The sequence below is a fragment of the Microbacterium sp. NPDC077184 genome (assembly GCF_040687055.1).
GTDB lineage: Bacteria > Actinomycetota > Actinomycetes > Actinomycetales > Microbacteriaceae > Microbacterium.
The window spans coordinates 401,959-458,293 of sequence record NZ_JBFBMM010000001.1 but is presented as its reverse complement, the minus strand read 5'-3'; the positions used below and the strand labels follow the sequence as shown (position 1 = coordinate 458,293).

Sequence of the window (56,335 nt, the reverse complement as noted above, 5' to 3'; positions counted from 1 at the left end):
GCCCTCACCGCGGTGACCGTCGCCGGGCTCGCCGTGATCGACATGGTGAAGGCGCTCGACAAGGGCACGTCCCTCGAGGCGGTCCGCATCACCCGGAAGACCGGCGGGAAGAGCGGCGACTGGGTCCGATCCGAGGAATCGTGAGCGCCGGGCCGCGTCTCGGCGCCATCCTGCTCGCCGGCGGCCGGGCCACGCGCCTCGACGGAGCGGACAAGCCTCTGCTGGACGTCGGCGGGCGCTCGCTCCTCACTCGGGCGGTGGATGCCGCGGCCACCGTCGGCGCGGCAGCCCTCACGATCGTCGGCCCCGAGTCGGTTCTCTCGGGCGTGGAGATCCCGACCCGCTGGGTGCGCGAGGATCCGCCCTTCGGCGGACCCGCCGCCGCGATCGTCGCCGCCCTCGCCGCGACGCCCGCGGAGGATGCGCCCGAGTGGACGCTCGTCCTCGCCGGCGACCTCCCGCACGCGGAGGAGGCCGCGCGCCTGCTCGTGGCCGACCTGGACCTCTTCCCCGCCGACACCGACGGCGTGTGCCTCGCCGACGCGTCGGGACGACCGCAGTGGCTCACCGGGGCCTACCGCACCCGAGCGCTGCGGGAGGCGGCATCCGCTCTCCCCGAGCAAGGGCGCGACGCCGCCGTCCGCGCTCTCCTGGACGATCTCGCCGTCGCCGTCCTCCGCGCCCCGGCGCACGTGACCGACGACGTGGACACGTGGGAGGATCTTCACCGGGCGCGGCGCCGGTTCGCCTCCGCGCCGTCCCCGTCCACCCCCGAGGAGTCGCCGAGATGACCGAACGCACCCTTCCCCCCGAGGCGCTGGACGCGTGGGCGACCGTCCTCCGCGATCATTTCGGGCTCGCCCCCGACGACATTCCGATCGCCCTGGTGCTCGACCTCGCGCGCGCCGTCGCCCACGACGTGGCCCGCCCCGCCGCTCCCCTCAGCGCCTTCGTGGCCGGCCTCGTCGCCGGGCGCGCCGGCGGATCCGCCGACGACATCGCCGCCGCCGTCGCGGCGATCACCGGGCTCGCCCGCGCGCACGCGCAGGACACCGCGGGAGGGACGCCGTGACCCGCGTCCGGTTCTTCGCCGCAGCGCAGGAGGCTGCCGGCACCGACGCCGCGGACTACGACGTCGCGACCCTCGGCGCTCTGCGCACCGAGCTCACCGCCGCGCACCCCGCTCTCGCCGGCATCCTGCCGCGCTGCGCGGTGCTCCTCGACGGCGCGCGCGTGGGCGATGACACCCCGCTCACCGGCGCGCAGACCGTCGACGTGCTCCCGCCCTTCGCGGGCGGGTGATCCGGACGGGAGGCCGTCAGCCCCCGAGCCCGAGCCAGGTGGCGGTGCCGTCGATCTCGACCTGCTTCTTCCAGACCGGGAGGTCGGTCTTGATCGCCTCGATGAGCGTGCGGCAGACCTCGAACGCGGTCGCGCGGTGCGGGCTCGCCACGGCGATGACCACGGCGATGTCCCCGACCCCGAGCCTCCCCACCCGGTGGCTCACGGCGACCCGGGCCTCGGTCTCCCCCGCGGCCGCGGCCGCGATGCGTCCGAGCGCGGCGGCGGCATCGGGGTGCGCGGAGTACTCCAGCGCGGCGACCTCCCGCGCGGCATCCGGGTCGTGATCGCGCACCCGACCGACGAAGGTCGTCTCGGCGCCCATCGCCGGATCCGCCACAGCCTCCAGGTGTGCGGACAGATCGAGGGGCGCGTCGCTGATGTCGGCGCGGACGACGGCGGCCATCAGTGGTCCCCGCCGGCGACCTGCTCGATGACGTGGGCCGCGATCGAGACGATGACCGGCATGCCGTCGCGCACACCGCCGGGCGAGCCCGGGAGGTTCACGACGAGGGCGCCGTGCGGGTCGACGACACCCGCCACGGCGCGGGAGATCATCCCGGTGGGCATCTGTGCGGTGCCGATCCGTCGGAGCTCCTCCGCGATCCCGGGGATCGGGCGCGTGAGGACGCGGGACGTCCCCTCGGGGGTCTCATCCCGCGGGCCGAGACCGGTGCCTCCCGTCGTGACGATGAGGCGCACGCCCGCGAGGACCTGCGCGGTGATCGCCCGCTCGACACTGTCGGCGCCGTCCGGGATGATCAGCGCCTCGTCGCAGGAGAAGCCGGCGTCCCGGAGCGCCGCGACGGCGACGGGTCCGCTGCGGTCCTCGCGCGTTCCTGCCGCGGATCGGTCGGACACCGTCAGGACGGCTGCGCGGATCATCCCCTCAGCCTAGGGCTGCGCCGTCCCCGGTTCGAGCCGGATCACGACCGACTTCGACGTCGGGGTGCCCGAGACGTCGGCGACCGAGTCCAGCGGCACCAGGACGTTCGTCTCCGGGTAGTAGGCCGCGGCGTTCCGGCGCGGGGTGTCGTACGCGACGAGGCGGAACGACGGCGCACGCCGCTCCTGGAGCCCGTCGGGCCCGTGCCACTCCGAGACGAGATCGACCAGGTCGCCGTCCGCGAAGCCCTGCTCGCGGATGTCGTCGATGTGGGCGAGGACGACGCGACGGCCCCCGTGGATGCCGCGGTAACGATCGTCCTTGCCGTAGATCGTGGTGTTGTACTGATCGTGCGAACGAAGGGTCTGCAGCAGCAGACGCCCCTCCGGGATCCTCGGGTACTCCAGCGGATTGACGGTGAACCGCGCCCGGCCGTCGACGGTGTCGAAGCGGCGCTCGTCGCGCGGTGGATTGGGCAGGAAGAACGTGCGCCCCTTCGCGATGCGCTGCTCATAGTCTTCGAAGCCCGGCACCACGCGGGAGATGTGCTGACGGATGCCGGAATAGTCGCCCTCGAGCGAGGTCCAATCCGCGCGCGGGCCGGTGTCGCCGTCGAAGAGGAGCGCGCACAGCCGCGCCACGATCGCCACCTCGCTGAGGAGTCCCTCCTCCGGCGGTGCCAGGCGCCCGCGCGAGGAATGGACGGCGCCCATCGAGTCCTCCACCGTCACGCGCTGCTCGCCGCCGCCGCGGCGATCCCGGTCGGTGCGTCCGAGGGTGGGGAGGATGATCGCCCGCCGACCGGTGACGACGTGGGAGCGGTTGAGCTTGGTCGACACCTGCACGCTCAGGTCGACCCGCGCCATGGCCGCTTCCACGACCGCGGTGTCGGGGGTCGCCGACACGAAGTTGCCGCCCATCCCGAAGAACACCCGCACCGCTCCGTCGCGCATGGCGCGGATCGCCTGCACGGTGTCGAATCCGTGCTCCCGCGGCGGCTCGAAGGAGAACTCCGCCGCCAGAGCGTCGAGGAACGCCGTGGACGGCTTCTCGTAGATCCCCACGGTGCGGTCGCCCTGGACGTTGGAGTGCCCGCGCACGGGGCAGACCCCCGCCCCCGGACGGCCGATGTCGCCACGGAGCAGCAGCACGTTCACGACCTCGCGGAGCGTGGGCACGGAGTGCTTGTGCTGGGTGAGTCCCATCGCCCAGCAGACGATCGTGGCCGACGATTCGGCCACGACGTCGCCGAGCGAGCGGATGCGGTCCTCGGTGAGCCCGGTGGCTGTGACGAGGTCGTCCCAGGCGAGGGCCGACAGCGCGTCGCGGTACGCGGCGAACCCGCTCGTGGAGGTCTCGATGAACGCGGCGTCGAGGATCGCGGCATCCGTCTCGGCGCGCTCGAGGAGGTGCTTGCCGATGCCCTGGAAGAGCGCCTGGTCGCCGCCGAGGCGGATCTGGACGAAATCGTCGGCGAGCGCGGTGCCGCCGAAGGCGATGCCACGCGGCGTCTGCGGGTTCTCGAAGCGGAGAAGCCCGGCCTCGGGCAACGGGTTGACCGCGATGATCCGGGCTCCGCGCTGCTTCGCCTTCTCCAGCGCCGAGAGCATGCGCGGGTGGTTCGTTCCCGGGTTCTGCCCCGCCACGATGAGCAGGTCGGCGGCGTGGATGTCCTCGATCGACACCGTGCCCTTGCCGATGCCGATCGTGTCGGACAGCGCCGCGCCGCTGGATTCATGGCACATGTTGGAGCAGTCCGGGAGGTTGTTCGTCCCGAGTCCGCGCACGAGCAGCTGGTAGAGGAACGCCGCCTCGTTGGACGTGCGGCCCGAGGTGTAGAACACCGCCTCGTCCGGATCGTCGAGGGCGGACAGCGCCCCGGCGATCTCACGGAGCGCGTCGTCCCAGGTGATCGGACGATAGTGCGAGGCCCCCTCGTCGAGGATCACCGGGTGGGTGAGGCGTCCCTGCTGCCCGAGCCACCAGTCGTCGTGGGCGGCGAGGTCGGCGATGCTGTGCCGGGCGAAGAAGTCCGGACCGACGCGGCGGAGCGTGGCCTCCTCGGCGACCGCCTTGGCGCCGTTCTCGCAGAACTCGGCGACGTGCCGCTTGTCCTCCTCCGGCCACGCGCACCCGGGGCAGTCGAACCCGTCCTTCTGGTTGACGCGCAGGAGCGTCTGCGCCGTCCGCACCGCGCCCATCTGCTGCTGCGCGATCTGCAGCGCGTGGACGACGGCGGGGACCCCCACCGCCACGGTCTTCGGGGCGCGGACGGACAGGTCGGACTCGTCGATGTCCTCGCGCGGTGCCTTCGTCGCCATCGCCCCAGGCTAGCCGCCCGGATCGCGGCGGCGCGCGCCGGGCGCGTCTCAGGAGGTGTCACAGATCCGAAACACGGGAGAAGGCCGGGGGCAACGCGGTACCGGTAACGTCACCCGTGTTCGCGCCGGCCCCCGACGGCGCGCAATTGGAGGACGCGATGAGCGCAGCAGCCGTCGAACGTCTCCCCGAGCGAGGACTCGGGTTGGCGCTGGACATCCTCGAGCAGGTCGCCCGGAGCGATGGCGGCCTGAGCGCGGCGGAGATCGCGCGGCACGTGCGCGCCGCCCGCGCGACGGTGTACCGCGTGGTGAACGCCCTGGCGCGCGACGGATACCTGATGCGTCCGGACGACGTGTCGGGGTTCGTCCTCGGCCCGCGCGCCCTGGATCTCGCCGACGCGATGGACGAGAGCCGCCTTCGCGCGCTCCCCCGTCCCCGGGCGGAGGACGCCTGACCCGAGCGGCGAGGGCTCAGCGGCGGCCGATGCCGAACACCCCGCGGATGACGCCGTCGAGGATCTTCCCCGTCGCGGGCGACCCGAGGATCTCCTCGAGCGGCGATGACGACCGGGTCGTGCGGCGCGTCGTCCGGGAGGTCCCGGCGGTCTTCTTCAGCAGACGCTCGTACTCACGCTGCGCCTTCTTCTCGGCATCCTCCGCCTTCTTCCGCTCGGCCGCCTCCGCCTTCTCCATCGCGGCGCGGTGCCGGGCGAGCTCCGCATCCGTTTTCGCCTGCTCGCGCGCCGCCTCGTCGGCCGCGGCGCGGGCATCGGCGGCCTGCATCTTCGCGGTCAGGATCTCCCGCGCCGACTCCCGGTCCACCGCCGTTCCGTAGGCGGCGAGGAGCGGGGACGCGGCGACGGCGGCGACGATCTGCGCCTCCGGCGTCGGTGACATCAGACCCCGCGGGGCCTGCAGCCTCGTCCACGCGACCGGCGACGGCGCGCCCTTCTCGTTCATGACGGTGACGATCGCCTCGCCGGTGCCGAGCTCCTGCAGCACCCGCTCGAGGTCGTAGCCGGACGTGGGATACGTACCCACGGTGGCGCGGAGCGCCTTGGCGTCGTCCGGGGTGAAGGCGCGCAGCGCGTGCTGCACACGCGAGCCGAGCTGCGCCAGGACGTCGGCGGGCACGTCCTTCGGCGTCTGGGTGACGAAGAACACCCCGACGCCCTTGGACCGGATCAGGCGCACGGTCTGGACGATGGCGGCGAGGAAGTCCTTCGACGCGTCGCGGAAGAGCAGGTGCGCCTCGTCGAAGAAGAACACCAGCTTCGGCTTCTCGACGTCGCCGACCTCGGGCAGCACCTCGAACAGCTCGGCGAGCAGATACATCAAGAACGTCGAGAACAGCGCCGGCTTGTCGATGACGCCGGGCACCTCGAGCAGGCTGATGATCCCGCGACCGTCCCCGGCGGTGCGCAGGAACTCCCGCACGTCCAGCTCGGGCTCGCCGAAGAAGACGTCCGCGCCCTGGTCGGCGAAGGTGATCAGCTGGCGGAGGATGACGCCCGCCGTCGCGGCCGAGAGCCCGCCGAGGCCCTTCAGCTCGGCCTTGCCCTCGTCGCCGGTGAGGAAGGTGAGCACCGCCCGGAGGTCGGAGAGGTCGACGAGTGCGAGCCCCTCCCGGTCTGCGTAGTGGAAGACCAGCCCGAGGCTGGATTCCTGCGTGGCGTTGAGTCCCAGGACCTTGCTCAGCAGGAGCGGGCCGAACCCGGACACGGTCGCCCGGACGGGGATGCCGTGCCCGATGCCGCCGAGGGCGAAGTACTCCGTGGCGGATGCCGCCGGCTGCCAGTCCTGGCCGATGCCGCGCGTGCGGGCGAGGAGCTTCTCGCTCGCCTCTCCCGGGGTCGCGACCCCGGAGAGGTCGCCCTTGATGTCGGCGGCGAAGACGGGGACGCCGTGGGCGGCGAGCTGCTCGGCCAGGCCCTGCAGCGTCCGGGTCTTGCCGGTGCCGGTCGCCCCCGCGACCAGGCCGTGCCGGTTCATCATGGCCAGCGGGATGCGCACCTGCGCCTCGGGCACGGGATCGCCGTTCACGAGGGCGCCGACGGCGATCGCCGGCCCTTCGAAGGCGTATCCGCGGACGATCGCGGCGACCTCGTCGCCCGTGAGAGGGCCCGCCCCGTCGCCGGTGACGGGACCGGTCGCGTCGGGCGCAGCAGGGGCGTCGGGCGTCACCGTCGTCGGCGGGGCGTCCTGTCCCGCGGACACCACGCCCGCTCGCGCCCGGGCGGCCTCGACTTCCGCGGCCGCCAGGGCGGCTTTCGCCGCGGCCGCCTTCGCCGCCGCCTCCGCGGCCTCCGCCTCGGCCCGGAGCCGGGCGAGTTCGGCCTCGGCGAGGGCGGCGTCGGACGGGTCGGGCGCGGTCATGGCGCTCAGCCTAGCGAGCGCGCTCCGCCGTACCACCCGACCCGGCCGCGGCATCGCCATCCGCCTCATCCTCCGGGATCTCGCGGGCCAGCGGCCGGGCCATCGCACCCGCGAGGATCAGCACCACACCGACGCCGACGAGGATGCCGGCGAGGGTGTCCGACAGCCAGTGCGCGTGGACGGCCGTGCGGCTGAAGGCCATGAGCAGCACCCAGGCGGCGCCGACGAGGATGACCCACAGACGGGGGAAGAGCACGAGTGCGACGGCGGCGATCGTCGCGGCGTTGGCGACGTGTCCCGAGGGGAAGGATCCGAAATCGGCGACCACGAGGATCTGCTCGGGACGCTCGCGTCCGAAGGTCTGCTTGAGCAGCTGCACGGCACCCGCGGAGAGGATCGAGGCCGCGAGGAAGAACACCGCACCCCACCGCCGCCCGAAGAACCACAGCGCCGCGGTGCCGCCGATGGGTACGACGAAGACGCCGAACCAGCCGCCCCCGAGGAAGTCCATCACCCGCGACACCCCGACCAAGACCGGAGAGGCGAGGGCGACGAGGAGGTCGTTCCACCACAGGTCGATGGCGAAGGGCGCGTTCCCGCGCGCGAAGGTCCACGCACCGAGCCCGACCGCCGCCGCGATCATCACCACCCCGAGGATGATCCAGCTCACGCGTGCTCGTGCGGCGACGCGCTCCGCCTCGACGTTGGCGTCGGTGTCCTTCGGCCCGTTGCTCATCGAGCCATTCTGCCGCGGATCAGGGGGTGAGCTGCTCGACACGGCGGGGCTGGACGATCGCCCACAGCGCCACGACGCCGATCACCGCGCAGCCGACCATGACCGTGGCCATCGTCGTCGCCGTGATGCCGGCACCGATCGCGAGCGCACCGACGAGCGGGGAGACCACGCCAGCCACGCCGAAGTTCGCCGCCCCGATGATCGACTGAGCGGTGCCGGCGGCCTTGCCGTGCCGGTCGAGGGCGAGCACCTGCGCGCAGGGGAAGGTGAAGCCGCACGAGGTCATGAACAGGAACAGCGGCACGATCGTGCCCCACATCCCGAGACCGAGCTGGTCGGCGACGATGATCAGCACCGCCGAGACGACCAGCGCGCCGGTCGAGAAGGCCAGCACCCACTGCGGACCGTACCGAGCCGCCAGTCGCGAGGCGATCTGCACGCCGACGACGAGTCCGATCGAGTTGACGGCGAAGAGGAGCCCGTACTGCTGGGGGTCCATCCCGTACTCGCCCTGGAACAGGAACGGCGAGGACGACAGGTAGGAGAAGAGGCCGCTGAAGGTCATGGCCCCGATGATCAGGACGCCGAGGAAGACGCGGTCGGTGAACACGGACCGGTAGCGCTGCCAGATCGTCGTCGTGCCCTGCGCGTGCCGCCGAGCCGGCGGCAGGGTCTCGGGGATCAGGAAGAGGGCGGAGACGAGCATGACCGCCCCGTACACGGCGAGGACGACGAAGATCCCCCGCCACGGCATGACCAGCAGCAGAGCCGAGCCGATCAGCGGCGCGACGACCGGCGCGGCGCCGGAGACGAGCGCCAGACGCGACAGCATGACCACCAGTCGTCGACCACCGAAGAGGTCGCGGACGATCGCTGCGGCCACGACGCCGCCGGCGGCTGCGCCGGCGCCCTGGAAGACACGCGTGATGGACAGCAGCTCGAGGGTCGGCGCGATGGCCGCGGCGACGCTGGCGACGACGTGGAGGGCCGTCACCGCCAGGAGCGGGACGCGACGTCCGACCTTGTCGCTCAGCGGACCGACGATGAGCTGGCCGAGGGCGAAGCCGAGCATGGTGCCCGTGAGCGTGAGCTGGATCGCGGCCGCGGTGGTCTGGAAGTCGGCCTCCAGCACCGGGAAGGCGGGGAGGTACAGGTCGATCGTGAACGGGCCGAGGGCCGTGAGGGCCCCCAGCAGGATGATGTACAGCACCCGACGCCGCGGGGGGATCGAATCGCCCGGATGCAGCATGATCGGCGCCGTGGCCGGGTTCGACCCGAGCGTGCGGATCGCGCCGGTGGAGCGGTCCACCCCGGTCCGGTGGGTGGCGGTCGGGTGCGAGCCGGTCTGCGGAGCGGTGGGGACGGAAGAGGTGTGGGGCACAGCAATCGTTTCGGCGACGAGGCGGAGGCGTCGACGCCGGCGTACCGGCTCAGGCGCTCAGGGGGATGGGAACCGGATGCGGGGCTTCGCGTGACGCCACGAGCGGCGCATCGAATCGATTCGAGAAGCCATGATACCGGAAACCTCCTTGCTCGCGAATCGCGCGCGGAGCCGCGGACTGTCGGCCGGCTCCCAGGAGCGAAGCGCATTCGTTCGAATAGGATGCTCGGAGCGTTTCCTGTCCGCCAGCCCGCCCGGGCGCCGAGCCGAGATCAGCACATGACCCCGACATCTTCGTCCGAGCCGCGTAAGAGCGGCAACCCGGCCAAGCAGGCCGAGATCAACCTGACCGTCAAGCAGCAGCGCGAGCAGAAGCGCCAGGAGAAGCTGGCGCAGTACCAGAAGGACCTCGCCAAGCGCCGCCGCGGCAAGGTGGTGTGGTGGACCGTCGGCTCCGTCGCCGCGGTCGCGGTCATCGCCGGCATCGTGGCCTCGATCGTCTTCTCCCCCGCCCCCGCGCCGACCCTCGCCCGCGGCGACGGCGACGGCAGCGCCATCTCGGGAGTCGAGACGTTCTCCAACACCGCCAACCACGTCGAGGGCACCGTCGACTACCCGCAGAGCCCGCCCGCCGGCGGCGACCACAACGCGTACTGGCTGAACTGCGGCGTGTACTCCGAGCCGGTGCCGAACGAGAACGCGGTGCACTCCCTCGAGCACGGCGCGGTGTGGGTCACCTACGACCCCGCGGCCCTGTCGTCGGAGGACGTGGATGCCCTCCGCGCGCAGCTCCCCTCGACGTACACGATCCTCTCCCCCTACGAGGGACTGGACTCCCCGGTCGTCCTGAGCGCCTGGGACGCCCAGCTCGCGGTGGACGGCGTCGATGACGAGCGCATCGGCGAGTTCCTCGCGTCGTACTGGCGCAGCACGACCGCGCCCGAGCCGAACGCCCTCTGCTCCGGCGCGATCGACGCCCCGGGAAAGCAGTCCTGACCCGCCCGTGACCTCCGACAGCTCCGCCGCCGACGCCCCGACCGCCGACCCCGCGACGCGACGACCCTGGTGGGTCATCGCCCTCGCGATCCTCGGTGTCGCCGGACTCGCCTTCGCGATCGGGCGCTTCTCGATGTTCGGAAGCGCCGGGCCCCTCCCCCCGGGGGAGACCTCTGCGGAGGTCGGCTTCTCGCGCGACATGCAGGTGCACCACGCGCAGGCGGTCGAAATGGCGATGGAGATCTACCGCAAGACCGACGATCCCGAGCTCCGTGTCCTCTCCTACGACATCGCCACCGGCCAGTCCGCGCAGCGCGGCGAGATGTTCGACTGGCTGGTCCAGTGGGGTGTGCCCCAGGGTGGGGGCGACATGATGGCGTGGATGTCGGCGTCGGATGCCGGACACGACCACGGCGTCCCGGCGAATGCCGCGCCCCTCGGACAGGACGAGGCACTGGCCCTCATGGGAATGGCCTCCGGGGCGGAGCTGGATCGGCTCCGCGCGGCGGAGGGGCAGGAGGCCGACTGCCTCTTCCTCGAGCTCATGATCCGCCACCACGAGGGCGCCCTCCCCATGGCCGACGCGCTCCTCGAGCTCGGCTCCGATCCGCGCGCCCTCCAGCTGGCCTCGACGATCCGCAGCGGCCAGAGCGCGGAGCTGGACGCCATGGCCTCGATCCAGCAGCGTCTCGGCTGCGGCTGACCCGACGCCCACCCTCGCCCCGCGAACGCTCCGCCGCTACTGTGGGGGCGTGACGACCCAGGCTCCCGCGCGACGGCGCCCCGCGACCGTGACGGCCGCGGTCGTGGTCGTCTACGTCGCCGCGTTCCTGAGTGTCGGGCTCGGCATCCTGGTCATGCTCAGCCGCTACCAGGTCGACGGATCCGCGGTGCTCTGGGTGTCGCTCCTCGGGGCGGCCATCATCCTCCTCGGCCTGCTCACGCTGGGTCTCGCGTCGGGCCTCGCCCGCGGAAGCCGGCTCGCACGCCTCGGGATCACCCTGTACTTCGGCGCCCTGATCGTCCTGCACGTGCTGAGCATCATCACCACCGACGGGTGGGACTGGTCGTCCATGATCCAGCTCGCCCTTCAGGCCGCGGCGCTTCTCCTCATCTGGACACCGCCGGGCTCACGCCACTTCGCGCGCGTCGACGCCGCCTGACGCGGCACGGATCACCCGCTCCACGTACCGGCGGTGGAAGAAACGGACCACTTCGATTCCGCCGATCGCCGCGATCGTCACGGCGACCAGGAGCCACGCCGCCTCCTCGCCCGGGTCCACGAGCTGGAAGAACGCGGTCAGCAGCGGCACGGTGAAGATGATCAGCAACGCGACGAACATCGCGCCGATCACGAGCGCCTTGAAGCGCGTGACGGGGCGGGAGAGCACCGTGAGCACCCAGATGCCGACGACGGCGAGGATGATCGTCGTCCCGGTGCGCAGCTCGGGTTCGGGGACGCCGAGGGCCATGGCGCCGAGGGTGTAGCCCACGAGGGCGGCCGCGATGATCAGTCCCGAGGGGACGGCGAAACTCAGCGAGCGTTTGAGGAAGCCGGGGACGTAGCGCTGCGTGTTCGGCAGGAGCGCGAGGAAGAACGCCGGGATGCCGATCGTCAGCCCGTCGGTGATGGAGAGCTGCCGAGGCAGGAACGGGAACTCCAGCATCATGATCCCGAAGGCGAGCGCCAGGGCCGTCGCGTAGGCGGTCTTGGTGAGGAAGAGCATCGAGACGCGCTCGATGTTGGCGATCACCTGCCGCCCCTCGGCGACGACGTCGGGGAGATGCGAGAACCGGCCGTCGAGGAGGACCAGACGCGCGACGGCCTTCGTGGCGGCCGATCCCGAGTTCATCGCGATGCCGATGTCGGCGGTCTTGATCGCCAGGGCGTCGTTCACGCCGTCGCCGGTCATCGCCACGACGTGCCCCCGCGCCTGCAGCGCGACCACCATCCGCTTCTTCTGCTCGGGCGTCACGCGCCCGAAGACCTGGTGCGTTTCGAGGACGCCCGACAGCGCCGCATCGTCTTCGGGCAGATGACGCGCATCGAACCCCTCCGCGACCTCCAGCCCCACCTCGCGCGCGATCGCCGCCACGGTCCGCGGGTTGTCCCCCGAGATCACCCGGATGCCGACACCCTGGGCGGCGAAGTAGGACAGCGTCTGCGCGGCATCCGGCCGCATCTGCTCGCGGAAGGTGAGCACCGCCACCGCGGTGAGTTCCCCGACGAGGCGCTCGGCCTCGACATCCGCCTCATCGAGGAGGAGCGCGGAGTGGGCGAGCACGAGCGTCCGCCGGCCGGTTGAGGCGAGCGAGACGACGCTTTGTCCGAGCGCGGTGCCGGGATCGCTGGCCTCGTCGCCGAACACCATCTCGGGGGCTCCGAGCACCCAGGTCCCCGCGGGGCCCTCGGCGAAGGACGCCGCGCTCCACTTCCGCGCGGAGGAGAAGGGGATGACCGCGATGGGAGCGACCTCGCGCCGCACCGGGTAGGCGTCGGCGAGGCACCGCGCCGTCGCGTTGGCGTCGGGGGCGGCGCCGTACCAGGCGAGGGCGTCCTCGTAGCCGTCGACGGCGGAGAGGACGTGCCCGTCGTCGAAGGCGATGTCGCCCGCGGTGATGGTGCCCGTCTTGTCGAGGCAGATCATGTCGACGCGTGCGAGACCCTCCACCGCGGGGAGCTCGTTGACGAGGACCTGTCGGTTCGCGAGCTTCGCCGCGCCGACGGCGAACGTGATCGAGGAGATGAGGACGAGTCCGAGCGGGATCATCGCGGTGATCGCGGCGATCGCGTTGACGACCGCCTGCACCCATTCGCCGGACTCCCACGCCGATGCCCAGCCGCCGAGGGCGACCATCTGCGCGTTGACGACGAGGAGGCCCACCGGACCGATGATCCAGCTCATCCAGGTCAGGACGCGGTTGATCGACGAGCGGACCTCGGAGGCGACGAGCGAGAACCGCTTGGCCTCCGAGGCGAAGGTGTTGGCGTAGGAATCCGCGCCGACGCGCGTCGCCTGCGCGAGACCCTCGCCCGACACGACGATCGACCCGGACAACGCGTCATCGCCTGGACGCTTGTCGACGGCATCCGACTCCCCCGTCAGCATCGACTCGTCGACCTGGAGGGCGCGCGCGGCGACGATCACCGCGTCCGCCGGGATCTGGTCGCCGGCGCGCAGGACCAGGATGTCGTCCTGCACGACCTCCGCGGGCACGATCTCGACGTCCTGCCCGTCGCGGCGGACGCGGGCGCGCGGGGCGTTCAGCAGCGCCAGCCGGTCCAGCGCCGCCTTCGCGCGGAACTCCTGCCAGCAGCCGATGATCGAGTTCGCGAACGCGGCGAGGCCGAACAGCGCGTCCTGCCAGCGTCCCAGGACGAACAGTACGAAGAAGCACGCGAAGATGATGCCGTTGAACAGCGTGAACACGTTCGCGCGGACGATGTTCGCCACGCTCCGGCTGGTGTCGGCGGTGAAGGCGTTCGTCCGTCCGTCCGCGTTCCGCTCGGCGATGTCCGCCGCGCGCAGCCCCGCGTCGGGATCGACCCCCGCCCGGACGGGGGCGGGCACCACGGCGTCGGCGGGAGCGGCATCCATGCATCACAGTATGGCGACGCGCTCGCGTGGGAATCGAGGATGTCGGAGAATTGTTCGTCGTGACCCCTTCGCCCTCCGCGCCCCACGCCCTGCTCCACCTCCGCGCCGCCGGCGTCTCGCTCGTGCTCGATGCCCGTCACGCCGCCGTCCCCTCGGTCGTGCACTGGGGGCCTGATCTCGTCGATCTCGACGCCGACGACCTCACCGTCCTCGCGGACGCCGTCGAGCCCGTCATCGGCTCGAACACGCCGGAAACACCGCTGCGCCTGTCGGTCCTCCCCGAGCATCACGCCGGCTGGACGGGGCGGCCGGGTCTGTCCGGATCCTTCGACGGACCGGGCTGGTCTCCGCGCTTCGTCGCGACCGCGCTCACCCTCGACGGCGAACCGGTCGATGGCGACCGGACCGCGGACGCGGGCACCGTCGTGGTGGACGCCGTCGACGACAGCGGACGCCTCGCCCTTCGTCTGGAGATCGAGCTGACGCGGCACGGCCTCGTGCGCACCCGCGCGGAGATCGCGAATCGCCACGACGCCCCCTACCGCCTCGACGACCTCTCCGTGGCGTTCCCGATCCCCGCGGAGGCGAGCGAGATCCTCGACTTCACCGGTCAGCACAACGGCGAGCGGATGCCGCAGCGGACGACGCTCGTCGACGGCGTCCACCTCCGGGAGAACCGCCGCGGCCGAACCGCCGCCGACAGCGCCTTCCTCCTCCACACCGGCACCCCCGGCTTCGATTTCGCGACCGGCTCGGTGTGGGCCGTCCACACCGCGTGGAGCGGCAACCACCGCCACTACGCCGAACGGGTGTTCTCCGGCGAGCAGGTCCTCGGCGGCGGTGAGGTGCTGCTCCCCGGGGAGATCACCCTCGCTCCGGAGGAGTCGTACCGCTCCCCCTGGGTGTACTTCGCGTTCGGCGCGGGCCTGGAAGCCGTCGCGCATCGCTTCCACGCCCATCTGCGCGCCCGAGCCGATGCCCCCGACAGCCGCCGACCGGTCACCCTCAATGTGTGGGAGGCGGTGTACTTCCGGCACGACGCCGACGAGCTCATCGCCCTCGCCGAGCGGGCCGCCGACCTCGGCGTCGAGCGCTTCGTGCTCGACGACGGCTGGTTCGGCGACCGACGGCACGACCGGGCCGGGCTCGGCGACTGGACCGTCTCCGCGGACGTCTGGCCCGATGGACTCCACCCCCTCATCGACCGCGTCCACGCGCTCGGAATGGAGTTCGGGCTGTGGTTCGAACCCGAGATGGTCAACCTCGACAGCGACCTCGCCCGCCGGCATCCGGAGTGGATCATGGCCGCCCGGGACGACCTGCCGGTGGAGTCCCGGTTCCAGCACGTGCTGAACCTCGGGATCCCTGGCGCGTACGCGCACGTGCGCGACCAGATGCTCGCCATCCTCGACGAGTACCGCATCGACTACATCAAGTGGGATCACAACCGCGATCTGATCGAAGCGGGCGACCGCACGCGTGGCGGCCACGCGGCGGTGCACACGCAGACCGAGGCGTTCTACCGGCTGCTCGGCGACCTCCACCGGGCCCACCCGTCGCTGGAGATCGAGACGTGTTCGTCCGGCGGCGGCCGCGTCGACCTCGGCGTCCTCGAGCACACCGATCGGATCTGGGTATCCGACAACAGCGACCCCCACGACCGCCAGGGCATGCTGCAGTGGACGCTGCAGCTGGCCCCGCCGGAGTTCCTCGGCGCGCACATCGCCTCGCCCCGCTCGCACACCACCGGGCGGCACATGGACCTCGCCTTCCGCGGCGGGACCGCCGTCTTCGGACACTTCGGCATCGAGTGGAACCTCGCCGAAGCGACGGAGGCCGATCTCGCCGCCGTCCGCGGGTGGATCGACTTCTACACCGCGCACCGGGGGCTTCTCCTCGCCGGCGACGTCGTCCGGGTCGACACCCCCGACCCGCGGATCGTCGTGCGCGGCGTCGTGGCCACCGACCGCTCGCGCGCGATCTTCTCCGCCGCCGTCCTCGACACCGTCCACCCCGACCCGCCGGCGCGCCTGCGCCTGCGGGGTCTCGACCCGGAGCGCCGGTACCGGGTCACCCCGGTCCTGCTCGGGACGCTCCCCTCGGGGCTCATCGCTCCGGCGTGGTGGGGCGAGGCGAGCGACGCCGCGGCCCATGCGACCCAGGAGTACTGGGACCACTCGCCGCGCGTGGACGTCACCTTCCCGGGGGCTCTCTTCCGGGGCCAGGTCCTGCACACCGTGGGCATCGCTTCACCCCGGGTCCACCCCGACCAGGTCGTCCTCTACCGCGTGGACGCGGTCGACTGATACCGCAGATGGGGAGGGGCCCGGCATCCGCATGGATGCCGGGCCCCTCCTTTCGTGTTCGTGCGTGTCGGCTACTTCACCGAGCCCGCGGTGAGGCCCCGGACGAAGTAGCGCTGCAGGGCGAAGAAGATCACCAGCGGGACGATGAGCGTGATGAACGAACCCGCCGCCACCCGTTGCCAGCCCTGGCCGTACTGACCGAGGAGCGTGTACAGCCCCTGGGTCAGGACCTGGTTGGGTCCGGACTGGATGAAGATGTACGCCACGAGGAAGTCGTTCCACACCCACAGGAACTGGAAGATCGCGAACGACGCCAGCGCCGGCACCGACATCGGCACGATCAGCCGCCAGAAGATCTGGAAGTGCGTCGCGCCGTCCACCCGCGCGGCCTCGATGAGCGAGACCGGGAGGGTCTGCATGTAGTTGCGCAGGATGTAGATCGCCAGCGGCAGCGCGAAGGTCGAGTGCACGATCCACGCCGCCGGGTACTGACCGATGATCTGGATGCCGGTGGTGTTCCCGAACCACACGAACAGCTGCAGGATCGGGATGATCGCCAGCTGGATCGGCACGACCATGAGGCCGAGCACGATGGCGAAGTACACCTCCTTGAACTTGAATTGGAAGAAGGTGAAGCCGTAGGCCGCCATCGCCGCGACCATGATCGGCAGGACCGTGGCGGGGATGGTGACGGCGACGGAGTTCCAGAACGTCTGGCTGACGTTGAGGGCCTCCCACGCCTGGGCGAACGGCTCGAACGTCCACTGCGTCTGGAACGGGTTGAGAAGGGCCGACCACCACCCGGTCGCCTCGACCTCCGACCGCGGGCGGAGGCTCGTCACGGCCAGTCCCACGAGCGGGAACAGCCAGGCGAGGGCGATCACGCCCATGATGATCGTGATCAGGACGTGCGGCTTCTTCTTGTCGCCCGTGCGCTCGCGCTTGCGCGACGCCTTCTCGACGTTGACGACCTCGCGGCGGCCGTCGTCGTCGACGACCGGGGTCGGGATGGCGGCGCTCATCGGAGTTCCTCCTGCGACTTGTAGCTGCGGACTTGGTAGACGATCAGGGGCACGACCGCGATCATCAGGACCACGACGACCGCCGCGGCCTTACCCGGGTTCTGGAAGCTGAACAGCTGGTTGTAGAAGTCCACCGCCAGGACGCTGGTGTTGTACTGGCCGCCGGTCATCGCGTAGATGATGTCGAAGATCTTCATCACGAAGATCGTGATCGTGACGAACACCGCCAGGATCGTGCCGCGGATCTGCGGGACGATGACGCTGAAGAAGAGCTTCCTCTCCCCCGCACCGTCGAGGCGGCCCGCCTCGATCGTCTCCTCCGGCACCCCCTTGATCGCCGCCGAGAGCAGGACCATCGCGAATCCGACCTGGAGCCAGATCGCGATGAACATGATGAGGAAGCTGTTCAGCCGACCCGCGTCGAGGGTGAGCCACGGCACCGGATCCTGACCGGTCACCGAGGTCCAGATCGCGTTCAGCAGGTAGATCTGCGGGTTGCCGGGAGGGGCGTAGAAGTAGATGAAGCGCCACGTGACCGCGGCCGCGACACCCGAGATCGCCATCGGCAGGAAGATCATCGCCTTGAAGGTCGTCTCGCGTTTCTTGCCGAGCTTGTCGGTGAGGACCGCGACGAGGAGGCCGATGAGGACGGCCCCCGCCGGCACCACGAGGACCCACAGCAGGTTGTTCAGCAGGATGCCGAGGAAGCTGGAGCTCGTGAACAGGTCGATGTAGTTGTCGAGTCCGACGAACGTGGCACCTTCGCCGCGTCGCTGACTCTGCTCCATGAAGCTCTCCACGAAGGTGCGGATCGCCGGGTAGAGCAGGAACACCGAGACGAGGATGATCACGGGGAACAGGAAGACGTACGGCAGGAGCCGCGCCTTCCACTTGTCATTCGTCCGTTCGACGAGCCAGTTGAGGCTGAAGAAGATCAGGAACGACACCGTCAGTCCGAGGACGACGGAGAGTAGAGCACTGAGAATGGCCATCGATACCGCCTGACGTCATTGTGAGGGTGAGGGAGATGCTAGCGGGGAGCGGTGCCGGTTGACGAGAGCCGGCACCGCTCCCCGCTGAATCACTCGGTGAGGTGGTGCGATGGATTACCGCGGCCAGGAGGCGTCGATGTTCTGGAACGCCTGCTCCATGGTCTGCTGTCCCGCGAACCAGCTGGTGAGCTCGGTCCACTCCGTGCCGGAGCCGACTTCACCCGGCATCTGGTCGGACGCGTCGAAGCCGAACAGCTCCGATGCGGCCAGCAGCTCCTGGGCCTTGACCTGGAACTCCGTGGTGTAGAACGACGTGTCGAAGTCGTTGTGGGGCGAGAGGAAGATCGCCTGGCTGGCGTAACCGTTCGTCCCGAACTCGGCACTGGTGATGTACTCGACCACCGCGGCGGTGGCTTCGTTGTTCGTGAAGGCTCCGACCAGGTCGCCGCCGCCGAGCATCGCCGTCGGGGTGCCGTCGGGCGACGGCAACTGGAAGAAGTCGATGTTGGACAGGTCGCCGTCGGCGATCTGGGCCTTGATGTCCTCGGGGAAGAAGTCCGCGATGAACGATCCCTGACGCATCATGAAGCACTGGCCGTTGTCGATGCCCTCGACGAACAGCTGGTTGCCGGCGGTCTGGAACGACGTGGTCGCCGCCGCGGGCCCGCCGCCGTTGACCTTGCCCTCTTCGAGCAGCTCGGTCGCGACCTTGTCGCCGGCCTCGTTGACCAGCGGGCTGTCGAAGAGCACGTCACCGGCGATCCAGGCGTTGTACTCGTCGAGGCCGCCGTAGCGGAGGACGTATTCCTCGAGCCAGTCGGTGGCCGGCCAACCGGTGGCGGCACCGGACTCCAGGCCCACGCACCACGGGTAGCCGAGGCCTTCGTCCATGATCTGCTGCTGCAGGGCCGTCATCTCGTCGTCGGTGGTGGGCACTTCCAGCCCCGCCGCCTCGAACGCCGCCGGGTTGTACCAGACGAGCGACTTGACGTTGATCGAGTAGGGCAGGCCGTAGGTCTCGCCGTCGACCTGAGCGATCTGACCGAGGCCGTTGGCCTGGTCGGCGGTGATCGCCTCGACGTCCAGCCCGAGCTCCTCCAGCGGGTAGAGGCTGTTGGTCTGGCTCTTCAGCACGCCCGGCTGCGGGTAGATGGCGATGTCCGGCGGGTTGCCGGCGGTCGCACGGGCGACCACGGCGGTCTGGAAATCGGTGTTGCCGTCATAGGTGACGGTGATGCCGCTGGTCTCCGACCACGCGTCCAGGTCGGCCTGGAACGCGGCGGCCTGAGCGTCGGTGAAGGCGCCCATGATCGAGACGGTCTGGCTGTCGCCGCCGCCCCCGTTGTCGCCTCCGCCGCCGCCCGAACAGGCGGCCAGAGCCATGCCGACGACCCCCAGGCCGACGACCGGCACCAGGATCCGCCGGTGCTGTGACATTCCCATGTGATGCTCCTCCTCGAGTCACGTTCTGCGCAACGGCCCCGTGTCGGGAACCGTTCCCACACACGGTAGACGAAACATCGGCGTCCGCACAACCGCGAAGAATCACAAAACGATAAAGGCCCGGAATTCCGCGGCTTCGAAGACGATGATCGGACGGGAACCGCTCCCACTTTCCGCCCGCCTTCGCTATGCTGTCCCCGAACGGACGCACGGTGGCGTCGGAAAGGACGGACTCGACGGTGAGCGGTATCTCGGAAGTCGCGCGACGCGCCGGCGTGTCGAAATCGACCGCCAGCCGCGCCCTCGGCAGCACCGGCTACGTCTCCGACGACACCCGCGAACGCGTCGCCCGCGCCGCCGCCGAACTCGGCTACGTCCCGTCGACCAGCGCCGTGAGTCTCGCCACCGGGCGTACGAAGAACATCGGCGTGGTCATGCCCTACCTGAACCGCTGGTTCTTCGCCGAGGTGCTCGAGGGGATCCAGGAGGCCCTGCTCGAGCACGGCCTCGATCTCACGCTGTACGACGCCAATCCGGGCAGCGAGGGCCGCGCACGTATCTTCGACGACTACCTCGCCCGGAAGCGGTTCGACGGCCTCATCGCCGTCGGACTCGAGCCCGACCACCGCGAACTGGAGCGGCTCGTCGCCATCGGGCGCCCCATCGTCAGCGTCGTGGGCTCCGGTGAGACGACGACCCTCGTCGCCATCGACGAAGAGGATGCCGCGCGCCGAGCCACCGAGCACCTGCTCGCCCTCGGACACGAGCGGATCGCCTTCCTCGGCGGGCGCCCCGATCAGCACTGGGCCCAGGTGGACCGACGCAGGCTCGGCGGCTACACCTCGGCCATGGAGGACGCGGGCCTCGGCGCCGGCATCCGCCACATCCACTCCGACGTCACGCTCCCCGGCGGATATGCCGCGGCCGTGAACGTCCTGGGCGATCTCCGCGAGCGCCCGACGGCCGTCGTGGCCACGTGCGACGAGGTCGCCATCGGCGCCATCATCGCCGCACGGCGACTCGGCGTGCAGGTCCCCAGCGCCCTCTCGGTCATCGGGATCGACGACCACGAGTACGCGGAGATGTTCTCCCTCACCACCCTGAAGCAGGACCCGCGCGCGCAGGGACGCGCCGCCGTCGATCTCGTCCTCGCCCACCTGCAGGACCCCCACCGGCCGCACTCGATCGTGCGGCAGCGGGCGACGATGGTCGTGCGCAGCTCGACCGCCCCCCTCGCCCCCGACCGTTCCGCGGCCGTCACCGACGCCCGGGCATGACAGAAGCCCCGGATGCCTGAGCATCCGGGGCTTCTGAACAAACGTCAGCGAATCACGCCCGTGATCCGCCTCTCCGATCTCGATACGACGGCTTCGCCGTCACTCGATCTGATCCGCAGGCGCATCAACGCTGCTGCGCAGCATTGATCCGCCTCGGATCACTTGAGGGTGACGGTCGCGCCGGCCTCTTCGAGCGAAGCCTTGGCCTTCTCGGCGGTCTCCTTGTTGGCGCCCTCCAGGACGGCCTTGGGGGCACCGTCGACGACGGCCTTGGCCTCGCCGAGGCCGAGCGAGGTGAGCTCGCGGACGACCTTGATGACCTGGATCTTCTTGTCACCGGCGGCATCGAGGACGACGTCGAACGAGTCCTTCTCCTCCTCGGCGGCGGCGTCACCGGCTCCACCGGCGGGGGCGCCGGCAGCGGCGACCGCGACCGGGGCGGCGGCGGTGACGTCGAAGGTCTCCTCGAACGCCTTGACGAACTCGCTGAGCTCGATGAGCGTGAGCTCCTTGAACGCGTCGAGCAGCTCCTCAGTGCTGAGCTTTGCCATGATGATTCTCCTTGTTGGGTGGGTTTGTCAGCCGGGCCTGTCTCAGGCCGCGGACTCCTGCTTCTCGCGCAGTGCGTCGACCGTGCGAACGGCCTTCGACGGCAGTGCGTTGAAGACGTAGGCCGCCTTGGTCAGCGAGGCCTTCATCGCACCGGCGAGCTTCGCCAGCAGGACTTCACGGGTCTCGAGATCGGCGAGCTTGTTGACCTCTTCAGCGGTCAGGGGGTTTCCGTCGAAGAAACCGCCCTTGATGACCAGAAGAGGGTGTGCCTTGGCGAAGGCGCGCAGACCCTTCGCGACGGCGACCGGGTCACCGTGCACGAAAGCGACGGCCGACGGACCCTTGAGGTCGTCGTCCAGCGCCGTGATCCCCGCGTTGTTCGCGGCGATCTTGGTCAGCGTGTTCTTCACCACGGCGTATTCCGCGTCCTGACGGATGGTGTTGCGAAGCTCCTTGAGCTCGGCAACCGTCAAGCCGCGGTACTCGGTCAGCAGAACGGCGGTCGAGTCCTCGAAATTCTTCGTGAGCTCGGCGACCGATGCTTCCTTCTGCGCCATGGCCACTCCTTGTGTATGCGAGACACTTCGCGATGGCGAAGCGCCGGCCGACGGCATCCGGCGTCTCCCAGCTCGGAAAACGAAAAAGCTCCGGCGCAAGCGCACGGAGCTGAGGGACGGAAGTCCGGTTCGTGACACCTGCGCGGGCCCCTGTTTCCAGAGCTTCGATCGCCTCACGCTCTCACGCACGACGATGACCGGCGGTCTTCGGTTGGAGACAGCCTACGACAGCACGGGGAGTCCGCCAAATCGTGCCGACCGGCACATGGTTAGGCTAACCTAACAACGACGCGTTGCGCGTTGCGCCCCCTCCCCTGACGAAGGACGATCCGCCATGCCCTCTCGCCGCTCCCGCCTGACGCCCCTCGCTCTGCTCGGCGCCGCTGCGCTGACCCTCACCGCCTGCGCCGGTGGGAACGCCCCGGCCGAGACGGCGGACGAGACCACCGAGGGTCCGCGCACCCTGACGGTCTACTCGGGCCGCGATGCCGAGCTCGTCGACCCCCTGATCGAGATGTTCGAGGAGCAGTCCGGCATCACCGTCGAGGTCCGCTACGCCGGGACCACGGAACTCGCCGCGCAGCTGCTCGAAGAGGGCGAGCGCACGCCCGCCCAGGTCTTCCTCTCCCAGGATGCCGGGGCCCTCGGCGCCGTCGCGGAGGCCGGGATGTTCACGACCCTGCCGGTCGAGATCACCGAACTCGTCCCCGCCGAGTACACCTCCACCGACGACTCGTGGGTGGGCCTGACCGGCCGGGCCCGCGTCATCGCCTACGACAGCGAGGAGTACACCGCCGACGAGATCCCCGGCGACGTCCTCGAGCTGACCGAGCCGGAATGGGCGGGGAAGGTCGGGATCGTTCCGAGCAACGCCTCCTTCCAGGCGTTCGTGACGGCCCTTCGCGTCAGCGAGGGCGACGAGGTCGCCCAGGAGTGGTTGGAGGGCCTCGTGGCGAACGACTCCCCGGTCTACGCCCGCAACGGCGAGCTGCTCGAAGCCGTCAACGCCGGCGCCGTCGACCTCGGCCTCATCAACCACTACTACTGGGCCCGCTCTGAGCAGGACCCCACGACGCTGCGCGCGCAGCTGAAGTTCGGCGACCCGGGCTCGATCTCCGCCCTCGTCAACGTCACGGGAGCCGGGATCCTCACCGGCGCCGCCGACTCGCCCGAAGCGGCCGAGTTCGTCGCGTTCCTCGTGTCCGAGGACGCCCAGACCTACTTCCTCGAGGAGACGTTCGAGTACCCGCTCGTGGGCGACCTCCCCGGCCCCGAGGGCGTGCCCGCCCGCGACGAACTGGGCGGCCCCGACATCGACCTCTCCGACCTCTCCTCGCTGGACGAGACCGTGGCGATGATCACCGCGGCAGGGCTGCTCTGACCACCGTCATCTCCTCTCCGCGACGCGCCGTCGAACGCGGGAGTGCGCCCGCGCGGCGTGCTCCCGCGTTGCTGGTGCTCGCCGCGGCGCTGGTCGCCGCGGCGGCGGCCGCGCCGCTGGTCCAGCTGCTCACCCGGGTGGTCGGCGGCGGCGCGGAGGCCGCGGCATCCGCGCTGCTGCGCCCGCGGACCGCGGCCCTCCTCGCCGACACCCTCGCCCTGACGGCGACGGTGAGCGTCCTCGCGCTGGCGCTCGGCATCGCCCTCGCGACCGCCGCCGTTCGGGTGCGCCTCCCCGGCCGCCGGCTGTGGTGGATCGCCCTGTCCCTCCCGCTCGCGGTGCCGAGCTACGTCGGCGCCTTCGCGTGGACGGCGACCTGGCCGACGGTGGACGGCTTCTGGCCGCTGGTGATCGTGCTCACCTTGTGCAGCGTGCCGTACGTGACACTGCCGGCGATGGCGGCCCTGTCCACCCTCGACGACGGGCTGGTCGACGTCGCCCGCACCCTCGGCCGCGGGCGGGTGCGGGTCTACGTCACGGTCGTGCTCCCCCACGTCCTCCCGGCGGCGGCAGCCGGCGCCCTCCTGGTGGCGCTGTACGCACTGTCGGATTTCGGAGCCCCCGCGATCCTCCGCGTCGAGACGCTCACGACGGGCGTCTACGCGCAGTTCAGCAGCGGATTCGACCGGACGCTGGCCGCCACCACGGCCCTGCTGCTCGCCGCCGTGGCCGTCGTGTGCGTCGCCGGCGAACGGCTCATCCGCCCGCGGACCGTCCGTACCCGGACCACCGCGTCCGCCCGCCCCGCGGTGAAACTGGGCCGCGCGGGCACCGCCGCGACCATGACGGCCCTCACCGCCGTCACCGCGGCGAGCGTGCTCTTCCCGGTCGTCGCGCTCGGGATCCGGATGCTTCGCAGCGACCGCTACGCCTCCTCGCCGGTCGACCTCGCGGGGGCCCTGGGGACGACCGTCGGCATCTCCGCGCTCGCCGCGACCGTGGCGGTCGCCGTCGCCCTACCGGTCAGCATCCTCGCCGCGCGGTACCGCGGCGCGCTCGTCACGGGGCTGGAGTCGGTGTCCTATCTCGGCCACGCCCTCCCCGGCGTGGTGGTCGCCCTGGCGCTGGTGACGCTCTCCCTGCAGTTCTTCCCCGGCGCCTACCAGAGCGCCCTCGTGCTCCTCGCCGCCTACGGCATCCTGTTCCTGCCGAAATCGATCGGCGCCTCCCGCGCGGCGATCACGCAGGTCCCGGAAGAGCTCGAGGAGACCTCGCGCACCCTCGGCCGCGGTCCGGTGCGCACCTGGCTGCGCGTCACGCTTCCCGGCGCGCTGCCGGGCATCCTCGCGGGATGGGTGCTCGTGGCCACCGCCGTCGCCAAGGAACTGCCCGCCACCCTCATGCTCCGCCCCATCGGGTTCGACACGCTCGCCACGGAGCTGTGGAGCAAGACCTCGCTCGGCGCGTACGGCGCGGCCGCCCCCATCGGGGTGCTCCTGATCCTCGCCGGCATCGCACCCGCCCTCCTCCTCACGCGCGGACTGGAGCGGCGCCGGACGACGTCCGGGAGAATGGAACCGTGACCACCCGAGTCGAGAAGGCCCGCGCCGCGTACGCGGACCACGACGTCCTCCACGACGTCGACCTCGACATCGGCGCCGGCGAGCGCGTCAGCGTCCTCGGCCCGTCCGGCAGCGGGAAGTCCACGCTCCTGCGCGTGATCGCCGGCCTCCACCCCCTCCGCTCGGGACGCGTCGTGATCGACGGCGAGGACGTCACACACCGGCCCCCCGAGTCCCGCGGTATCGGCCTCGTCCCGCAGGAGGGGGCGCTGTTCCCGCACCTCGACGTCGCCGCGAACATCGGCTACGGCATCCGTGGGTTGCGCCTTCGCAGCGCGCACCGCGACTCCCGCGTCCGGGACCTTGCGGAGGTCGTCGGCCTCGGCGACCTCGTGCGGCGTCGACCGCACGAACTCTCCGGCGGGCAGCGCCAGCGCGTGGCCGTCGCCCGCGCCCTCGCGCACGAACCGCGCCTGGTGCTCATGGACGAGCCCTTCAGCGCCCTCGACGCGGGTCTTCGGCAGCAGGTCCGCGACGACGTGGCCCAGATCCTGCGCGACCGCGGGGTGGGTGTGGCCCTGATCACCCACGACCAGGAGGAGGCCCTCTCGCTCGGCGACCGCGTCGCCGTGCTCCGGGCGGGCCGGATCGTGCAGGTGGGGACGCCGCGGGACGTCTACACGGCACCGGCGGATGCCTGGACCGCCCGCTTCCTCGGCGAAGCCCTCATCCTCCCCGCCGAGGCCCACGGCGACCGCGCGACGTGCGGACTCGGCGACATCGCCCTGTCGGCACCCGCGCGGGGCTCCGTGTCCATCGTCCTCCGTCCCGAGCAGATACGACTGCACGCCGCGGACGGTCACGCCGGCTCGGGCGAGGTGAGCCGCATCCGTTACTTCGGCCACGACGCACTGGTCGACCTGCGATTGGACGCCGGCACGGATCTCACCGTCCGCGTGAGGCCCGACATCGACGTCGCGCCGGGCGAGCGCGCCGCCGTCTCGGTGCGGGGAGTCGCGGCCACCCTCCCGCCCGAGTGAGCAGCGCAGCCGGCGGGACCGGGTGTCGCGTGCGATGCGAGCGCGGGGTCCGGGTTAGCCTCGAACGGTGACTCCGGAACTCGCCGCCCGTATCGTCGCGGACTCCCGCGATCGGGTCGCGTGGGTCCGCGCACGCTCGCGCGGGATCACCGCGACGGATGTCGCCTCCCTCACCTCCGAGCGATCGATCGCACGCGCCGCCGACGCCAAGCTCCTCGGCTCCGGCTTCTCGGGCAACGCCTACACCGCGCACGGTCGGGCACGTGAACCCGAGATCGCCGCGTGGGTGGCGGCGACGCACGGCATCCAGCCCTCCTCGGCGCTGTTCCACGCCGTCGTCGAGAAGCGTCACCTCGCAACGCCCGACGGTGTCGGACTCGATGCCCGCGGACGCGTGGTCCTCGCCGAGATCAAGACGACCAACAAGTCCTGGCGGTCCATCCCCCGGACGTACCTCCGCCAGGTGTGGTGGCAGCAGCACGTGCTCGGCGCCGAGCGGACGCTCGTCGCGTGGGAGCAGCACGACGGGTTCGTCCCGATCGACGACGAGCCCCGATGCGCGTGGGTCGACCGCGACGATGCGGAGATCGCCGGGCTGGTGCGCCTGGCCACCGCGCTCATCGACGAGCTCTACCACCGGACGACGCACGGCCGGAGCGCCGTCGCGGCGAACGCCGCCGCCGCGGAGCGCCGACGCGTCGCGCGCGAGCCGTACCGCGCCCTCGCCCTCGCCGACTGACCGCCGCGGCCGCCCTTCGCCGGTTCCCTCGCAGGGGAATAGTTGACGTGTATCAAGCATTTCCTTATTGTTGACTTAGATCAACAGTTGACCCAGATCAACGAAGGATGCCATGGCCACCTCTCCCACCCCCACCACCCCGTCCGTCCTGCGGCCGCTGTCCGGCCTGCTGCTGGGCATGTTCGTGTCGATGCTCGCCTCGACGGTCGTCTCCACCTCGCTCCCGGTGATCCTCCACGATCTCGAGGGCGATCAGTCGGCCTTCACGTGGGTGGTCACCGCGACGCTCCTCACCACGGCGATCTCGACGCCGATCTGGGGAAAGCTCGCCGACCTGTTCCCCCGGAAGCTCCTCATCCAGATCGCCATCGTGATCTTCGTCCTCGCCACGGCCGCGGCGGGCTTCTCGCAGACCCCGGAGATGCTCATCGCGTTCCGCGCCGTGCAGGGGATCGGCGCGGGCGGCCTCGCCGCCCTCAGCCAGGTGATCATGGCCGACATCATCAGCCCGCGCGAGCGCGGGCGCTACATGGGGCTCTTCGGCGCCGTGATGGCCGTCGCCACCGTCGGCGGCCCCCTCCTCGGCGGCGTCATCACGGACACGCTCGGGTGGCGGTGGAACTTCTTCGTGGCCCTCCCCTTCGCTCTCGCGGCCCTCGTCATCCAGCAGCGCACCCTCCACCTTCCGAGCCACGCCGCCCGGCGCGTCCGCATCGACTACCTCGGCATCGTCCTGCTCTCCACGGCCGTCTCCCTGCTCCTCGTCTGGATCACCGGCGCCGGCTCCACGTTCGACTGGTGGAGCATCGAGACGCTGCTGATGGCGGGAGGCGCGGTCGTCGCCGGCATCCTCTTCGTTCTGGTCGAACTGCGGGCCCGCGAGCCGCTCGTCCCGCTGGACCTCTTCCGCGATCGCACTTTCACCCTCGCGACCGTCGCCTCGATCTCGACCGGCATCGCGATGTTCGGCACCTCGGTGTTCCTCAGCCAATACATGCAGATGGCGCGCGGGGCCACCCCCACGGAGGCCGGACTCATGACCATCCCCATGATCGCCGGGCTCCTGGTCGCCTCGGTCGTCGTCGGCGCGCTCATCAGCCGGTTCGGGCAGTGGAAGCCGTACCTCGTCGCCGGCTCGCTCCTCCTCACGGTCGGGGGCTTCGCCCTGTCGACCATCGAGTACGACACGAACTTCGCACTGGTGTCGCTGTACATGGTGCTGCTCGGCGCCGGCGTCGGCATGACGATGCAGAACCTCGTCCTCATCGTCCAGAACACCGCCGACCCGCGGCGCATGGGGGTCGCCAGCTCCGGCGTCACCTTCTTCCGGAGCCTCGGCGGGACCGTGGGGGTCTCCGTCATGGGCGCCGCGCTCGCGAGCTCGGCCACGGGCCTGCTCGCCGACCGCCGGTCCGATCTCGCGAGCGCGATCGAAGGGCTCGGCGCCCGCGGCGCGGAGGTGGCGGCGCAACTGCAGTCCGGCACGATCCCCCAGGTCTCCGCGCTCCCCGAGAGCGTCCGCGTGATCATCGAGGACGTCTACGCCCAGGCGATCTCGCACTCGTTCCTGCTGACCGTCCCGGTCGCGGTCCTCGCCGTCCTCGCGATCGCGTTCCTCCCGAACGTGCCGCTGAACCGCATGACCACCCGCGAGCGGGCGCACGCGCTCGAAGCGGACCTGGCCACCGTCAGCGTCGACACGGGCGTCGTCCCCGCGGCACCGCGCGCCGCCGGACGCGCCGCCGAGTAGGGTCGAACGCGATGAGCGACCACGACACCGCCGCCGACCGGGCCGACGCCGTCAGGGCGCTCGAGGCGGAGTTCGGCGAGCTGATCGGGCGGTTCCGTCGGATCATCGCGGAGAACGCCGACCGGGTCTCTCCGGGACTCCTCCCGGGACCGTACAAGGTCTTCACCACGATCGTGCGGCGGGGTCCGCTGACGCTCTCGGCCCTCGCCGAGACCCTTCTGGCGGACAAGGGGCAGATCAGCCGCACCGTGCGCGAGCTCGAATCTCTCGCACTGATCCAGCGGACACCCGATCCGAACGACGGCCGGTCGCACCTCCTCTCCCCGACCCCCGAAGGGCTCGAGCGCCTCGCCGCCGCGCGGGCCCCGCAGGAGGGGCTGCTGGTCGACGCGCTGGCGGAGTGGTCGGTCGACGACATCCGTTCTCTTGCCCGTCTGCTGCACGCCCTGACCACCGGCAGCACGCCGGGCGGAGACCCTTCTCCACGCGGTAGCACCGACGTAACACGGGCGAGACAATCGGACGGTTGACTGGGTCCTCCACACACCCCATCGACACGCGTGCTGCCGACGACGACAGGCACCGGAAGGAGCGACCGATGAGATTCCGGCCGCTGCGCTCAGGCTCCACCCCGACCGCACACCCCGCCCCTGCGTCCGACCCGTCGGTCGAGGTCCCCTCGACCATGCGCGCGACGGTCATGCCGAGCGTCGGGGATCCCTCCACGCTCCGGACGATCGAGGTGCCGACGCCGAGCCCGGTCTTGAGCGAAGTGCTCGTCCGTGTGGTCGCGGCGGGCGTCAACCCCATCGACGCGAAGACCCGCCGCGGCGCGGGGGTGTCGGGGGCGATCACCGAGTTCCCGAGCGTGCTCGGCTTCGACTTCAGCGGCATCGTCGTCCGCGCGCCGTACGAGGCGCACCCCTTCCCTCCGGGGACGCCCGTCTACGGCATGGCCTCCTTCCCCCGCACCGGCGGCTCCTACGCCGAGTACACCGTCGCCCCCACCCTCTCGATCGCCCGCAAGCCCGCGTCGCTGTCGCACGTCGAGGCCGCGGGCGTGCCGCTGGCGGCCCTCACCGCGTGGGGGCTGGTCGTGGAGACCGCGCACGCGCACGAGGGACAGCGGATCCTCATCCACGCGGGGAGCGGCGGCGTGGGTCACTTCGCCGTCCAGCTGGCGGCATACTTCGGGGCGCACGTGACGGCGACCAGCTCGGGACGCAACGCCGCGTGGCTGCGCGAACTCGGCGCCGCCACGGTCATCGACTACACCACGACGCGCTTCGACGAGATGGTGGCCGAGGTGGATGTCGTCATCGACCTCATCGGCAACGTGCACGACGACACCGGTACGCGCTCGCTCTCCGTCCTCCGCCCGGGCGGCCTCTACGTCCTCGTGCCGACAGGCTCCTGGCCCGGATTCGCGGAGGCCGCGGCATCCGCGGGCGTGCGCTCGACGTCCTACAAGGTCATCCCCGACGGCGGCGCACTCGCGACGATCGGACGTCTGCTCGACTCCGGCTCAATCCAGGTCTACATCGACCAGGTCGTCGACCTCGACGACGCCGCCCGCGCGCACGCCCTGATCGAGGAGGGCCACACCCGAGGGAAGGTGGTGCTGCGCGTCAGCGACGACTGATCGCGGCATCCGATGGCGGGTCCAGCGCCTGGCGGGCCTCGCCGATGATCTCCTCCGCCACGGCGTCCAGCAGCGGCGAGCGCAGATTCCACTGCTGCCAGTACAGCGGCACCTCGATGTCGTCGCCCCCGAGCGCGACGAGCCTGCCGTCGGCGAGGGCGTCGTCAGCCTGGAACGTCGGGAGGAGGGCCCACCCCAGCCCGAGGAGGACCGCCGTGGCGAAGTCGTGCGAGGCGGGCACGAGGTGGCGCGGCGGCGCGGACACCACGGCGCGGGAGCGCAGCCACGTCCGCTGCAGTTCGTCGCGTCGATCGAAGTCCACGGCCGGTGCGCGCTCGAGGGCCGCGACGTCGGCGCCGCCCGGCATCCATCGGGCCACGAAGGACGGCGCGGCGACGGCGCGGTACCGCATGGAACCGAGCGCGGTGACGCGGCACCCGGCGACGGGGCGCCGCTGAGAGGTGACCGCGCCCAGCACCGCTCCGGTCTCCAGGAGCCCTGCCGTGAAGTCCTGGTCGTCCCGATGGACCTCGAACACCACGCCGTGCCGCTCGGTCAGCCGCGCGAGGGGCGGCAGGAACCACGTCGCCAGCGAGTCGGCGTTGACGGCGAGGGCGACGGATGCCGTTTCGTCGGCGCCGATGCCGAGCGCCGCGCGCGCGTCGGTCTCGAGCTGCACGGCCTGTCGCGCCAGGCGAACGATCGCGTCGCCCGCCGCCGTTGCCCGCACAGGCTTGGAGCGGACGAGGAGGACCTGCCCCACGAGGTCCTCGAGCGTGCGTACGCGCTGGCTGACGGCGGACGGGGTGACGTGCAGTCGCGCGGCGGCGGCATCGAAAGCCCCCTCCGCGACCACGAGCGCCACGGTCTCGGCGAGGTCGAAAGGGATTCGCATAAGCAGAGCTTATGCAGAAGCAGTTTCCTGAACTGGGCTTATCTCCACGCAATGCCTAACGTGAAAGAGTGCTTCCCGTCCTCCTCGCCGGTTTCGGCCTCGGCCTCTCCCTCATCATCGCCATCGGCGCACAGAACCTCTTCGTGCTGCGGCAGGGGCTCCGTCGCGAACACGTGCTCGCCGTGGCGACCGTGTGCGCCCTGTCGGATGCGACGCTCATCGCGCTCGGCGTGTCCGGCGCGGGCCTCGCGCTCACCGCGCTTCCGGGACTGATCGACGTGGTCCGATGGGCGGGGGCGGCGTTTCTCACCGTCTACGGCATCCTCGCGCTCCGACGGGCGTGGCGCCCGGCCGCGGTGCTGCGCGTCGAGGAGGACCATCCGGACGGCCGCGGGGAGACGGCATCCGTCGCCGTCGGGGTCGCCACGCGGGCACGCCTCGCGCCCGTGCTCGCCACCTGCCTCGCCCTGACGTGGCTGAACCCCCACGTGTACCTCGACACCGTCTTCCTCCTGGGCTCGGTCGCCGCCACCCACGGCGAGTCGCGGTGGGCGTTCGCCGCCGGCGCGATGGCGGCGAGCGTGGTGTGGTTCTTCGCGCTGGGGTTCGGCGCACGCTACCTCGGTCGGTGGCTCGCGACACCGCGGGCCTGGCGGATCCTCGATCTCGCGATCGGTGTGGTCATGATCGCCCTCGCGGTCAGCCTGGTGCTGCCACTCGCGTGACCGTTCGTCGCGCAGGACGAACGACGAGGGCCCCATCCTTTCGGATGAGGCCCTCGTGACGCGTACGCGAGATCAGATCGCGTTGACGTCCAGCGGGATGCCGGGGCCGAACGTGGTCGACACCGCACCCTTCTGGATGTAGCGACCCTTCGAGCTCGACGGCTTCAGACGCACGATCTCCTCGAGCGCGGCCGAGAGGTTCTCGTCCAGCTGCTCCGTGGAGAAGGACGCCTTGCCCACGACGAAGTGGACGTTGGCGTGCTTGTCGACGCGGAACTCGATCTTTCCGCCCTTGATCTCCTCGACGGCCTTGGCCGGGTTCGGAGTCACGGTGCCGGTCTTGGGGTTGGGCATGAGGCCGCGGGGACCCAGCACCTTACCGAGGCGACCGACCTGGCCCATGAGCTCCGGGGTGGAGACGGCGGCGTCGAACGAGGTGTACCCTCCGGCGACCTTCTCGATGAGCTCGGCGCCGCCGACCTCGTCCGCTCCGGCCGCGATGGCGGCCTCGGCCGCGGGGCCGGTGGCGAAGACGATGACGCGAGCGGTCTTACCGGTGCCGTGGGGCAGGATGACGGTGCCGCGCACCATCTGGTCCGCCTTGCGGGGGTCGACCGAGAGCTTGAGGGCGACCTCGACGGTGGAGTCGAACTTCGCCGAACCGGTCTCCTTCGCGAGGGCGACGGCCTCGGTCGGGGTGTAGAACTTGTCCGCCTCGATCTTGGCGGCAGCGGCCTGGAAGGCCTTGGACTTGGTAGCCATGTTTCCTATCCCCCTCAGTCCTCGACCGTGATGCCCATGGAGCGGGCGGTTCCGGCGATGATCTTCGAGGCAGCGTCGATGTCGTTCGCGTTCAGGTCGGGCTGCTTGGCCTCGGCGATCTCGCGGACCTGATCCTTGGTGAGCTTGCCGACCTTGACGGTGTGCGGCGTGGAGGAGCCCTTCTGGAGGCCGGCGGCCTTCTTGATGAGCTCGGCGGCCGGGGGCGTCTTCAGGATGAACGTGAAGCTGCGGTCCTCGTAGACGGTGATCTCCACGGGGATGACGTTGCCGCGCTGCGACTCGGTCGCGGCGTTGTACGCCTTGCAGAACTCCATGATGTTGACGCCGTGCTGACCGAGCGCGGGGCCGATCGGCGGCGCCGGGTTGGCAGCGCCGGCCTTGATCTGGAGCTTGATCAGGCCGGTCACCTTCTTCTTGGGTGCCATATCCTCTTCCTTTCCTCGAACCGGGTACCGCGGCATCCGGTTCTCCCGCCTCTCGGGCCGTTCCCGAGCGCGGTGCGTTGCGCGCAAGGCGCAAACCACCCAAGAATACCGCATCCCGCGCCCTCACCCGCCCCACCTTCCCCGCGCACGATGACGGACATGTGCACGATGACGGATGCCGGGGCCCGGAGTGGTCCGTGATCCTGCGCATGTCCGTCATGCGGCGCGGTGGAGTCCCTGCGCCACGGCGCGCACGATCACGTCGTGCACCTCGCTCCAGCGCGTCATGATCTGCACGTAATCGATGCGGATGACGTGGTACCCGAGGAGCTTCAGCCGCGCGTCGTGCACGATGTCGCTCCGCCGCTGAGCACCGACGTGGTGACCGCCGTCGACCTGGAGGACGAGGCGGTCGCCGATGAGGAAGTCGGCCGCGTGCCCCGCGAGCCACACCTGCTGCCGGATGGGGAGGCGCAGGAACCGCAGGCGCACGGGGATGACGGTCTCGAGCCCCGAGTCGGAGTGCAGCGAGCACTCCTCGAGCAGAGCGCGGGCGAGCGGCGCCAACGGCAGGAGGCGGAGCGACTCCCGCACGACGAGTCCCTGTCGGAGCGCCGACTCCCAGACGGCGAGGGCCTGCTCATGCGGTCGACAGCGCGCGATGACCGCGAGGACGTTCTCGACGGGGTCGACGAGGGCGTCCGGATGCCGCGGCACGAGAGGGCGCGCCCAGTGCACCCGGGTTGCGTCGCCCACCTCTCCGATGTGCCGCTTCGGCGGCGCGGCGACGTGAACACGATCGTCGCCCTGCACCCAGAGCCCGAGACGCTCGGCCTGCGTGAGGCAGGAGAGAACGACGCCGGCCCGCGCCGCGGCGACGAGCAGCGGGTCGGCGCCCGGGAGCGCCACCCACCCGTCGCGCGGACGCGTCAGCCGGTGGGCGGCGACCCCGCCCTCGATCGCGCGACGCGACCACCCGCGGGCCCGGAGTGCGGACACGCGCACGACACCGCCGGCCTGGGATACGGCATCCGTCAGCTCATCCATCCCCGCGAGCCTCGCCCACGGAGATGCCCCGCAACCGCGTCGCGCCCGTTCTGGGGACAGCACCCCGCGCACCCGCCCCTGGGGAGGAGGCGCGCCCCCGCGCGAGAGTGCGGAGATGTGCACGATGACGGACATCTCGCGGGCCCGGCATCCGTCATCGTGCGCATATCCGCGAACGTGAACGGATGCCGGGGCAACGCGAAAGCGCCCCGTCGGAGACGAGGCGCTTTCGTGAGGGGGTGCTCTTTACAATTTGGTGACCTGGTCGAACGACAGCTCGACGGGGGTCTCGCGCTCGAACAGGGAGACGAGGACCGTGAGCTTGCCGCTCTCGGGCTTGATCTCGCTGATCGTTCCGGGAAGCCCTGCGAACGAGCCCTCCTTGATGGTGATCGTCTCGCCGACCTCGAAGTCGACCTCGGCGGGCAGTACGCGCGTGGCGGCCTGCTGGCCCTGCTTGGCCGCCGCACCCTTGGCGGGAGCGACATCCTTGACCTCGACGAGGGACTTCAGCATCGTGAACGCCTCCTCGAAACGGAGGGGGGTCGGGTTGTGGGCGTTGCCGACGAAGCCGGTGACACCGGGCGTGTGACGCACGACCGACCAGGTGTCCTCGTTCAGCTCCATGCGCACGAGAACGTAGCCGGGGATCCGGACGCGCGTGACCATCTTGCGCTGCCCGTTCTTGATCTCGACGACGTCCTCCATGGGGACCTCGATCTGGTAGATGTCTTCCTCGACCTCGAGCGTGGACTTCCGCTGCTCGATGTTGGCCTTCACCTTGCGCTCGAAGCCGGCGTAGGAGTGGATGACGTACCACTTGCCCGGGAGGCTGCGCAGCTCGGTGCGGAACGCCTCGTACGGGTCCTCGTCGTCGCCGGACGCGTCGTCCTCGACGGATGCCGCGTCCTCGTCGTCGCCGTTCACGTCGGGCCCGTCGTACGGGGTGACGTCGTCGGCGTGCTCGGCGGCGTACTCCTCCGCCTCTTCGGCGATGGAGTCGTTGAGGACCTCGGCGGCGGCCTCGGCCTCAGCGGCCTCGTCGATGTGCAGGGCGTCGTTCACGATGGCATCGGCCTCCGGGTCGGCGACCTCGACGTCGTCGAGGTCGGTCGTGTCCTCTTCGGGCTGGTCCTCGACGATGTGGATGGCGACGTGCTCGGCGGGGGTCACCGCGAACTCCTCGGCGGCCAGCTGGTTGCCCTCCTGGGCCTCGTCGTCCTCGGAGGACTGCTCGGCCGCGGTCGCCCAGTCGGCGTCGTCGACATATCGTTCCGTCACGTGCGTTCCATCTCCATCCGTCCGCGCGGGCGTCGCCGCCCCTCGCGTCGAGGCCCGCGAGATCGCGGGCGTGTGCGTGGGCTCAGGCGCCGCCGGGGATCCCGAACACGTACTGCGTGATCATCACGAACAGCACGTCGAGGCCGTAGACGATGGCCATCATGACCGCCACAAAGCCCAGGACGACCAGCGTGTACTTCACCAGCTCCTTGCGGGTGGGGGTGACCACCTTGCGAAGCTCGGCGAAGACCTGACGGATGAACAGCGCGATCCGCGCGAACACGTTCAGCTTCTTCCCCTGGGAAGCGCTGCCGCCCGCGGGGACGAGCTCGCCGTTCGGGTCGTCCTGAACCATCGATGCCACCTGATTACCTTCCGTGTGTCAGCTTGCGCTGACGCGCAGGGCGGACAGGAATCGAACCTGCAACCTGCGGTTTTGGAGACCGCTGCTCTGCCAATTGAGCTACCGCCCTAGAGACCCGGAGGCCTCGGGCGAAGTCCTCCTCCCCTCCGAAACCGCGGATGCGTACGCTCCGGGCACGGCGAAGATTGCAGACTTCCACTGCACGCACCAGTGTACGGCATGTCTCCGCGCCCGACGAACCGGGGAGTCGGCGCCCGTTCCGTCCGCCCCGTTCAGTACTGCTGGATGCCGTAGCGATCCGGTTCCGGCGCGCGGGCGAACGCGCGCCCGGTGACGGCGGTCGGCTCGACGCGGACGTAGGTGTACTTCAGCGTGGGAATCCAGGGCTTCAGCCCCAGGCCGTCGGCGCGCTCGACGGAGGCGCTGTCGTCCAGCGCTCGCGCGCGTCCGCGCACCACGACGCTCCACGCGTCGTCGTCGGTGTGTTCGTCCACTTCGAACAGCACCTCGTCGTTCACGGTGAGCTCGAACAGCTTCGATCCCTGCGCCGTGCGGAAGAGGATCCCCTCCCCGTCGACGACGTAGTTGACGGGGAAGATGTCCAGCACCTCCCCCACGCGCGTGACGAGACGACCGAGTTCCGCTGCGCGCAACCGCTGCCAGCAGGCCTCGTCGTCGAGGACGGTCACGGGGCTGTAGACGCCTTCCATGACCTCATCCTCCCGGCTCCCGGAACACACCACCAGGGACCTTCGGCCCGGCTCGGACGGATGCCGCGAGCCGGGCCGATCCGGTCAGCCCGCCGCGCGGATGAGCTTCTTGTTGACGAACTCGTCGGCGGCGAGCAGGCCCATCTCCCGCGAGGTGCCGGAGCGCTTGACGCCGCCGAAGGGCAGTGCCGGCTCGTCGGCGAGGACGAGGTTGATGTAGACCATCCCCGCGTCGATCCGGTCGGCGATGCGCGCGGCCTGCTCGGCATCCGTGGTGAACACGTAGGAGCCGAGACCGTAGCTGGTGTCGTTGGCGATCTGCACCGCTTCCTCCTCCGACGACACGCGGTAGACGACGCCCACAGGACCGAAGAGCTCCTCGCGGTAGACGTCCATGTCGGGGGTGACGTCGGTGAGGACGGTCCCCGGGTAATACGCCTGGTCGCGGGTGCCGCCGGTCACGAGCCGGGCGCCCTGCGCCACGGCACGATCGACCTGCTCGGCGAGGCGCTCGGCGGCGGTGAGCGAGGAGAGCGGCCCGAGCACCGTGTCTTCGGCGAAGGGATCGCCGACCTGCGCGCCGGACATCGCCGCGGTGAACTTCTCCAGGAACGCCTCGTACAGCTCGTCGATGACGATGAAGCGCTTGGCGGCGTTGCAGGACTGGCCGTTGTTGTCCAGGCGCGCGTCCACGGCCGCCTGCACCGTGGCGTCGAGGTCGTCGGTGGACAGGAGGATGAAGGGGTCGGATCCGCCGAGCTCGAGAGCGACCTTCTTCAGGTGGCGTCCTGCCAGCTCCGCCACCGCCGATCCCGCGCGCTCCGATCCGGTGACCGAGACGCCCTGCACGCGACGGTCGGCGATGATGGTCGCGGCCTGCTCGTTGGTGGCGTAGATGTTGATGTACACGCCCTCGAGACCGGCGTCCTCGTAGATCTTCTGGATCGCCGCCGAGGACTCCGGGCACTGCGGCGCGTGCTTGAGGAGGATCGTGTTGCCGATCATGATGTTCGGCGCGGCGAAGCGGGCGACCTGGTAGTACGGGAAGTTCCACGGCATGATGCCGAGCAGCACCCCGAGCGGCGAGCGCCGGATGAAGGCCGGCCCCTCGCCCTCGATGTCCAGCGGCTGGTCGCCCGTGATCTTCTCCGCCTGGTCGGCGTAGTACTCGGTGATGTCGGCGGCGAAGTCGACCTCGCCCTCCGCCGCGGCGAGGGGCTTGCCCATCTCGCGCACGATGATGGCGGCGAGCTCGTCGCGGCGCTCGCGGTGCAGCTCCGCGACACGGCGGATGCCCGCGGCGCGCTCCGTCACCGGGACCTCGCGCCACCGGCGGTAGGCGCTGTCGGCGGCGGCGATCGCCGCCTCGAGGTCGGCGTCGCTGATGGTCGGATAGGTGGCCAGGGTCTCGCCCGTGGCGGGGTTGACGACGGCGTAGTCACTCATGTTGTTCTCTCCGATCGTTTGGGTACAGTCTGCCGTCACCGGCGCGTGCGGCGCAGGCTCGCGGGGGCGTCCATCGACAAGGTCTCGCCGCGGAAGAAGGCCGGGCGCTTGATCGACTGCCAGATCATGATGACCACGCCGAGCAGGATCACCGTGACGCCGAGGATGAACACCAGGCCCACCCCGCCGATGTTCGATCCGCTGCCGTAGTCCGGGTCCATCGAGTCCACGAGGGTCTGCACGAACAGCACCAGCAGGATGACGCCGCCCACGAGTGGCAGCAGCATCGTGAAGAAGAACCCGCGCACCGAGTCGAACCACTGCTTGCGGAAGTACCACACGCACGCGAACGCGGTGATGCCGTAGTAGAAGCAGATCATCATGCCGAGGGCGGTGATGGTGTCCCACAGCACGTTCTCGCTGATGAAGCGCATCACGGCATAGAACCCGGAGGCGACGATCGCCGAGACGATCGTGGCGTACCCGGGTGTGAAGAACCGGGGGCTGACACGGGCGAAGGATGCCGGGAGGGCGCCGTAGTGCCCCATCGACAGGAGGGTCCGCGCGGGCGAGACGAAGGTGGACTGCAGCGACGACGCCGAGGACGTCAGCACCGCGAGCGACACCAGGAACGCCAGCGGCCCGAGCACCTGCCCCGAGAGCGCGAAGAAGACGTTGCTCTGGATGTCCTCGTTCCCGAGTCCGTACTCGCCCGTGCCGACGCCGGCGAACATGATGAGCGAGACGGCGAGCAGCAGGTACAGCGAGACGATGATGAGGACGGTGAGGGTCGCCGCGCGCCCCGGGGTCTTCTCCGGGTCCTTCGTCTCCTCGTTCATCGTGAGGGTGACGTCCCAGCCCCAGAAGATGAAGATCGACAGCGACAGCCCCGCCACGATCGCCGAGAAATCGCCGACGGCGAAGGGATTGAACCACGAGAAGTCGAAAGGCGTGGCGTCGAAGGCGTTGCCGGTGAGCATCTCCACGATCGCCGCGATCGCGAAGACGAGGAGCACCAGCACCTGGAACCCGACGAGGAAGTACTGGAGCTTCTGCGTGGTCTGCATGTCGCGGTACGACACCAGCGTCGCACCGAGCACGAACAGGAGGCAGACGGCGACGTTGATGAACGGGTTGAAGGCCAGTTCGGCGATCCCCGGCTGTCCGGTGATCTGGGCGATGAGGAGGAAGAGGAACTCCACCGCGATGCCGGCGAGGTTCGACAGCACCAGGATGGTCGCGGCGATGAGCCCCCAGCCGGCCATCCAGCCGACCCACGGGCCGAAGGCACGGGCGCCCCAGGTGAACGACGTGCCGGCATCCGGCATGGCGCGGTTGAGTTCGCGGTAGCCGAACGCGACCAGGAGCATCGGGATGAACCCGAGGAGGATGATGCCCGGCACCTGCACGCCGACCGCCGAGACCGTGGGCCCGAGCGCCGCGGTCAGGGTGTACGCCGGCGCGATGCAGGAGATGCCGATGATGACGGCGCCGATGAGACCGACGGTGCCGGCGCCGAGGCCCTTGTTCGACAGCCCGCCGGTCGGGGCGGCCTCGCCCGCCAGCGGCTTCTCGGGTGCGCTCACTTCTGACCCTCTTCCTTGCGCGTGCGGGGCACGACCATCATGGGGACGGGGAGTTCATGGAGCATCTTCGCCGCGGTCGACCCGAGGAACAGGCGCTTCGGCTGCGCCAGTCGGCTCGAGCCGACCAGGACGATCTCGCCCGGCTCCCACTCGAGATGGGAGACGGCGTCCTCGATGCTCTCGCCGCGCGCGACGACCACTTCGCTCGCGCTGTCGGCGCGGAGGGCGGCCTGCGCGGTCTGGAGGACCTGATCGGCGTGGGCGGCGCCGGCGATGCGGATGACGCCCGTGTCGACGGATGCCGGAAGGTCGACGGTCACGAGCGACAGGAGTCGCACCGATGCGCCGGTCGCGGCGGCGAGGGTCGCCGCCTCGTCGATGAGCGCATCGGCGCCCGGACGGGTGCCGATCGCGACCGTCAGGCGCGGGATCCCGGCATCCGCCGGAGCCTTGCGCGCACCCTTCGGCACGAGGATGACCGGGACGTCCGAGACGTGCAGCAGTTCGTTCGTCGTCGTGCCGAGGCGGTGCCGTCCGCGACGGCCGCCGTCGGCGGCGCCGACGACGATGTGCGTGGCCGACAGCTCCTCCGCGGTCTCCAGAAGCCCTTCGCCGAAGGACTCCGCGTAACGGACGTGCTCGGAGTGCTCCGCACCGTCCGGGACCTCGGATGCCGCATCGGCGAGCCACTCCCGCGCCTGCCCCTCGAGGTATCGGTCGTACGCGGCGTTCGGCGGGGTGATGACGCTCCGTCCCTCCGCCGGCAGGATCTGCACGAGGTGGACGTCGGCTCCGGATGCCGCGGCGAAGCGCGATGCGAAGGCGACGGCATCCTTCCCGGCCTTGGTCGCGGTGTAGCCGACGACCAGGCGCATCCGCCCGGTCACCGGCGGGCCTCGTCGAGGATGTTCTGCGCCACCAGGCGTCCCATGCGGATCGCCCCGTCGACGTGCTGATACCCGGCGCCTGCCATGTCACTGCAGGCGAAATGGATCGGGCCCACGGGGGTGCGCAGATCCGCACCGTACCGGGTGAGGCCGCCGAGGTCGAAGCTCGCCGCATACGCGCCGCGGGTCCACTCCTCCGCACCCCAGTCGCTCTCGTAGTAGACGAGCGGATCCTTCGCCTCTGGGCCGAAGTAGTTCGCCAGCGACGCGAGGATGCGCTCCTTGCGCTCCTCGGCCGACACGCGGAAGAGGTCATCGGCGTTGCGGTCGGAGACGAAGCCCACGAGGGTGCCGCGCTCGTCGCCGTGGTTGGTGTTGTCGTACGCCTCGTGCGACAGCTCGTACGGGCTGAACGCGGTGCCCGACAGGCCCTTGTCGCGCCAGAACGGCCGGTCGTAGACGGCGTGGACCTTGATGACGAAGCCCATCGAGATGTGCTGGTGCAGCTGCTGCTTCAGGCGCGGCAGGGGCGGGTCGAACTCGATCCAGGGATAGAGGATCGGCGCGTGGGCGAGGATGACGTACCGCGCGCGGACGATCATGCCGTTGTCGGTCACGATCGTGACGCCGTCGTCGGCGGTCTTGACCTCGGTGACGGGCTGCTCGAGGAAGACGTCGTCGCCGAGGCGCTCGGCGAGGAGGAGCGGCACCTGCTGGAGTCCACCCACCACGCGCTCGTCGAGGATGTAGTCGGCGTCGACGAGGTGCGAGAAGCTCCCCGCGCTCGCGGCCATCAGCAGGGCCTGCAGGGCCGAGAAGGCGTAGGCGGGCTTGGTGAGCATCGCCCCCGCGATGAAGAGGGCGATGTTGTCGCGCGCCTCCTGGTCGTCGGTCTCCTGCTCCAGCCACGCCTCGAAGGAGATGCGGTCGAGCTCCTCGGCATCCGGGCGGTCCCACGGACGGTCCGGATCGGTCTCGGCGACCATCGCGTCGAGCTTGTCGATCAGGCGGACGAGCTCCTTCTCGGTCTCGGGCTTGACCGGGAAGATCTCGCCGGTGAACAGCGTCCGCTCCCCGGCGGCGTTGATGTAGACCGACTCGCCCTCGCGGTAGCGGGAGTAGGTCTCGAGTCCGAGCTCGGCGATCGTCTCCTTCAGCGCCTCCTGGTCGGGCGAGACCCATTGGCCGCCGATCTCGAGCATGGCGCCGTCGATGACGTCTGTCCACAGCCGCCCGCCGACCCGCTCGCGGGCCTCCAGCACCGCCACCGACAGCCCTGCTTTGCGCAGTTCGTGGGCGGCGGTGAGGCCGGCGGCTCCGGCGCCGACGATCACGACGTCGCGCGTCACCTCGTTCATGTGCGTCTCCTCAGCTCTCCCGCGGGTGCGGGGGTCGATCGTGCGGAGACGGATGCTCTCGCCACGATGCGGGGGCAGTGGGTGGTGAAGGGAAGGCGCCGCTCAGTGGGCGGCGAGGGCGGCGGCGATGACGTCCAGGCCCTCGTGGAGCAGGTCGTCGGGGATGCTCAGCGGCGGAAGGAAACGGATCACGTTGCCGTAGGTGCCGCAGGTGAGCACGATCACGCCCTGCGCGATGCAGGCCTTCGCGATCGCGGAGGTGAGGGTGCCGTCGGGGTCGCCGGTCGATGGCACGACGAACTCGACCGCGATCATGGCACCGCGTCCGCGGATGTCGCCGATGCGCGGGTCGGAGGCCTGCAGGTCGCGCAGGCGTCCGGTCAGGAGGGTCTCGATCTCCCGCGCGCGGGAGGGCAGGTCCTCGCTCTCGAACACCTCGATGGCGGCGAGCGCCGCGGCGCAGGCGATGGGGTTCCCGCCGTAGGTGCCGCCGAGACCGCCGGCGTGCGCGGCATCCATGATGTCCGCGCGACCGGTGACGGCCGCGAGCGGGAGGCCCGCGGCGATGCCCTTCGCGGTCGTGATCAGGTCGGGGACGATGCCGAACAGCTCGGAGGCGAACATCGCGCCGGTGCGTCCGAAGCCGGTCTGGATCTCGTCGGCGATGAAGACGACGTCGTTGCTGCGGCACCAGCGGAGGAGGTGCTCGAGGAATCCGTCGGCGGGGACGATGAATCCGCCCTCGCCCTGGATGGGCTCGATGATGACGGCGGCGAGGTTCTCGGCGCCGACCTGCTTCTCGATGACCGAGATGGCCTTGCGCGCGGCGTCCGCCCCACTGAGTCCGCCGTCGCGGAACGGGTACGACATCGGCGCGCGGTAGACCTCGGAGGCGAACGGACCGAAGCCGCTCTTGTAGGGCATCGACTTCGCCGTCAGGGCCATCGTGAGGTTCGTGCGCCCGTGGTAGCCGTGGTCGAAGGCGACGACGGCCTGCTTCTTGGTGAATTTGCGCGCGATCTTGATCGCGTTCTCGACGGCTTCGGCGCCGGAGTTGAACAGCGCCGACTTCTTCTCGTGGTCGCCCGGGGTCACCCGGTTCAGCGCCTCCGCGACCGCGACGTACGACTCGTACGGCGAGACCATGAAGCACGTGTGGGTGAACTGCGCCACCTGCGCGGTGACGGCCTCGACGACGCGGGGGTGCGCGTTGCCGACGGTGGTGACGGCGATGCCCGATCCGAGGTCGATGAGGGAGTTGCCGTCGGCATCGACGACGACTCCGCCGCCGGCGGCGACGGCCTCGATCGGCGCGGTGTGGCCGACACCGGCCGCGACGGCGGCCGACTTCCGCGCGAGGAGCTCCTGCGAGCGGGGGCCGGGGATCTCGGTGACGAGGCGGCGTTCCTGGGGCAGAGTGGGCCCGCCCACCGGGGCGGCAACGGTGTCGATCGCGGTCATGTCGGCGAGCGTACGGGGGCGGGCGCGCGGTGCACACCTGACCGGCTGTACATTTTCCTGAACCCGACGTACAACCCGTACACCTTGACCTGATGCGCGGAGGATCATGACCACGGATGCCGACGTTCCGACCCTCCGCGCCCTGCTGAGTCGGCCCGACCTCCAGCTGCGTCTCGCCGGCGGCGCCCGAGACGACCTTCTGGACCGGCCTGTCCGGTGGGTCCACAGCTCCGACCTTGCGGACCCGACTCCCTTCCTCTCCGAGGGCCTCGTGCTGCTGACCACCGGCACCCAGTTCGACGGTGCGGGCGAGGAGCGCGCGCCGTATCGCGACTACGTTCAGCGGCTCTCGGCGCGCGGCGTGGTGGGCCTCGGCTTCGGCACGGAGGTCGTCCGGCACGGCATCCCTCCCGCGCTCGAAGAGGCGTGCGCGTCCGCGGGGATGCCGCTGTTCGAGGTGCCGTACCGCACTCCTTTCATCGCGGTGGCCCGCGCCAACGCCGAGGCCATCGCGGCGCAGGCCTATGCCCGCCGCAGCTGGGCGCTCGCCGCGCAGCGCGCGATCGCCCTCGCCGCCCTCCGTCCCGACGGACTGGGCGCGACCGTGGCCGAGCTCGCTCGGCAGCTGGACACGTGGGTGGGCATGTTCGACGCCGCCGGCGAGCTCGTCCGCGAGCATCCGGCCGGAGGGTTGCAGGCCGCGACCGCCGCCGCCCTGCACGACGAGGTCGGCGGGGTGCTCCGCCGCGGGGCGCGGGCGGGCTCGGCCCTCCGGATCGGCGACGGGCCGTTCTCGCTGCAGACCCTCGGCCGCGGCGGACACCTCCGCGGCGTCATCGCGATCGCCGCCGGCGACCTCGACCAGGAGGGTCGGGGCGTCGTCACCGCCGTCATCGCGATGGCCGGCCTCGCCCTGGAGCAGCAGCAGGGCCTCAGCCGCGCGCGGAACGCGCTGCGTGCGGGCCTCATCCAATCCCTCCTCTCCGGCGACTCCTCCCTCGCCCGGAGGATCGCGCGCGAGATGTGGGGGGCGCTTCCTGCGGCGCCCGTCGACGTCGCCGTCACCGAGGTCCTCACCGGCGACGGCGCACGGCCCACGGCGAGCGCCCGCGCCCGCCTGGACGCGATCACCGAGCTCCTCGAGCTGCGCGGCGACGAACGACGCGGCACACTGTTCTTCGGCCGGGTCGAGGGCGCGCTCGTCCTGATCGTCCGCACCGGTGAACGCGCGGTGATCGACGAGATCGCCGAGCGGTTCGAGATCCGGGTGGGCGTCTCCGAGCCGGCCGGCTACGACGGCATCCGCTCGGCCCTCGACCAGGCGCGGGTCGCACGGGACCGGGGCACGGCATCCGTCACCGCCTTCGCCGACATCGGCCGGGCGGGCGTGCTCTCCGCGCTCTCCGCGGATGCGCGGGCCCTCGCCGACGCCCAGCTGCGGCCCCTCGTCGACAACGACCGGACACAGGGCACGGCTCTGCTGACGACCCTCCGCGCCTGGCTCGACGCGGACTGCTCGCACGAGGCGTGCGCCCGGGCCCTCGGCGTGCACCGGCACACGGTGCGCACCCGGCTCGCACACATCGAGCGGGTCCTCGGGCTCGATCTCGGATCCTTCCCCGTGCGGGCGGAGCTCTACGCCGCGTTGCGCGCGGCGGAGGGCTGAGGACATGATGACCGCATGAGCAGCGCGACGGAGATCGGCGACGTTCCGAACGGCGACGTGTCGTGGTGGTGGCGCTCGATCGGCGGAGCGCCTGAGCCGAGACCCGCCCTGCCGGGGGACGTCGACGTGGACGTCGCCGTCGTCGGCGCCGGGTACACCGGCCTCTGGGCGGCGTACTACCTGAAGACCCTTCAGCCCGACCTCCGGGTCGCGGTGCTGGAGCAGCGCTTCGCCGGCTTCGGCGCCTCCGGCCGCAACGGAGGATGGCTCACCAACAGCGTCACCGGCGGTCGCGCGCGGTACGGACGGGGGCCCGGCACCGCGCAGCAGCGCGCGCTGAACGCCGCGGTGGACGAGGTGATCACCGTCGCCGAGCGGGAGGGGATCGACGCCGACATCGTCCGCGGCGGCGAGTTCGAGGTCGCGCGCACCCCCGCGCAGCTCGCCCGTCTCCGCGCCGCCGCGCGCGCCGAACAGGACTGGCCCGACACCGATGTGGAGGAGCTGGATGCCGCCTCCGCCGCCGCCCGGATCGGTGTGGCCGGAACGCTGGGCGCGATCCGGCACCCGCACTGTGCGCGCGTGCATCCGGTCAAGCTCGTCAGGGGACTCGCCGCGACCGTCGAGGGCCTCGGCGTGCCGATCTACGAGGACACGCGGGTCCGCGAGATCTCCCCCGGCCGTGCGGTGACCGTCCGCGGGACGGTGCGCGCCGCGCACGTCCTGCGTGCCACGGAGGGGTTCACGGCCGACCTCCGCGGCGAGCACCGGACCTGGCTGCCGATGAACTCCTCGATGATCGTCACCGATCCCCTGCCCGCCTCGGCATGGTCGGAGATCGGCTGGGAGGGGCGGGAGACGCTCGGCGACTTCGCACACGTGTACATGTACGCCCAGCGCACCGCCGACGACCGCATCGCCTTCGGCGGTCGAGGGGTCCCGTACCGGTTCGGATCGCGCGTGGACACCGACGGATCGACGCAGGCGCGCACCATCGCCTCCCTCACCGCGCTGCTGCGCGACTTCTTCCCCGCCGCGACGGACGTGCCCGTCGCCCACGCGTGGTCGGGCGTGCTGGGCGTCCCCCGCGACTGGGCGGCGACCGTCGGGCACGACGCGCGCACCGGCCTCGGCTGGGCGGGAGGCTACGTCGGCACCGGCGTCACCGCCACGAATCTCGCCGGTCGCACGCTCGCCGACCTCGTCCTCGGCCGCGACACCGATCTCGTGCACCTGCCCTGGGTCGGGCATCGCGCGCGCCGCTGGGAGCTCGAGCCGCTGCGGTTCCTCGCCGTCCACGGGATCTACGCCGCCTACCGGAGCGCGGATCGGATGGAGGCCGAAGGCTCCGCGCGGACGGCGTGGCCGGCGCGCGTCGCCGACCTCATCGCCGGGCGCTGACCTCCGGCGCCCGGAGACCGTCGCTCAGCCGCGCGGGGCGTGGGCTTCGAGGAACTCGTAGACGTCGGTGGTGTCCACGCCCGGGAAGGCACCGGTGGGGAGGGTGGCCAGCAGCGTCCGAGGCGTGCGGACGTTCGGCCACGCATACTCGCGCCACGACGCCTCGAGGTCCGCCGGCGCCCGGCGGCAGCACACCTCCACCGAGTGCTTGGACACCCCGCGGTGCGGAGTGTCGCGGCCGAGGAACCATTTGGTGTCGTCGAAGCGCACCCCCACCGAGACCGAATGCGCGCCCTCGCTGGAGAGCTCGACGCGCGCGGTGCACCAGTACGTCCCGTTGCCGGTGTCGGTGTACTGGTAGTAGGGGTTGAAGTGGTCGTCCTCGTCGAAGACGACGCGTGAGGTCCACTTCCGGCAGCACATCTGCCCCTCGATCGATCCCAGCCGATCGGTCGGGAAGTTCACGTCGTCGTTCTCGTAGGCCTTCGTGATCGTCCCCGACTCGTGCACCTTCAGGAAGTGCACCGGGATGCCGAGGTGCACGGTCGCGAGATTCGTGAACCGGTGCGCGGCGGTCTCGTACGACACCGAGTACGCGTCGCGGAGATCCTCGATCGACACCGCCCGGCGCCCCTTGGCCTCGAGGAGGAACGGCACGGCGTGGTCCTCGGGGATCAGCAGGGCGCCGGTGAGGTAGTTCGTCTCGACCCGCTGACGGAGGAACTCCGCGTAGCTCGTGGGTTCGGTGTGGCCGAGGATCCGGCTGGAGAGGGCCTGCAGCACCGCCGTCCGCGGGTCCCCCTTCGACGCCAGCCTGCTCGAGAGGTAGAGCCGGCCGTTCTTGATGTCGGCGACGCTGCGGGTGGTCTGCGGCAGGTCCGGCACGTAGTGCAGCGTGAACCCGAGGTGCGCGGCGATGTCGGATGCCGTCCGCTGGGTGAGCGGACCCCCGGGGTGCCCGACGGCGGCGAGGATCGCCAGCGCCTGCTTCTCCAGATCCGGGAAGTGGTTGTTCTGCGTGCGCATGAGACGGCGGAGCGCGACGTTCGCGCGTCGGGCCTCCTCGGGGGTGGCGGCGCGCTCATCGCGCAGCCTCTCGATCTCGCCCTGCAGCGCGAGCATCGCGCGGAGGGCGTCGTCCGGGACGGTCTTGCCGATGCGGAACGGCTCGATGCCCAGCGCCTGGAACGTCTGCCCCTTCATCGCGCGTTCGAGGGCGATCTCCATCGTCGCGCGCTCGTCGAGGGGCTCGGACTCCAGGAGCGCGTCCAGGCTCGTCCCGAGGGCGCGGGCGATCTGGCGCAGCAGCGTCAACTTCGGCTCGCGCCGGCCGTTCTCGATCATCGAGAGCTGGCTGGGCACGCGCTCGACCGCTGCGGCGAGGTCGTCCAGCGTCATGCCGCGTGCGGTCCGCAGCTGACGGATGCGGCGGCCGATGGTCAGGGAGTCCACCTCTTCATCGTCGGGGGCCTCCACCCCGACGTCCCGGCTCTGTGTGATCGACATGACGGGATTCTGTCACGAATGACGAATATTCGAGAAAGTTCACACCCGGATTCGTCAGGTTGAAAGCGGATCTTCACCCCACAGTGGAACCACCCCGCGGAACCACCACCGCGGATCCGCACACAGGAGGACACGGACATGACACCTGCAACCGCCACACTGACCGCCCCCACCACGGCGCCGGCGCCGGCCGTCCAGGTCCTCGGCCGGATGGGCCCCCGCTACGACGAGATCCTCACCCCCGAGGCGCTGGCCTTCGTCGCCGAGCTCCACCAGCGCTTCGGCGGACGCCGGCATGATCGCCTCGCCGATCGGATGCGGCGCCGCTTCGAGATCGGCAACGGCCACGACCCCCGGTTCCGCGACGACACCGCGCACATCCGCGAGGACGCCGAGTGGCGGGTCGCCGGAGCGGGCCCGGGCCTGGAGGACCGCCGGGTGGAGATCACAGGACCCACCGATCCGAAGATGACGATCAACGCGCTGAACTCCGGCGCGCGGGTGTGGCTGGCCGACCAGGAGGACGCCACCAGCCCCACCTGGAAGAACGTCATCGAGGGCCAGCTGTCGCTGCGCGACGCCATCCGCGGCGAGCTGACCTTCACGAACGACGCCGGCAAGACCTACGAGGTCACCGCCGAGCGCACGCCCACGATCGTGATGCGGCCGCGGGGCTGGCACCTGAGCGAGGCCCACCTGCGGTTCACCGACCGCGCGGGGCGCGAGATGGCCGCCTCCGGGTCGCTGGTGGACTTCGGGCTGTACTTCTTCCACAACGCCCAGCGCCTCATCGACAGCGGCCGCGGCCCGTACTTCTACATCGCCAAGCTGGAGTCGAGCGAGGAGGCGAAGCTCTGGGACGACGTCTTCACCTTCAGCGAGCAGTACATCGGGATCCCGCACGGCACGATCCGGGCGACCGTGCTGATCGAGACGCTGCCGGCGGCGTTCGAGATGGAGGAGATCCTCTTCGAGCTGCGCGACCACTGCGCGGGCCTGAACGCCGGGCGCTGGGACTACATCTTCTCGATCATCAAGAACTACCGCGGGCGCGGGGCCCGGTTCGTCCTCCCCGACCGCAGCGAGGTCACGATGACCGTGCCGTTCATGCGGGCCTACACCGAGCTGCTGGTGAAGACGTGCCACAAGCGCGGCGCCTTCGCGATCGGCGGCATGAGCGCCTTCATCCCGAACCGCCGCGACCCCGAAGTGACCGCTCGCGCGTTCGAGAAGGTGGCCGCCGACAAGAAGCGCGAGGCCGGCGACGGCTTCGACGGGACGTGGGTGGCCCACCCCGACCTGATCCCGACGGCGATGGCGGAGTTCGACGCGGTGCTCGGCGACCGTCCGAACCAGGTCGACCGTCAGCGCGAGGACGTCGAGGTGACGGCATCCGACCTCCTCGACGTGCACATCGGCCGGCCGGTGACCGCCGAGGGCGTGCACGCGAACGTCTCGGTCGCGATCCGGTACATCGAGGCGTGGCTCCGGGGCCTGGGCGCGGTGGCGATCGACAACCTGATGGAGGATGCCGCGACCGCGGAGATCTCGCGGTCCCAGGTGTGGCAGTGGATCCATCAGGACCGGGCGACCGCAGAGGGCGACCTCATCACGCGCGACTACGTCGAGGGCCTCATCACGCGCGTGCTCGACGAGGCCCCGCGTCACGACGGCGACCGGTTCGACGACGCCGCCACGATCTTCCGCGACGTCGCCCTCGGCTGCGAGTTCCCGGCCTTCCTCACTCTCCCCGCCTACGCGAAGTTCCTCGTCGACATCGACGAGACCGCGTGATCCACCTCTCTCCCGCGAAGGACACGACATGACCCTCTACCAGGACGACATCGCCGCCATCCGCACCCTGAAGGAGCGCCACGGCTCCGCCTGGGACGCCATCGACCCCGAGTCGGTCGCCCGGATGCGCGCGCAGAACCGCTTCCGCACGGGCGTGGACATCGCCCGCTACACCGCCGGCATCATGCGCCGCGACATGGCCGAGTACGACGCCGACCCGTCGGTGTTTACGCAGTCCCTCGGGGTGTGGCACGGCTTCATCGGGCAGCAGAAGCTCATCTCGATCAAGAAGCACCTGAAGACCACCAACAAGCGCTACCTCTACCTGTCCGGGTGGATGATCGCCGCACTCCGCTCGGAGTTCGGGCCGCTCCCCGACCAGTCGATGCACGAGAAGACCGCGGTCCCGGCGCTCATCGAGGAGCTCTACACCTTCCTCCGTCAGGCCGACGCACGGGAGCTCGACCTCCTGTTCACCCGGCTGGATGCCGCCCGCGCGGCGGGAGACGACACGGCGGCGGAATTCCTCCAGTCGCAGATCGACGCGTACGAGACCCACGTGGTGCCGATCATCGCCGACATCGACGCCGGCTTCGGCAATCCCGAGGCGACGTACCTGCTGGCCAAGAAGATGATCGAGGCGGGAGCGTGCGCGATCCAGATCGAGAACCAGGTCTCGGACGAGAAGCAGTGCGGCCACCAGGACGGCAAGGTCACCGTCCCGCACGAGGACTTCATCGCCAAGCTCAACGCCGTGCGCTACGCGTTCCTGGAGCTCGGCGTCGACGACGGCGTGATCGTCGCCCGCACCGACTCACTCGGCGCAGGGCTCACGCAGAAGCTCGCGGTCTCGCATCGGCCGGGAGACCTCGGGGATCAGTACAACGCGTTCCTCGACGTCGAGGAGATCTCCGAAGCGGGCCTCGGCAGCGGCGACGTCGTGCTCTCCCGCGACGGCCGGCTCGTCCGTCCGAAGCGGCTGGCGAGCAACCTGTACCAGTTCCGCCCCGGAACCGGTGAGGAACGCTGCGTGCTCGATTGCATCACGTCGCTCCGGAACGGCGCCGATCTGCTCTGGATCGAGACCGAGAAGCCGCACGTCGAGCAGATCGCGGGGATGATGGACCGGATCCGCGCCGCGATCCCGAACGCGAAGCTCGTCTACAACAACAGCCCCTCGTTCAACTGGACGCTGAACTTCCGCCAGCAGGCCTACGACCTCCTTGCGGAGCAGGGTGCCGATGTCTCCGCGTACGACCGGGCCGAGCTGATGAGCCCCGATTACGACGACACCGAGCTCGGACGCCTGGCCGACGAGAAGATCCGCTCGTTCCAGAAGGACGGCTCGGCGCGCGCCGGGATCTTCCACCACCTGATCACTCTGCCGACCTACCACACGGCGGCCCTGTCCACCGATGACCTCGCCAAGGGCTACTTCGGCGAGGAGGGGATGCTCGCCTACGTCCGGGGCGTGCAGCGCCGGGAGATCCGCGAGGGGATCGCGACGGTCAAGCACCAGAACATGGCGGGCAGCGACATCGGCGACAACCACAAGGAGTACTTCGCCGGGGATGCCGCGCTGAAGGCCGGCGGCGCGCACAATACGATGAACCAATTCGGCTGACGCCTCGGCGGTGCGGGCCGGAGGAGGAATCCCCGGCCCGCACCGCTTCCCGCCGGCCCGGCGAAAGGAAGACCGATGAAGTTCCTCATGCTCGTCCTCTCCGACCCCGCGCGTTCGTCGGACGAGGAGCCCCCGGTCTCGATCGAGCAGTGGGTCGACGAGACGTACGGCTCCGGGAAGGCCCTCGACGGCGATCGGCTCCGCCCCTCCGCTGAGGCCAAGACGATCCGCCGTCGCGACGGCGAGGTCCGCGTCACCGACGGACCGGCCACGCCCGCCCACGAGGAGATCGGCGGGTTCGACATCCTGGAGTGCGCCGACCTGGACGAGGCCGTCGCCGTCGCCTCCCGGCATCCGATGGCGACGGCGGGCATCATCGAGCTCCGTCCGGCGTGGCCGCTGGACCTCTGATCCGCGCCGGGCGGCACGCGGCTCTCGGCGGACACGCCCGGGCGACTACGCTGGCCCCGTGACACATCGCGCCCCGCTCTCCCGCAAGCTCTCCGCCATCGCCGAGTCGGCCACGCTCAAGGTCGACGCCAAGGCCAAGGCCCTCCAGGCCGCCGGTCGGCCCGTGATCAGCTACGCCGCCGGCGAGCCCGACTTCGCCACGCCGTCGTTCATCGTCGAGGCCGCCGCCGAGGCTCTGCGCGACCCCGCGAACTTCCGCTACACCCCCGCCGCGGGACTGCCGGTGCTCCGCGAGGCGATCGCCGCGAAGACCGCGCGCGACTCCGGGCTGGATGTCGCCCCCTCTCAGGTGATCGTCACCAACGGCGGCAAGCAGGCGGTCTACCAGGCCTTCCAGGCCGTGGTGAACCCCGGCGACGAGGTCCTCCTCCCCGCGCCGTACTGGACGACCTACCCGGAGGCCATCGCCCTGGCCGACGGCGTCCCGATCGAGGTCTTCGCCGGCGCCGACCAGGAGTACAAGGTCACCGTCGACCAGCTCGAGGCCGCCCGCACCGAGCGCACCACCGTGCTCGTCTTCGTCTCGCCGTCGAACCCGACCGGCGCCGTCTACACCGCCGAGGAGACCCGCGCGATCGGCGAGTGGGCCCTCGAGCACGGGATCTGGGTCGTCTCGGACGAGATCTACCAGAACCTCGTCTACGAAGGCACGCGCGCGGTGTCGATCGTCGAGGCCGTGCCGGAGGTCGCCGGTCAGACGATCCTCGTCAACGGCGTCGCCAAGACCTACGCGATGACCGGCTGGCGCGTGGGCTGGATGGTCGGCCCCGCCGACGCGATCAAGGTCGCCGGCAACCTGCAGTCGCACCTCAGCTCGAACGTCAACAACATCGCCCAGCGTGCGGCGCTCGCAGCCCTCTCGGGCCCGCAGGACGAAGCGGAGTCCTTCCGCGTGGCGTTCGACCGCCGCCGGCGCCTCATCGTCGACGAGCTGTCGAAGATCGACGGCGTCGTGGTACCCAACCCGCTCGGCGCGTTCTACGTGTACCCCGATGTGCGCGGTCTGCTCGGTCGCACGTGGGGCGGTGTCACCCCGCAGACCTCCCTCGAACTGGCCGATCTGATCCTCGAGCGGGCCGAGGTCGCCGTCGTCCCCGGTGAGGCGTTCGGACCCTCCGGGTACCTCCGCCTGTCGTACGCGCTGGGCGATGACGCGCTCCTCGAGGGCGTCTCCCGCCTGCAGGAGCTCTTCGCCACCGCGCACTGAGGGCTGAGGGCGGACTCGTCCTACAGCTCGACGCCGACGAGAACCGGCTCGGGCTGCAGGACGAGTCCGAACTCCGCCGCCACTCGGCTCTGGATGTAACGGGCGAGCTCCGCGATCTCCGCAGCTGTGGCGTTGCCGCGGTTGGTCAGGGCGAGGGCGTGCTTGGTCGAGAGCCCCGCCCGCGAGCGCGGGAAGCGGAAGCCCTTCCGGAGCCCCGCGTTCTCGATCAGCCATCCGGCGCTGACCTTCACGTCGGACTCCCGGCTCGTGGGCGCCGGCACCAGGCCGTCGTAGGCGGAGAGCGGGATCACCACGACCGGGTCGAGATCCGGCGCGACGGGCCAGCGCGGGCACGCGTCGGGAAGGGTCCGGGCGAAGGATGCCGACACCACGGCGTTCTGGAAGAACGAGCCGGCGCTGTGGGTGTCGGGGTCGGCGTCATCGAGCACCATGCCCTTCCGCGCCCGCGTGGCGAGGACGTGCTCGCGCACCCACGCGAGGCTCACGGTGTCGTCCTCGGTGAGTCCGAGGGCTCCGCGCAGCTGCGCGCCGGCGATCCGGCGCTCGCCGTGCCCGACATCCGCGAGTTCGAACGTGGCCGAGAGGATGACCGCCCGGCGCGCGGGGACGGAACCGTAGTGGTGCTTGAGCACCGAGGTGCGGAATCCGAGTCCGAGATCGGCGGCGGGGACCGTTTCGACCTCGCCGGTGCCCTCGTCGATGAGCTCCACCTCGACGAGGGTCTGGACGGTCTCCTGACCGTACGCCCCGATGTTCTGCACGGGCGCGGCACCGACGGTTCCGGGGATCCCGGACATCGCTTCCAGGCCCGCGAGCCCGTCGGAGACCGACACCGCGACGAGGTCGTCCCAGTCGTGGCCCGCGGCCACGCGGAGCCGCACGAAACCCGGCCGGGGCGACGGGAGGCGTTCGATCCCGCGCGTGAGGATGCGCACGACGGTGCCCTCGAAGGGGTCGTCGCCGACGAAGAGGTTCGATCCGCCGCCCAGGACGAACCACTCCTCGCCCGTCGCCCACACGTCCCGCAGCGCGGTGACGAGCTCGTCCGTCGTGGGTGCGTCGATCATCCGCTCCGGGACGCCGCCGGTGCGCAGCGTCGTCAGCTGCGCGAGGGGAATCGGGGTGATCTCCGGCATCCGATCAGACGATCCGGACCCGGACCTGGGCTTTGCCGAGGACGGTCGCGCCGTCGAAGGTGACGGTGAGATCGACCCGCGCGACGTCGTCGGCGATCTGCCCGATCACCGCGCGCACGGTGACGTCGGCGCCGGTGTCGGGGTCGACCACGACCGGGCGGGTGAAGCGCACGCCGTATTCGAGGATGCGGCCGGGGTCTCCGACCCACGCTTCGATCGTCTGCACGGACAGACCCATCGTGAGCATGCCGTGCGCGAGGACGCCCGGAAGCCCCACCGCGGCAGCCACGTCGTCGCGGTAGTGGATGGGGTTGAAGTCGCCCGAGGCGCCGGCGTAGCGCACGAGCGCCGCCCGGTCGAGGTGGACGGTCCGCTCGGCGACGACGTCGCCCACGGTCACGGTCTCGCTCATGACTGCTCCTCCCCCACGACCAGCACGGATGTCGCCGTGACGACGTGCGCGCCCTCGAGGTCGGTGATCTCGGCCTCGCTCGTCACCATCGTCGCCGCGCCCATCGTCCGCAGACCCGTCACCGACAGGCGCGCGACGAGCTCGTCGCCCGCCACGATCGGACGGGTGTAGCGGAACCGCTGCTCGGCGTGCAGGACGCGCGAGAGCTCGATCCCCGAGTCGGGCTCGGCGAGGAGCTGCTGCAGCGTCAGGTCCTGGAGGACCATCGCGAACGTCGGGGGCGCGACGACGTCGGCGTAGCCGAGGGCGCGCGCGGCGTCGGGGTCGTGGTGCGGTGCGGCGTCGGAGAACACCGCGCGGGCGAACTCGCGCACCTTCTCTCGACCGACCAGGTAGGGAGCGGTGGCGGGGAAGTCGCGACCGACGAGCTCGGGGTTCACTGGCACCCGTTCATCCTATCGACGGGCCCCGACGGCGCCGACGGCGCTCAGGCAGCGTCGAGACGGAAGGCCGGGCCGCCCGGCACCGATTCGATGAGTTCCCGGGTGTAGTCCGAGGACGGGTGCCGGAACACCTCGTCGGTCAGTCCCTGCTCGACCACCTCGCCGTGCAGGAGCACCACGATGCGATCGCAGAGCTGATGCACGACGGCGAGGTTGTGCGAGATGAAGAGCATCGTCAGGTCCAGTTCCTCGCGCAGCCGTTGCAGCAGGACGAGGATCTCCGCCTGGGTGGAGACGTCCAGGGCGCTGGTGATCTCATCGGCGATGATGACCGTCGGATCGGTGGCCAGAGCGCGCGCGATCGCGATGCGCTGGCGCTGCCCGCCGGAGAACTCGTGCGGATACCGGTCGATCGCGTCGGCATCGAGGGCGACGGCCTCGAGGGCACCGGCGATGCGGGGTCGATACGCGCGGACGGACGCCCGCACCGGATCGACCGCTTCGGCGAGGGTCTGCCCCACGGTCCGCCGAGGATCCAACGACGAGTACGGGTCCTGAGGGATCAGCTGGATGCGGCGGCGCGTCGCGGCCCGCTGCGCCCGCGAGGCATGCGCGAGATCCCTGCCGTCGAAGACGATGCGGCCCTCCCGGATCCGGTGTATCCCCATGATCGCGCGGGCGATCGTCGATTTCCCGGATCCCGATTCCCCGACGAGCGCCACGCTCGATGCGCGCGGCACGTCGAAGCCGACTCCCCGCAGCACCGCGGTCTCGCGGGCGCCGTGACCGAGGGTGACGTCGACGTCTCGGAGGGACAGCAGTGCGTCAACCATGGACGCTCTCCTTCGGTTCGGGGGTGACCGTCAGGGCCGGGGTCGCGGCGAGGAGCGACGCCGTGTAGGGATGGGTGACCTCACGGTCCGCGAGCTGCTGTGCGGTCAGGTGCTCGACGATCCGTCCCTGCCGCATGACGAGCACGCGGTCGCAGAGCTTCTCCACGACTCCCAGGTCGTGGGAGATGAACAGCACGGCGGTGGACTGCTCGCGGTTGATCCGCTTGAGCTCGCGGAGCACCTCCGCCTGCACGGTGACGTCGAGCGCCGTGGTCGGCTCGTCGGCGATGATGAGCTTCGGGTCGGTCACGAGCGACGACGCGATGATCGCACGCTGGAGCATGCCGCCGGAGAGCTGGAACGGATGCTGCCCCATACGCTCCTCGGGATGACGGATGCGCATCGCCCCGAGCCGCTCGACGAGCGTGCGGCGGGCATCCGCACGCGAAAGACCGAGGTGGACGCGGGCCACCTCCGTCAGCTGCGCACCCATCCGCAGGGCGGGATTGAAGGTGGCCCCCGGGTCCTGGTAGACCAGCCCGATCTCTCGCGCAAGGCGCGCGCGGCGTCCGCCGGAGCGCAGATCGAGGTCGCCCAGCCGCAGGAGCCCGGCGCGGACGCTGACACCGTCCGCTTCCAGACGCGCCAGAGCCATCGCCGTCATGGACTTCCCGGAACCGGACTCCCCGACGAGCCCGACGATCTCGCCGGGACGGATGTCGAACGAGATGCCGTGGACGAGCTCCGCTCCCGACGGCGCGGTCACCGTGAGGTCGCGCACCTCCACCAGAGCCTCGGGACGCGTCGACGCGACCGCGGGAACGGCCGCGACCTTCTTCGCGCGACGCGGGCGGCGGAGCCACGGGTCCATGCGGGAAGCGAGACCGTCGCCGGTGAGCATGGCCGCGACGCCCGCGAAGACGAGCATGATCGAGGGGCCGAGCGCCTGGGCGG

At 70.7% G+C, this 56,335-nt stretch carries 55 protein-coding genes and 1 tRNA gene (2 of these 56 running past the window's edge); 25 read left to right on the top strand and 31 right to left on the bottom strand.

Annotated elements, in window-relative coordinates; translation table 11 throughout:
• The 4 genes in view from moaC to AB0O93_RS02095 are tightly spaced (each overlapping or abutting the next) and all read left to right on the top strand, a layout consistent with a single transcriptional unit that may run on beyond the window.
• Positions 1–144 carry the 3' end of a cyclic pyranopterin monophosphate synthase MoaC gene (moaC, locus tag AB0O93_RS02110; protein WP_363340039.1) on the top strand. It extends 333 nt beyond the left edge of the window, so only the last 144 of its 477 coding nucleotides appear in the window; its start codon lies off the left edge, out of view; its stop codon occupies positions 142–144.
• A complete protein-coding gene (locus tag AB0O93_RS02105; protein WP_363340037.1) occupies positions 141–791 on the top strand; it encodes an NTP transferase domain-containing protein in 651 nt (216 codons plus the stop codon). Before moaC ends, AB0O93_RS02105 begins: the two co-directional genes overlap by 4 nt.
• The gene (locus AB0O93_RS02100) at positions 788–1,072 is read left to right on the top strand and encodes a DUF6457 domain-containing protein (RefSeq protein ID WP_363340035.1); all 285 of its coding nucleotides are present in this window, start codon (positions 788–790) and stop codon (positions 1,070–1,072) included. The genes AB0O93_RS02105 and AB0O93_RS02100 overlap by 4 nt, the downstream gene beginning before the upstream one ends.
• Positions 1,069–1,302, top strand: coding sequence for a MoaD/ThiS family protein (locus AB0O93_RS02095; protein WP_363340034.1), 234 nt, complete (start codon positions 1,069–1,071; stop codon positions 1,300–1,302). Before AB0O93_RS02100 ends, AB0O93_RS02095 begins: the two co-directional genes overlap by 4 nt.
• 16 nt (positions 1,303–1,318) lie before the next feature.
• Here the strand turns inward: AB0O93_RS02095 and AB0O93_RS02090 are convergent, their stop codons facing one another.
• The 3 genes from AB0O93_RS02090 to AB0O93_RS02080 are packed head-to-tail and all read right to left on the bottom strand — an operon-like array spanning position 1,319 to position 4,548.
• Positions 1,319–1,747, bottom strand: coding sequence for a molybdenum cofactor biosynthesis protein MoaE (locus AB0O93_RS02090; protein ID WP_363340032.1), 429 nt, complete (start codon positions 1,745–1,747; stop codon positions 1,319–1,321).
• On the bottom strand, positions 1,747–2,226 hold the full coding sequence (locus AB0O93_RS02085; RefSeq protein ID WP_236967495.1) for a MogA/MoaB family molybdenum cofactor biosynthesis protein: 480 nt from the start codon (positions 2,224–2,226) through the stop codon (positions 1,747–1,749). Before AB0O93_RS02085 ends, AB0O93_RS02090 begins: the two co-directional genes overlap by 1 nt.
• A gap of 9 nt (positions 2,227–2,235) precedes the next feature.
• Entirely contained in the window at positions 2,236–4,548 is a 2,313-nt protein-coding gene (locus AB0O93_RS02080; RefSeq protein WP_363340030.1) for an FdhF/YdeP family oxidoreductase, read from the bottom strand.
• A 158-nt stretch (positions 4,549–4,706) separates the two neighbouring features.
• Between AB0O93_RS02080 and AB0O93_RS02075 the strand changes: the two genes are divergently transcribed.
• The gene (locus AB0O93_RS02075) at positions 4,707–5,003 is read left to right on the top strand and encodes a helix-turn-helix domain-containing protein (protein ID WP_363340028.1); all 297 of its coding nucleotides are present in this window, start codon (positions 4,707–4,709) and stop codon (positions 5,001–5,003) included.
• A 16-nt stretch (positions 5,004–5,019) separates the two neighbouring features.
• Here AB0O93_RS02075 and AB0O93_RS02070 read toward each other — a convergent pair whose 3' ends face one another.
• The 3 genes from AB0O93_RS02070 to AB0O93_RS02060 are packed head-to-tail and all read right to left on the bottom strand — an operon-like array spanning position 5,020 to position 8,909.
• Complete coding sequence (locus tag AB0O93_RS02070; RefSeq protein ID WP_363340026.1) at positions 5,020–6,924, bottom strand: helicase HerA-like domain-containing protein; 1,905 nt, start codon at positions 6,922–6,924, stop codon at positions 5,020–5,022.
• Between the two features lie 10 nt (positions 6,925–6,934).
• On the bottom strand, positions 6,935–7,660 hold the full coding sequence (locus tag AB0O93_RS02065) for a phosphatase PAP2 family protein (RefSeq protein WP_363340024.1): 726 nt from the start codon (positions 7,658–7,660) through the stop codon (positions 6,935–6,937).
• Between the two features lie 19 nt (positions 7,661–7,679).
• Positions 7,680–8,909, bottom strand: coding sequence for a multidrug effflux MFS transporter (locus AB0O93_RS02060; protein ID WP_363340974.1), 1,230 nt, complete (start codon positions 8,907–8,909; stop codon positions 7,680–7,682).
• A gap of 411 nt (positions 8,910–9,320) precedes the next feature.
• Between AB0O93_RS02060 and AB0O93_RS02055 the strand changes: the two genes are divergently transcribed.
• From AB0O93_RS02055 to AB0O93_RS02045, 3 genes are read left to right on the top strand one after another with little or no spacing between them, the layout of a single operon-like run.
• Complete coding sequence (locus AB0O93_RS02055; RefSeq protein ID WP_363340022.1) at positions 9,321–10,037, top strand: DUF3105 domain-containing protein; 717 nt, start codon at positions 9,321–9,323, stop codon at positions 10,035–10,037.
• Positions 10,038–10,044: 7 nt separating this feature from the next.
• Positions 10,045–10,740, top strand: coding sequence for a DUF305 domain-containing protein (locus AB0O93_RS02050; protein WP_363340020.1), 696 nt, complete (start codon positions 10,045–10,047; stop codon positions 10,738–10,740).
• 49 nt (positions 10,741–10,789) lie between these two features.
• Positions 10,790–11,200, top strand: a complete 411-nt coding sequence (locus AB0O93_RS02045; protein WP_363340018.1) for a hypothetical protein — start codon at positions 10,790–10,792, stop codon at positions 11,198–11,200.
• Here AB0O93_RS02045 and AB0O93_RS02040 read toward each other — a convergent pair.
• Entirely contained in the window at positions 11,168–13,636 is a 2,469-nt protein-coding gene (locus tag AB0O93_RS02040) for an HAD-IC family P-type ATPase (RefSeq protein ID WP_363340016.1), read from the bottom strand. The genes AB0O93_RS02045 and AB0O93_RS02040 overlap by 33 nt on opposite strands.
• Before the next feature lie 59 nt (positions 13,637–13,695).
• Here AB0O93_RS02040 and AB0O93_RS02035 point away from each other — a divergent pair, with 59 nt between their 5' ends.
• Entirely contained in the window at positions 13,696–15,942 is a 2,247-nt protein-coding gene (locus tag AB0O93_RS02035) for an alpha-galactosidase (RefSeq protein WP_363340014.1), read from the top strand.
• Positions 15,943–16,013: 71 nt separating this feature from the next.
• On the opposite strand, the gene AB0O93_RS02030 is transcribed toward AB0O93_RS02035, so the two are convergent.
• From AB0O93_RS02030 to AB0O93_RS02020, 3 genes are all read right to left on the bottom strand, one after another.
• Positions 16,014–16,964: a carbohydrate ABC transporter permease gene (locus AB0O93_RS02030; RefSeq protein WP_353998196.1), complete on the bottom strand. Its 951-nt coding sequence runs from the start codon at positions 16,962–16,964 to the stop codon at positions 16,014–16,016.
• Positions 16,961–17,956 carry a sugar ABC transporter permease gene (locus AB0O93_RS02025; protein ID WP_363340012.1) on the bottom strand — a complete coding sequence of 332 codons (996 nt, stop codon included), beginning with the start codon at positions 17,954–17,956 and terminating at the stop codon, positions 16,961–16,963. The genes AB0O93_RS02030 and AB0O93_RS02025 overlap by 4 nt, the downstream gene beginning before the upstream one ends.
• Positions 17,957–18,070: 114 nt before the next feature.
• On the bottom strand, positions 18,071–19,399 hold the full coding sequence (locus AB0O93_RS02020; RefSeq protein WP_363340010.1) for an ABC transporter substrate-binding protein: 1,329 nt from the start codon (positions 19,397–19,399) through the stop codon (positions 18,071–18,073).
• 239 nt (positions 19,400–19,638) lie between these two features.
• On the opposite strand from AB0O93_RS02020, the gene AB0O93_RS02015 reads away from it, so the two are divergent.
• A complete protein-coding gene (locus AB0O93_RS02015; protein WP_363340008.1) occupies positions 19,639–20,676 on the top strand; it encodes a LacI family DNA-binding transcriptional regulator in 1,038 nt (345 codons plus the stop codon).
• Between the two features lie 12 nt (positions 20,677–20,688).
• Positions 20,689–20,823 carry a hypothetical protein gene (locus tag AB0O93_RS02010; protein WP_363340006.1) on the top strand — a complete coding sequence of 45 codons (135 nt, stop codon included), beginning with the start codon at positions 20,689–20,691 and terminating at the stop codon, positions 20,821–20,823.
• A gap of 11 nt (positions 20,824–20,834) precedes the next feature.
• Here the strand turns inward: AB0O93_RS02010 and rplL are convergent, their stop codons facing one another.
• Both rplL and rplJ read right to left on the bottom strand, forming a co-directional pair.
• The gene (gene rplL, locus AB0O93_RS02005; RefSeq protein ID WP_363340004.1) at positions 20,835–21,227 is read right to left on the bottom strand and encodes a 50S ribosomal protein L7/L12; all 393 of its coding nucleotides are present in this window, start codon (positions 21,225–21,227) and stop codon (positions 20,835–20,837) included.
• A 42-nt stretch (positions 21,228–21,269) separates the two neighbouring features.
• Positions 21,270–21,785, bottom strand: a complete 516-nt coding sequence (gene rplJ / locus AB0O93_RS02000) for a 50S ribosomal protein L10 (RefSeq protein WP_053548093.1) — start codon at positions 21,783–21,785, stop codon at positions 21,270–21,272.
• Between the two features lie 334 nt (positions 21,786–22,119).
• Between rplJ and AB0O93_RS01995 the strand changes: the two genes are divergently transcribed.
• From AB0O93_RS01995 to AB0O93_RS01965, 7 genes are all read left to right on the top strand, one after another.
• A complete protein-coding gene (locus AB0O93_RS01995; protein ID WP_363340002.1) occupies positions 22,120–23,166 on the top strand; it encodes an iron ABC transporter substrate-binding protein in 1,047 nt (348 codons plus the stop codon).
• Positions 23,167–23,240: 74 nt separating this feature from the next.
• Positions 23,241–24,749, top strand: coding sequence for an ABC transporter permease subunit (locus tag AB0O93_RS01990; RefSeq protein ID WP_363340972.1), 1,509 nt, complete (start codon positions 23,241–23,243; stop codon positions 24,747–24,749).
• Positions 24,746–25,768 carry an ABC transporter ATP-binding protein gene (locus AB0O93_RS01985; RefSeq protein ID WP_363340000.1) on the top strand — a complete coding sequence of 341 codons (1,023 nt, stop codon included), beginning with the start codon at positions 24,746–24,748 and terminating at the stop codon, positions 25,766–25,768. Before AB0O93_RS01990 ends, AB0O93_RS01985 begins: the two co-directional genes overlap by 4 nt.
• A 67-nt stretch (positions 25,769–25,835) precedes the next feature.
• Positions 25,836–26,507: a YqaJ viral recombinase family protein gene (locus AB0O93_RS01980; protein ID WP_236967480.1), complete on the top strand. Its 672-nt coding sequence runs from the start codon at positions 25,836–25,838 to the stop codon at positions 26,505–26,507.
• Between the two features lie 112 nt (positions 26,508–26,619).
• Entirely contained in the window at positions 26,620–28,257 is a 1,638-nt protein-coding gene (locus AB0O93_RS01975; protein WP_363339998.1) for an MDR family MFS transporter, read from the top strand.
• Between the two features lie 11 nt (positions 28,258–28,268).
• Positions 28,269–28,787 carry a MarR family transcriptional regulator gene (locus tag AB0O93_RS01970; RefSeq protein WP_363339996.1) on the top strand — a complete coding sequence of 173 codons (519 nt, stop codon included), beginning with the start codon at positions 28,269–28,271 and terminating at the stop codon, positions 28,785–28,787.
• A gap of 170 nt (positions 28,788–28,957) precedes the next feature.
• On the top strand, positions 28,958–29,899 hold the full coding sequence (locus AB0O93_RS01965; RefSeq protein ID WP_363340970.1) for an NADP-dependent oxidoreductase: 942 nt from the start codon (positions 28,958–28,960) through the stop codon (positions 29,897–29,899).
• On the opposite strand, the gene AB0O93_RS01960 is transcribed toward AB0O93_RS01965, so the two are convergent.
• A complete protein-coding gene (locus AB0O93_RS01960) occupies positions 29,886–30,794 on the bottom strand; it encodes a LysR family transcriptional regulator ArgP (RefSeq protein ID WP_363339994.1) in 909 nt (302 codons plus the stop codon). The genes AB0O93_RS01965 and AB0O93_RS01960 overlap by 14 nt on opposite strands.
• A 68-nt stretch (positions 30,795–30,862) precedes the next feature.
• On the opposite strand from AB0O93_RS01960, the gene AB0O93_RS01955 reads away from it, so the two are divergent.
• Positions 30,863–31,519 (top strand): LysE/ArgO family amino acid transporter, encoded by a 657-nt coding sequence (locus tag AB0O93_RS01955; RefSeq protein WP_363339992.1) that lies wholly within the window; start codon positions 30,863–30,865, stop codon positions 31,517–31,519.
• Positions 31,520–31,591: 72 nt separating this feature from the next.
• Here the strand turns inward: AB0O93_RS01955 and rplA are convergent, their stop codons facing one another.
• The 12 genes from rplA to gabT all read right to left on the bottom strand — a co-directional run bounded on the left by rplA (position 31,592) and on the right by gabT (position 42,867).
• Positions 31,592–32,281, bottom strand: a complete 690-nt coding sequence (rplA, locus tag AB0O93_RS01950) for a 50S ribosomal protein L1 (RefSeq protein WP_363339990.1) — start codon at positions 32,279–32,281, stop codon at positions 31,592–31,594.
• Positions 32,282–32,295: 14 nt separating this feature from the next.
• Entirely contained in the window at positions 32,296–32,727 is a 432-nt protein-coding gene (rplK, locus tag AB0O93_RS01945) for a 50S ribosomal protein L11 (protein WP_053548103.1), read from the bottom strand.
• Between the two features lie 216 nt (positions 32,728–32,943).
• Positions 32,944–33,774 (bottom strand): DUF559 domain-containing protein, encoded by an 831-nt coding sequence (locus tag AB0O93_RS01940; protein WP_363339988.1) that lies wholly within the window; start codon positions 33,772–33,774, stop codon positions 32,944–32,946.
• 246 nt (positions 33,775–34,020) lie between these two features.
• Positions 34,021–35,055, bottom strand: coding sequence for a transcription termination/antitermination protein NusG (gene nusG, locus AB0O93_RS01935; protein ID WP_363339986.1), 1,035 nt, complete (start codon positions 35,053–35,055; stop codon positions 34,021–34,023).
• 82 nt (positions 35,056–35,137) lie between these two features.
• Positions 35,138–35,410: a preprotein translocase subunit SecE gene (secE, locus tag AB0O93_RS01930; protein ID WP_363340968.1), complete on the bottom strand. Its 273-nt coding sequence runs from the start codon at positions 35,408–35,410 to the stop codon at positions 35,138–35,140.
• A 45-nt stretch (positions 35,411–35,455) separates the two neighbouring features.
• Positions 35,456–35,528: transfer RNA gene (locus tag AB0O93_RS01925), tRNA-Trp, on the bottom strand.
• Positions 35,529–35,691: 163 nt separating this feature from the next.
• Positions 35,692–36,129, bottom strand: coding sequence for a pyridoxamine 5'-phosphate oxidase family protein (locus tag AB0O93_RS01920; protein WP_363339984.1), 438 nt, complete (start codon positions 36,127–36,129; stop codon positions 35,692–35,694).
• An 84-nt stretch (positions 36,130–36,213) separates the two neighbouring features.
• Positions 36,214–37,575 (bottom strand): NAD-dependent succinate-semialdehyde dehydrogenase, encoded by a 1,362-nt coding sequence (locus AB0O93_RS01915; protein ID WP_363339983.1) that lies wholly within the window; start codon positions 37,573–37,575, stop codon positions 36,214–36,216.
• 35 nt (positions 37,576–37,610) lie between these two features.
• Complete coding sequence (locus AB0O93_RS01910) at positions 37,611–39,161, bottom strand: APC family permease (RefSeq protein ID WP_363339981.1); 1,551 nt, start codon at positions 39,159–39,161, stop codon at positions 37,611–37,613.
• A complete protein-coding gene (locus tag AB0O93_RS01905) occupies positions 39,158–40,048 on the bottom strand; it encodes a universal stress protein (protein WP_363339979.1) in 891 nt (296 codons plus the stop codon). Before AB0O93_RS01905 ends, AB0O93_RS01910 begins: the two co-directional genes overlap by 4 nt.
• On the bottom strand, positions 40,045–41,406 hold the full coding sequence (locus AB0O93_RS01900; RefSeq protein ID WP_363339977.1) for an NAD(P)/FAD-dependent oxidoreductase: 1,362 nt from the start codon (positions 41,404–41,406) through the stop codon (positions 40,045–40,047). The genes AB0O93_RS01905 and AB0O93_RS01900 overlap by 4 nt, the downstream gene beginning before the upstream one ends.
• 102 nt (positions 41,407–41,508) lie before the next feature.
• Positions 41,509–42,867 (bottom strand): 4-aminobutyrate--2-oxoglutarate transaminase, encoded by a 1,359-nt coding sequence (gabT, locus tag AB0O93_RS01895; protein WP_363339975.1) that lies wholly within the window; start codon positions 42,865–42,867, stop codon positions 41,509–41,511.
• 106 nt (positions 42,868–42,973) lie between these two features.
• On the opposite strand from gabT, the gene AB0O93_RS01890 reads away from it, so the two are divergent.
• Positions 42,974–44,533, top strand: a complete 1,560-nt coding sequence (locus AB0O93_RS01890; RefSeq protein ID WP_363339973.1) for a PucR family transcriptional regulator ligand-binding domain-containing protein — start codon at positions 42,974–42,976, stop codon at positions 44,531–44,533.
• 15 nt (positions 44,534–44,548) lie between these two features.
• Positions 44,549–45,934, top strand: a complete 1,386-nt coding sequence (locus AB0O93_RS01885; RefSeq protein WP_363339971.1) for an FAD-dependent oxidoreductase — start codon at positions 44,549–44,551, stop codon at positions 45,932–45,934.
• Positions 45,935–45,958: 24 nt separating this feature from the next.
• Here AB0O93_RS01885 and AB0O93_RS01880 read toward each other — a convergent pair whose 3' ends face one another.
• Positions 45,959–47,440, bottom strand: coding sequence for a helix-turn-helix domain-containing protein (locus AB0O93_RS01880; protein ID WP_363339969.1), 1,482 nt, complete (start codon positions 47,438–47,440; stop codon positions 45,959–45,961).
• 138 nt (positions 47,441–47,578) lie between these two features.
• Here AB0O93_RS01880 and aceB point away from each other — a divergent pair, with 138 nt between their 5' ends.
• From aceB to AB0O93_RS01860, 4 genes are all read left to right on the top strand, one after another.
• Positions 47,579–49,234 carry a malate synthase A gene (aceB, locus tag AB0O93_RS01875; protein WP_363339967.1) on the top strand — a complete coding sequence of 552 codons (1,656 nt, stop codon included), beginning with the start codon at positions 47,579–47,581 and terminating at the stop codon, positions 49,232–49,234.
• A gap of 28 nt (positions 49,235–49,262) precedes the next feature.
• Positions 49,263–50,858 (top strand): isocitrate lyase, encoded by a 1,596-nt coding sequence (locus tag AB0O93_RS01870; RefSeq protein ID WP_363339965.1) that lies wholly within the window; start codon positions 49,263–49,265, stop codon positions 50,856–50,858.
• A gap of 75 nt (positions 50,859–50,933) precedes the next feature.
• On the top strand, positions 50,934–51,269 hold the full coding sequence (locus tag AB0O93_RS01865) for a YciI family protein (RefSeq protein ID WP_363339962.1): 336 nt from the start codon (positions 50,934–50,936) through the stop codon (positions 51,267–51,269).
• A gap of 58 nt (positions 51,270–51,327) precedes the next feature.
• Complete coding sequence (locus tag AB0O93_RS01860; RefSeq protein ID WP_363339960.1) at positions 51,328–52,536, top strand: pyridoxal phosphate-dependent aminotransferase; 1,209 nt, start codon at positions 51,328–51,330, stop codon at positions 52,534–52,536.
• Positions 52,537–52,556: 20 nt separating this feature from the next.
• Here the strand turns inward: AB0O93_RS01860 and AB0O93_RS01855 are convergent, their stop codons facing one another.
• The 5 genes in view from AB0O93_RS01855 to AB0O93_RS01835 are tightly spaced (at most 41 nt apart) and all read right to left on the bottom strand, a layout consistent with a single transcriptional unit that may run on beyond the window.
• A complete protein-coding gene (locus AB0O93_RS01855) occupies positions 52,557–53,693 on the bottom strand; it encodes a UDP-N-acetylmuramate dehydrogenase (protein ID WP_363339958.1) in 1,137 nt (378 codons plus the stop codon).
• A 4-nt stretch (positions 53,694–53,697) separates the two neighbouring features.
• Positions 53,698–54,105, bottom strand: coding sequence for a MaoC/PaaZ C-terminal domain-containing protein (locus tag AB0O93_RS01850; RefSeq protein ID WP_363339956.1), 408 nt, complete (start codon positions 54,103–54,105; stop codon positions 53,698–53,700).
• Complete coding sequence (locus AB0O93_RS01845; RefSeq protein ID WP_301133293.1) at positions 54,102–54,551, bottom strand: MaoC family dehydratase N-terminal domain-containing protein; 450 nt, start codon at positions 54,549–54,551, stop codon at positions 54,102–54,104. The genes AB0O93_RS01850 and AB0O93_RS01845 overlap by 4 nt, the downstream gene beginning before the upstream one ends.
• A gap of 41 nt (positions 54,552–54,592) precedes the next feature.
• Entirely contained in the window at positions 54,593–55,381 is a 789-nt protein-coding gene (locus tag AB0O93_RS01840; protein ID WP_363339954.1) for an ABC transporter ATP-binding protein, read from the bottom strand.
• A protein-coding gene (locus tag AB0O93_RS01835) for a dipeptide/oligopeptide/nickel ABC transporter permease/ATP-binding protein (protein ID WP_363339952.1) crosses the window boundary here: on the bottom strand, positions 55,374–56,335 show its 3' portion. The gene runs 718 nt beyond the window's last position; 962 of the gene's 1,680 nt are visible here — the last part of the coding sequence; its start codon lies beyond the right edge, outside the window — the gene reads right to left on this strand; it ends in the stop codon at positions 55,374–55,376. Before AB0O93_RS01835 ends, AB0O93_RS01840 begins: the two co-directional genes overlap by 8 nt.

Coding starts and splice junctions, on each gene's coding strand:
- AB0O93_RS02100 (WP_363340035.1), top strand. CDS start 788: ATGACCGAACGCACCCTTCCCCCCGAGGCGCTGGACGCGTGGGCGACC.
- AB0O93_RS02090 (WP_363340032.1), bottom strand. CDS start 1,747: ATGGCCGCCGTCGTCCGCGCCGACATCAGCGACGCGCCCCTCGATCTG.
- AB0O93_RS02085 (WP_236967495.1), bottom strand. CDS start 2,226: ATGATCCGCGCAGCCGTCCTGACGGTGTCCGACCGATCCGCGGCAGGA.
- AB0O93_RS02080 (WP_363340030.1), bottom strand. CDS start 4,548: ATGGCGACGAAGGCACCGCGCGAGGACATCGACGAGTCCGACCTGTCC.
- AB0O93_RS02075 (WP_363340028.1), top strand. CDS start 4,707: ATGAGCGCAGCAGCCGTCGAACGTCTCCCCGAGCGAGGACTCGGGTTG.
- AB0O93_RS02070 (WP_363340026.1), bottom strand. CDS start 6,924: ATGACCGCGCCCGACCCGTCCGACGCCGCCCTCGCCGAGGCCGAACTC.
- AB0O93_RS02065 (WP_363340024.1), bottom strand. CDS start 7,660: ATGAGCAACGGGCCGAAGGACACCGACGCCAACGTCGAGGCGGAGCGC.
- AB0O93_RS02060 (WP_363340974.1), bottom strand. CDS start 8,909: ATGCTGCATCCGGGCGATTCGATCCCCCCGCGGCGTCGGGTGCTGTAC.
- AB0O93_RS02055 (WP_363340022.1), top strand. CDS start 9,321: ATGACCCCGACATCTTCGTCCGAGCCGCGTAAGAGCGGCAACCCGGCC.
- AB0O93_RS02040 (WP_363340016.1), bottom strand. CDS start 13,636: ATGGATGCCGCTCCCGCCGACGCCGTGGTGCCCGCCCCCGTCCGGGCG.
- AB0O93_RS02030 (WP_353998196.1), bottom strand. CDS start 16,964: ATGAGCGCCGCCATCCCGACCCCGGTCGTCGACGACGACGGCCGCCGC.
- AB0O93_RS02025 (WP_363340012.1), bottom strand. CDS start 17,956: ATGGCCATTCTCAGTGCTCTACTCTCCGTCGTCCTCGGACTGACGGTG.
- AB0O93_RS02020 (WP_363340010.1), bottom strand. CDS start 19,399: ATGGGAATGTCACAGCACCGGCGGATCCTGGTGCCGGTCGTCGGCCTG.
- AB0O93_RS02010 (WP_363340006.1), top strand. CDS start 20,689: ATGCCTGAGCATCCGGGGCTTCTGAACAAACGTCAGCGAATCACGCCC.
- rplL (WP_363340004.1), bottom strand. CDS start 21,227: ATGGCAAAGCTCAGCACTGAGGAGCTGCTCGACGCGTTCAAGGAGCTC.
- rplJ (WP_053548093.1), bottom strand. CDS start 21,785: ATGGCGCAGAAGGAAGCATCGGTCGCCGAGCTCACGAAGAATTTCGAG.
- AB0O93_RS01995 (WP_363340002.1), top strand. CDS start 22,120: ATGCCCTCTCGCCGCTCCCGCCTGACGCCCCTCGCTCTGCTCGGCGCC.
- AB0O93_RS01975 (WP_363339998.1), top strand. CDS start 26,620: ATGGCCACCTCTCCCACCCCCACCACCCCGTCCGTCCTGCGGCCGCTG.
- AB0O93_RS01970 (WP_363339996.1), top strand. CDS start 28,269: ATGAGCGACCACGACACCGCCGCCGACCGGGCCGACGCCGTCAGGGCG.
- AB0O93_RS01965 (WP_363340970.1), top strand. CDS start 28,958: ATGCCGAGCGTCGGGGATCCCTCCACGCTCCGGACGATCGAGGTGCCG.
- AB0O93_RS01960 (WP_363339994.1), bottom strand. CDS start 30,794: ATGCGAATCCCTTTCGACCTCGCCGAGACCGTGGCGCTCGTGGTCGCG.
- rplA (WP_363339990.1), bottom strand. CDS start 32,281: ATGGCTACCAAGTCCAAGGCCTTCCAGGCCGCTGCCGCCAAGATCGAG.
- rplK (WP_053548103.1), bottom strand. CDS start 32,727: ATGGCACCCAAGAAGAAGGTGACCGGCCTGATCAAGCTCCAGATCAAG.
- AB0O93_RS01940 (WP_363339988.1), bottom strand. CDS start 33,774: ATGGATGAGCTGACGGATGCCGTATCCCAGGCCGGCGGTGTCGTGCGC.
- secE (WP_363340968.1), bottom strand. CDS start 35,410: ATGGTTCAGGACGACCCGAACGGCGAGCTCGTCCCCGCGGGCGGCAGC.
- AB0O93_RS01920 (WP_363339984.1), bottom strand. CDS start 36,129: ATGGAAGGCGTCTACAGCCCCGTGACCGTCCTCGACGACGAGGCCTGC.
- AB0O93_RS01915 (WP_363339983.1), bottom strand. CDS start 37,575: ATGAGTGACTACGCCGTCGTCAACCCCGCCACGGGCGAGACCCTGGCC.
- AB0O93_RS01900 (WP_363339977.1), bottom strand. CDS start 41,406: ATGAACGAGGTGACGCGCGACGTCGTGATCGTCGGCGCCGGAGCCGCC.
- gabT (WP_363339975.1), bottom strand. CDS start 42,867: ATGACCGCGATCGACACCGTTGCCGCCCCGGTGGGCGGGCCCACTCTG.
- AB0O93_RS01890 (WP_363339973.1), top strand. CDS start 42,974: ATGACCACGGATGCCGACGTTCCGACCCTCCGCGCCCTGCTGAGTCGG.
- AB0O93_RS01885 (WP_363339971.1), top strand. CDS start 44,549: ATGAGCAGCGCGACGGAGATCGGCGACGTTCCGAACGGCGACGTGTCG.
- AB0O93_RS01880 (WP_363339969.1), bottom strand. CDS start 47,440: ATGTCGATCACACAGAGCCGGGACGTCGGGGTGGAGGCCCCCGACGAT.
- aceB (WP_363339967.1), top strand. CDS start 47,579: ATGACACCTGCAACCGCCACACTGACCGCCCCCACCACGGCGCCGGCG.
- AB0O93_RS01870 (WP_363339965.1), top strand. CDS start 49,263: ATGACCCTCTACCAGGACGACATCGCCGCCATCCGCACCCTGAAGGAG.
- AB0O93_RS01865 (WP_363339962.1), top strand. CDS start 50,934: ATGAAGTTCCTCATGCTCGTCCTCTCCGACCCCGCGCGTTCGTCGGAC.
- AB0O93_RS01855 (WP_363339958.1), bottom strand. CDS start 53,693: ATGCCGGAGATCACCCCGATTCCCCTCGCGCAGCTGACGACGCTGCGC.
- AB0O93_RS01850 (WP_363339956.1), bottom strand. CDS start 54,105: ATGAGCGAGACCGTGACCGTGGGCGACGTCGTCGCCGAGCGGACCGTC.
- AB0O93_RS01840 (WP_363339954.1), bottom strand. CDS start 55,381: ATGGTTGACGCACTGCTGTCCCTCCGAGACGTCGACGTCACCCTCGGT.